Genomic DNA, 54808 nt, shown 5'->3' with positions numbered 1-54808 from the left:
CGGTATCACCCGTTGGCGGCGCACCCGTCCCTTCTGGGGCAGCCTGGCGCTCCTGGCAGGAGCCTATTTCGTGGCCAATCCGCTCTTCGGCGCGGAATGGGCCTTCTATGTGCACATGGGAGTGCGCGGAATGACCCCACTGCTGCTCGCCGGAGGCATGGCGGCCGCGGCGCTCGTCGCGCTGTGCGCCCCGGCGCAGCGGCACTTCCCGGCCATCGTCGCCTCGATGTTCTCGGTGGCCTCGCTGCCGCTCGCCAACCTGGGCGGATGGATCATCGGCATGATGTTCGGCATCATCGGCTCGGGACTGATCTTCGCCTGGACCCCGTACAGCGAGAAGCAGCTCGCGAAGTTCGCCGCACGTGAAGAGCGTCGCGGCCGTCGCCGAGCACTCCGCACGAGCGCCGCCTGAATCACACGAAAGCACGGCATGCTCACGGGGCTTGAGGGAGCCCGAGCGTACCGGGAGGGAGTACTCGATGTCTCGTCGTGCACGACGCGGCCAGCGGATCACCGGCTGGTCCGAAGGACTGGTCCGGCGGCTGTCCGATCGGCGCAACCTGATGATGGCCGAGGCGGAGGCCGTCCAGCGCGGCACCCGGCTGCGGGCGCTGCCGATGGCGACCGCGGCCACGGCCGCGCTCGCGGTCATGTTCGCGATGGTCGCGCAGAATGTGCTGGCGGTGAACTTCACCTCGGCCAATACCCCGCACCAGGTCTATACCGATCGGATCAACGGCACCGATGCCGCCGCCTATCTGAAGGCCCAGCCGTTGAACGACGGCCAGGAGGCGCTGGCGCAGTTCGGGTTCAACCAGGCCACCCTCAACGGTCTGTGCCTCGTCGCGCAGCAGGAGATCGGGGGCATCGGCCGTGTGTCGATGATGGTCATCGCGGGTGAGAAGGTCGACGGGACGGTGGAGGGCAGTGACGAGATCTCCGCCGACCAGTTGTTCTTCGCGTCCAAGGACCTCACCGGACAGGGCGATCAGATCGCCAAGCTGACGCTGGGACAGTCCGCGGACACCCTCGGGATGGGCTCCTATCAGGGGGACTGGCTGGACGGGGGCACACCGGGGGCTTTCGGACTGCAGGCGCAGACGATGAACATCTCCCACCTCGACGGTGAGTCCTATGGCGTCGATCTGCAGGGGCAGATCAATCTGCCGAAGCTGAGGATCAAGGTCCTGCCCGGCGCCAAGGACCAGTCCGATTGCGCGGCGCAGTACTGATGGCGTTCTCCCTGGTCGCCGAGGACCGTGGCCGGGTGCGCCGCGCCTGGCGCTGGTTCGGGGCCTTCCGGCGGACGCGTCCTTTCTGGGGTGGGCTCTGGCTGCTGCTCGGCGGATACGTGGTGATCGACCTCGCCTCCTCCTCGATCGGCTTTGCCGTGCAGGGAGGGTGGAGCGCGTCATCGGGGTACATCCTCGGCGGCGCGATGGTGCTGTTCGGCCTCGTCGCCTGGTTCACCCCGCACTATTCAGGCCTCGTGGGGCTGCTCGGCGTGCTGACCGCGCTGGCGGCCTTCGTCGGAAGCAATCTCGGGGGATTCCTCATCGGCACGCTGCTGGGCATCATCGGCGGCTCGATGGTGTGGGCCTGGGGTGAGAAGAAGCCCCCCGGTCGCGGTCGCCGCGCCCGGTCGCCCGAGGAGGAGCACCGCGCGCCGATCACGCCGACGACGGCCGGGGAGGTGACCGATGACGACCGCCTCGACGCCTAGCCGCGGCCTGCAACGGTTCATCGTCCTCGGCGCCCTGCTCGCCCTCGTCACCGGACTGGTGACCTGGGTCGCGGGTGATGCTGACCCCGCGGAGGCGAACAGCCAGAGCAATGCTCACCAGCCCTTCGACTGCAGCCAGCCGGGCACTGGCAATCCGCAACAGCGACGGCAGACGATCCCGTTGAAGTCCACGAGTGGCAACGGTTTCGAGAACCGCAACAGTGGAACCCGGATGTTCCCGTGTCTGTCGGGCGTGCAGTGGCGGATGACCGCCGGCGATCCGAGCACCAGCGACACGGGAGCGATCGTCGCGGACGTCAGAGGCATCAACACCCAGAACGCGCACACCTACTACCTGGCGGCTGACGGCAGCAGGAGTCTGTACCAGCTCGCCTTTCGCGATCTCACCTTCCGGCCGAATGTCGCCCAGCACGGGGCACCGGTGCTGACGGCCGATTCGCGGACCGCGCCCGACCCCAGGCCGGCGGCGGGTCACACGCTGACGATCAAGCCCGACGGCCCGATGACGGTCGGGGGACCGGGCGTGCGCACCGAGCTCATCGCGACCGGGGACAGCTGGTTCGCCTTGCCGTGGTCGCAGATCACGGCCATGAGCTTCCTGGCCAATGTGGTGGGCAAGGGTGCCATCTGCACGGCGGGCTCGAGCGGTGATGTCTGCCGGATCCGGCTGCAGACCCTCGCCGGCGGCGGGTCTGGGCTGTTGGGCCAGCTGATCGCCGCCATCGTCTCGGGCCTCGCGCAGGGAGGCGATTTCAGCATCATCGCATTCGACCTGACATTCGACTATCTGTGGACCCACGACATGGACGCCTCGCGCGATCCCTATGTGCATCCGCCCGGTGGCGCGAATCCGCTCAACTCCATCCGAATGCCCAACACGACGATCATGGTGCGATGACCGACGCGACCTACGGAACCCGGTGGGGCCGGGCCACGATAGCCGTGGTGGTCGGCATCGGCCTGTTGGCGACACTGTCGACGGCGATGCGCACGGAGCTGATCAGCGCTTTCGACTCCACGATCACGATCAACAACGGCAACGCGACCTTCGCCTCCTCACGCATCTATGCCGCGGACGCCGGCTTCGGCACGGCGGTGGTGGGACGTCACGACGGGACGACGCAACCGGTGCTGCGCGCCGGATTCGCGAGCGCGACCATGAACGGCTTCTGCCTGACGAAGACCGAGTCGGTGCCCCTGCTCGGCGATGTGACCTTCCATCTGCAGTCCGGGGACGGGGAGGCAGAGACTTCGGAGATCAGTGCCCGGTCGGCAGCCTTCGACATCACCTACCTGCGGGCGGCGTCGAGTCCAGGGATCGATCTGAAGGGCTCCACGCAGATCGGCCTCGCGACGACGGATCTGACCACGATCCCCGGTACGGCCCCCTTCGATGCCAATCCCTTCGAGGTGCCCAAGACCTTCGATCCGCGCTGGTACAACAGCTCGCGCAACGGCGGGCACAACAACGGCCAGGGGTACACGGCGATCGATGCCACGACCGCTGACCTCAACATGGTGTACGGCGATATCTGGCAGGCGCAGATCGAGGGCGATATCGTCCTGCCTGATCTGCGGATCCGCGTCGTCCCCGGCAAGGTCTCCTGCCGCGAGCTCGCCGAACGCGGTGAGTTCCCGCGTTAAGAGCGGACGAGCTCGTACCCGACGAGATCGTCGAAGCTGCCGTCGCCGAGGGGCTCGGCGAGATGCTGGGTGCCGAAGACGGTGAATCCCGCGGCTCTCGCGATGGCATTGCTGGCACCGTTGCTCGCGGCCGCGTAGAGGGTGAGGCGCCGGCGATCCAGACCGGCGGCGGAGAACGCGTGCTCGACCGCCGCGCGCACGGCGGCGGTCGTGAGACCGCGCCCGCGGGCCGAGGGATGAGTCCAGTAACCGACCTCTCCCGAGCCGTCATCGACACCGCGTAAGCCCATGACGGCCACGGTGCCGAGCAGCTCATCGGTCGCCACATCGCAGAAGGCCCAGATCTCCTTGCTGCCGGTTGCCGCCTGCCAGATCGAGTCGGCACGGTACTCCTCTGCCTGCGCGATGCCGTAGGGACGCGGCAGCCAGGACAGGTAGCGACGGGTCAGCGGATCATTGCAGGCCTCGACGATGCGGTCGAGATCGCGTTCCTCGAGGGGACGCAGTCGCAAATCCGCCGTCTCGATCAGCGAGGACCTCCACCGGGTCTTCGGCATCGGCGCGTCGCCGAAGCGGATCGATGCCGTCCAGGCATCGTGCACCCGCCCGCGCTCGTAGAGGAGTCCCGGTTGGAGTCCGTGCATGCTGAATCCGCACGCGTGGGCCACGCGCAGTGAGGCCTCGTTGCCGACTTGGGACCGCCAATGCACGACCTCCTTGCCGCCTTCGGAGAAGGCATACTGCACGGCGAGATCCACGGCCGCTCTCATGGCACCGCGACCGCGTGCCCAGGGGTGCAGGGCGAAGCCGATATCGGTGACCGGACCCGGACCGCGAATGTCGACATTGCCGGCGAAGCGTCCGTCGAGCTCGATCGCCCATGAGAGTCCCTGCGCGGTGTCCCAGCCCCGCGGGATGATCCGCGTGACGAACTCCTCGGCGTCGCTGCGGCGGTAGGGCACGGAGATCGCGGTCCACCGCTGCATCGCGGGATCGGTCGCCATCTCGTAGACCGGGTCGATATCGGCGGGTGTGTGCGCCCGGAGCGTCACGGAGCCGTCGGTCAGGACGGGGACACCGAGTGGGAACGGCAGCCCGGTCATCGGCACCCGCGAATCTCGGCTCTGGGTGTGCTCACGAGGTGGCGAGCCGGTAGGGGTCGGCGGGGTAGACGCCCATGATCTTGACCTCGGTGGTGAAGAAGCGCAGTTCTTCCAGGGCGCGGGCGAGGGCAGGGTCCTCGGGATGTCCTTCCACCTCGGCGAGGAACTGCGTGGCGGTGAATTCCCCGCCCACCATGTAGCTCTCGAGCTTGGTCATGTTGACGCCATTGGTGGCGAATCCGCCCAGTGCCTTGTACAGCGCGGAAGGCAGGTTGCGGACGTTGAACATGAAGGTCGTGACGACGGGTCCGTTGCCGGCGGCGGTGCGTACCGGATCGGGGGAGAGCACGATGAAGCGTGTGGTGTTGTGTGCTTCGTCCTCGACGTCCTCCGCGAGGATCTGCAGTCCGTAGATGTCGGCGGCCAGAGGGGGCGCGAGCGCGGCCTGCGTGACGTCTCCCGCCTCGTGGATCTCGCGTGCGGCTCCGGCGGTGTCACCGGCGATCACGGAGGTCCAGCCGTGCATGCGGATGATCTTGCGGCACTGGCCCAAGGCGTGCACGTGGCTGTGCACGGTCTTGATCGAGTCGAGGGAGGCTCCGGGGGGAGCCATCAGCGCGAACTGGATGCGCAGGAAGTGCTCGGCGATGATGTGCAGGTTGGTCGTGGGCAGGAAGTGGTGGATGTCGGCGACGCGGCCGGCGAGGGAGTTGTCGATCGGGATCATCGCGAGGTCGGCGCCGTCGGACTCCACCAGCGCGAACGTGTCCTCGAAGGAGGCACAGGCGATGGCCTCGGCGTCGGGATAGTTCTGCTTGATCACCAGATGCGAATTGGCTCCCGGCTCACCCTGATAGGCGATGCGTACACTGCTCACCGTCCTAGGCTCTCACGCCCCGCGCAGGGTGGACCGTCAACCTCATTGCGGGTGGATGAGTTGATGAGCTACCGCGGGGCGGGCATCCGGTTGATGGGCTACCGCCACCGGGCGCGATGACGGCGGGGCCGGGATCAGGTGCGGCGGGCGGCGCCGGCGACCGGGGCGACGGTGAAGACCTGTGGCGGCTTCCAGCCGAGGCGCGTGTAACGGGCCTCGACCCGCGTCCGCAATGCCTCGACATCGCCGGAACCGATGAGCGCGATGGCGCTGCCGCCGAAACCGCCCCCGGTCATCCGGGCACCCACTGCACCCGCCTCGATCGCCTCCTCCACTGCTACGTCGAGCTCGGGACAACTCACCTCGAAGTCATCGCGTAGGGACTCGTGCGAGGACGAGAGCATCGCGCCGAACTGCTTCCATTCCCCGGCTCCGAGTGCTTTGACGGTGCCCCGGACGCGTGCGCTCTCGGTCACGACGTGTCGGGTGCGTCGCTTGAGGATGTCGTCCTCGAGCCTCAGCACGGCATCGACCTGGGCGCGTGCGAGGGCGGTGAGGCCGAGCCGACCGGCAGCCTCATCGCACTCGCGACGACGTGCGGCGTACTCGCCCGAGGCGAGAGCATGAGTAACGCCGGTATCGATCACCGCGAGCACCAGACCGTGGTCAGACCAGGTGGCAGGGACCGAGGCGAGGGCGGGCGAATCGGGATCCGCGAAGTCGATGTGCACAGCGTTTCCGGACTCACCGCAGAGCACCGCCAGCTGGTCCATCAGACCAACCGGGGCGCCGACGAAGTCGCTCTCGGCGCGCTGACCGATCCGGGCGAGCTGGAGCCGGGAGAGGGCCGTGTCGGCGAAGTCGTCGAGGGCTGCCGCCAGACCGCAGGTGAGGGCCGCCGAGGACGACAGCCCAGCGCCCGGCGGGAGGGTCGACTCGATGACGATGTCTGCCCCGGGCACCGGGATCTCTGCCTGGCGGGAGGCCCAGACGGCTGCGGCGGCGTAGCGCGCCCAGTCACCGATCTCCCCGGGGGCGATATCGACCCCGAAGGAGGCCTTGCGTCCGCCGCTCCAGATGTTCACCACACCGTCATCGCGCATCCGGACCTTGATCAGCAGGCCCCGATCGATCGCGATCGGCAGTACCGCGCCACCGTTGTAGTCCAGGTGCTCCCCGATGAGGTTCACCCGGCCCGGGACCGTCCACTCGCGTACCTCGTTCACGGTCCCGAGCCTACGGCTCCGTGCTCAGGCGAGGCTGGCACAATGCCTTCATGCCCGCAGATCGCCAGCCACGCGTGCTGTCCGGTGCTCAGCCGACAGCCGACTCGTACCATCTCGGCAACTACATCGGGGCGTTCAAGCAGTGGGTGGCGCTGCAGGACGAGTTCGAGGCGTTCTACTTCATCCCCGACATGCACGCGATCACGGTCGAGTACGACCCGGCCGCGCTCCGCGAGCGGACCTATATCGCCGCGGCACAGCTCATCGCCGCCGGCGTGGATCCCGAGCGCAGCGCGATCTTCGTGCAGAGCCAGGTGCCCGAGCATGCGCAGCTCGCCTGGGTGCTGCAGTGCATCACGGGATTCGGCGAGGCCAGCCGGATGACGCAGTTCAAGGACAAGAGCAGCAAGACCGGGGCCGATTCGGCGAGTGTCGGGCTGTTCACCTATCCGACGCTGATGGCCGCCGACATCCTCATCTACCAGGCCGACCGCGTGCCGGTGGGCGAGGATCAGCGCCAGCACATCGAGCTGACCCGCAATCTCGCTCAGCGCTTCAATCACCGCTTCGGTGAGACCTTCACGGTGCCGGAGCCGCACATCGTCAAGGACATCGCCAAGATCTACGACCTCCAGGATCCGAGCGGCAAGATGAGCAAGTCCTTCTCCGGGCCCAGCGGTGTGGTCAACATGCTCGACGATCCGAAGGCGGCCGCCAAGAAGATCCGTTCGGCGGTCACCGACTCGGGCAGCGAGATCCGCTTCGATCCGGAGAACAAGCCCGGGGTCTCCAACCTGCTCACCATCTTCTCGGCGCTCACCGGACGGCCGGTCGACGAGATCGTCACCGAGTTCGAGGGGCAGCAGTACGGTCACCTCAAGGTGGCGCTCGCTGAGATCGTCGGTGACCTCGTCCGTGACTTCGGTGAGCGGACCCGGGCGCTGTTGGACGATCGGGCCGAGCTGGACGCGCTCCTCGCCCGTGGTGCGGAACGCGCTCGTGCCGTCGCCTCTCCCACCCTCGAGCTCGTCTACGAGCGGTCGGGATTCGTCAAGGCCCGCTGATGCCGACGATCGGTGTGGCGATCCCCGTTCCCGAGCCCTTCGGAGAGCACCTGCGAGCCAAGCGGCTCTCCTACGGCGATTCGATGGCTGAGACCGTGCCCACGCACGTGACCCTCGTGCCGCCGACCGAGATCGGCCATGACGACCTGGCAGCGGTCGAGCAGGCGCTCGCGGAGGTCGCGGCCATCGTCCCGGCCTTCCGCATGACGCTCCAGGGTACGGGCACCTTCCGGCCGATCTCCCCGGTCGTCTTCGTGGCGGTCTCCGAGGGCATCTCCGTCACCGAGCTGCTCGAGAGGGCGATACGCGAGGCGGTGCAGCTCCCGACGGCGTCCTTCCCCTTCCACCCGCATGTGACCGTGGCGCACCACCTGGATGAGGAGAGCCTGGACCGTGCCTTCGAGGATCTCGCGGAGTTCCGCTGCTCCTTCGACGTGGAGCACGTGACGCTGTACTGTCACGAGGCAGTCGACGGGTGGGTGCCGCAACGTCACTTCGCCCTGGCGTGAGGGTGGCGCTGCTCAGCCGAGCTTGCGCAGCAGCAGGTCGCGGAAGGTGCGGGCCGCCAGCGGAAGTGAGCTGACATCGCGGTGGGCCACCGCCACCTCACGTGTCAGCGGTGGTTCGACGATCCAGGATCGGGCGAGATCGGTCCGGCTGGAGAGCACGATCTCGGGCACGACCGCGTGTCCGAGGCCCGCCTCGACGAAACGCAGGACCGCTCCCATCTCGCCGCCCTCGACCGCGAAGCGAGGCTCGAATCCGGCCCGATTGCACGCTCGGACGGTCACATCGCGCAGATCGTAGCCCTCGCGGAACATCACCAGGGGCAGGTCGTTCAGATCGGTCACCGCGACCTCCTCGCCCAGCCAGGCATCGTGCGGGCTCGCGAGCACGAGCCGTTCACGGAAGACGAGGTGTGTCTCGATATCCGGTGAGCTCACGGCGAGCGGCACGATCAGCACGGCGATGTCGAGGCGTCCGGCGAGCAGATGATCGGTCAGCACCCGCGAGCCGGCCTCCTGGACCTCCAGCTCGATATCGGGATAGGTGAGTCGGAACTCGCGCAGGACATCGGGCAACAGTCCGTCGATCATCGAGGGGGTCGCGCCGAGGCGCACGCGCCCGCGGCGCAGCTGGGCGATCTCGTGGACGGCGCGCTCGGCATTCGCGACATCGATGACGATACGGCGGGCGTGGGGGAGGAGCGTCTCACCCGCGGTGGTCAGCTCGGCGCCGTGGCGGGTGCGCGTGAACAGCGCTGTGCCGAGGGAGTTCTCCAGCGCTCGGACCTGCTTGGAGAGCGTGGGCTGTGAGACGCCCATGACATCGGCGGCCCGCGTGAAGTGGCGTGCCTCGGCGACGGCGAGGAAGTAGGCCAGCTGCTGCACTTGCATGGTCCCAGTGTGTCATGCCCATCGTCTATGAAAGTCGGCCTCAGTTGGACTTAGCGTGAATCGCCACCTTGGACTTAGTGTGTCCTCGTGGCCAGTACCCAATTGACGAAGAAGCGCGTCCCGGCCTCACGGTCGACGGTCGCGATGAAGTACGCCATGGCGGTATCGGGGCTCATCATGGTGGGCTACCTGATTCTGCACATGTACGGCAATCTCAAGGTGTTCGGAGGTCAGGAGGCGTTCGACGCCTACGCCCACCACCTGCGCACCTTCGGTGAGCCGATGCTCCCGTACGAGGGGTTGCTGTGGATCGTGCGCGTCGCGCTCCTCGCCTCGGTGCTCGTCCATGCGTGGGCCGCGATCACCCTGTGGCGCCGTAACAAGGCCGCTGCGGGCTACAGCGGTGGCAAGCGCTACCACTCCTCGAAGGGTGCCACGGGCGTCCAGCGCTCGTATGCGTCGTTCACCCTGCGCTGGGGCGGCGTCATCATCCTGGTCTTCATCGTCTACCACCTGCTGCACCTGACGGCCAATGTCATCAGCCCCGGCGGCGCCTCGGACAGCCCCTACCAGCGGACGGTCAACGGTTTCGAGATCTGGTGGGTCGTGCTGTCCTACACGATCGCGGTGCTCGCGGTCGGCCTCCACCTCTGGCACGGCATCTGGAGTGCGCTGACCACGCTCGGCCAGAACCGCAGCAAGACGCGTCTGGCCTCGCGGCTGACCCCGCTCGCGTGGTTCGTCTCGGCCGTCATCACCATCGGATTCCTGCTTCCCCCGTGGGCGATCCTGCTCGGGATCACCGGCTGAAGGGCTACTGCACATGACTACTGATCAGATCCTCAGCGACTACATCACCTTCGGTGACGACATCCACGACGATGCCGCCCCGTCGGGGCCGATCGAGAAGCGGTGGGACGAGCGCAAGTTCTCCGCCAAGCTCGTCAACCCGGCCAACCGCCGCAAGCTGAGCGTCATCATCGTCGGCAGCGGCCTGGCCGGTGCCTCGGCGGCGGCCACGCTGGGCGAGGCCGGCTACCACGTCAAGAACTTCTGCTACCAGGACAGCCCGCGGCGCGCGCACTCGATCGCGGCACAGGGCGGTATCAACGCGGCCAAGAACTACCGCAACGACGGCGACAGCATCTACCGGCTGTTCTACGACACGGTCAAGGGCGGCGACTTCCGCTCGCGCGAGTCCAATGTCTACCGTCTCGCGCAGGTCTCGGTGAACATCATCGACCAGTGCGTCGCGCAGGGCGTCCCCTTCGCCCGCGAGTACGGCGGCCTGCTCGACAACCGGTCCTTCGGCGGCGTGCAGGTGTCCCGCACGTTCTACGCGCGCGGCCAGACGGGCCAGCAGCTGCTCATCGGCGCCTACCAGGCCCTCGAGCGGCAGATCGGCCTCGGCACCGTCGAGATGAACACGCGTCACGAGATGCTCGAGATCATCATGGTCGACGGCCGCGCCCGCGGTGTCGTCGTCCGCGACATGATCACCGGCGAGATCGAGACGCACACCGCCGACGCGGTCGTGCTGGCCACCGGTGGCTACGGCAATGTGTTCTTCCTGTCGACTAATGCGATGGGCTGCAATGTGACCGCCACCTGGCGGGCGCACCGCAAGGGCGCCTACTTCGCCAACCCCTGCTACACGCAGATCCACCCCACCTGCATTCCCGTATCGGGCGACTACCAGTCCAAGCTGACGCTGATGAGTGAGTCGCTGCGCAACGACGGTCGGATCTGGGTGCCCAAGAAGGCCGGCGACGACCGCCACGCCAGCGACATCCCCGAGGACGAGCGCGACTACTACCTGGAGCGCATCTACCCCTCCTTCGGCAACCTGGTGCCGCGCGATATCGCCTCGCGTGCCGCCAAGTACCAGTGCGATGCAGGCAAGGGCGTCGGTCCCGGCGGGCTCGGCGTCTACCTCGACTTCGCCGATGCCATCGAGCGCATGGGGCGCGACACCGTCGAGGCCAAGTACGGCAACCTCTTCGACATGTACGCGCAGATCACCGGCGAGGACCCCTACACCGAGCCGATGCGCATCTACCCGGCGGTGCACTACACCATGGGCGGGCTGTGGGTCGACTATGACCTTCAGAGCAACCTCACGGGCCTGTTCGTGGCCGGAGAAGCGAACTTCTCCGACCACGGCGCCAACCGCCTAGGCGCCTCGGCGCTCATGCAGGGTCTCGCCGACGGGTACTTCGTGCTGCCGTACACGATCGCGAACTACCTCGCCGATGGTCCCTTCGAGAAGATCGACGACTCGCATCCGGCGGTCGTCGAGGCCCGCCAGGCCGTCGAGGAGCGCGTCCAGACGCTGCTGTCGATCGACGGCAAGCGCACGGTCGACTCCTTCCACAAGGAGCTCGGCCACATCATGTGGGACTACTGCGGCATGGAGCGTACGGAGGAGGGGCTGGTCAAGGCGATCCAGCTCATCCGCGACCTCAAGGCCGAGTTCTGGAGCAATGTCAAGGTGACCGGCGTCAACGAGGAACTGAACCAGACCCTCGAGCGCGCCGGCCGCGTGGCGGACTTCTTCGAGCTGGGCGAGCTCATGTGTATCGATGCGCTGAACCGCCGCGAGTCCTGTGGTGGTCACTTCCGTGCGGAGAGCCAGACCGAGGACGGTGAGGCGCTGCGTCACGATGACGAGTTCGCCTATGTCGCGGCCTGGGAGTTCGGCGGGGACAAGCCGGTCCTGCACAAGGAGCCGCTGGAATACGAGTACGTCGAGATGAAGGCCAGGAGCTACAAGTGAAGATCACCGTTCGAATCTGGCGCCAGAAGGGCCCGGAGGCCAAGGGCACCATGGTGCCCTATGAGCTCGACGATGTCAGCGAGCACATGTCCTTCCTGGAGATGCTCGACGTGCTCAACGAGCGACTCACGCTCGAGGGCGAGGAGCCGGTCGCGTTCGACTCCGACTGTCGCGAGGGCATCTGCGGCATGTGCGGTGTCGTCATCAACGGCATCGCGCACGGCCCGGAGGTCACCACGACCTGCCAGCTGCACATGCGCACGTTCAACGATGGCGACACCATCGACATCGAGCCCTGGCGTGCAGGCGCCTTCCCGGTCGTGAAGGACCTGGTGGTCGATCGCGGCGCCTTCGATCGCATCATCGCGGCGGGCGGCTATATCACCGCGCCGACGGGATCGGCCCCGGAAGCCAATAACCTTCCCGTGCCGAAGATCGACGCGGATCACGCCTTCGAGGCCGCCACCTGTATCGGTTGCGGCGCCTGCGTGGCGGCGTGCCCCAATGGCTCGGCGATGCTGTTCACGGCCGCCAAGATCACCCACCTCGGACTGCTGCCGCAGGGCCAGCCCGAGCGGGAGTCGCGGGTGTTGAACATGGTCGAGCAGATGGACGCCGAGGGCTTCGGCAGCTGCACCAATATCGGCGAGTGCACGGCGGCATGCCCCAAGGGCATCCCGCTGGATGTCATCTCCCAGCTGAACCGCGATCTGATGGGCGCCCTGGCCAAGCCCGGCTCCGCCTGATCCCGACCGCACACGAGGAAGCCCCGCCGGACGTTCGGCGGGGCTTCCTCCTTTCCAATGTCGCCCGGTTGGTTCCGCAAGCGGGGCAAATTCGCGCCGATCCGGTCCTTTCGAGGGCGAAGCTGCGCCACTCGCGGGCACGATTGCATCACTCGGGCGAGACGATCGGCGCTGGGGCGACATAGCGGGGTATGCGAGTGATGCGTCCGGAGACCTGGCTGGTGGTGGCGATCGTGGTGGTCGCGGGTTGTGGCGTGCGCGGAGAGGTGGCACAGCCCGCACCGGTGACGCCATCGCCGACGCCCGGTCCGGCTCTGCCACACGGTTTCCGTTGGGAGTCCTATGGCTCGGCCCAGGTCGCGGTCCCGGACGAGTGGGGCTGGGAGTCCGGGAGCCAGCGTCTGGGCCAGTGGTGTCTGGGCATCGATGCCGGACCACGGGACCCTGCCGTCGGGCGACCGGGCTCGTCGACCGAGGTTGGATGCCCCGCCGGCGATCCCCGCGAGACGCTCGTGGATGCCACCGGCGAGTTCGTCGCCTTCCTTCCCGTGGGTGACCATACGGCGGCGGATGCTCACACGGCGGAGACGGAGGGCGACCGTGCCGTCGTGGAACTCGGTGAGACGCGGCTGATCGTGCAGGCCGAGGCCGGGCTGCGGGAACGGATCCTCGAATCGGCCCACCGGATCGACACGGACTATCTGGGCTGTCCCGTGTCGCCGCCGTTGGTCGACGACGCGGACTGGACGCCCACCACGGAGTTCCCCACCGAGGCCTCCGAGGACATTCGGCTGGTGGCGTGCGGGTACACGGCTGGTGGCGGCGAACCCGGTCTGACGGGCTCGATCGAGCTGGCCCCCGAGGTGGTCGGCGCGATCGCGCGAGCCCCCGAGGGTAGCGGGCCGAATGACCCGAGCAGCTGTCTGTCGACCGGCGGGGCCCGTGAGGTGGTCGTACTGCGAGCCTCATCGGGCGGCGGACGGTCCGATGAGCTGCTGGTGCGCTACGGCGACTGCCGCGACGCGGGCTTCTATGACGGTGGCGGAGTCCGCCAGCTCACTCCGGAGTCTGTCGCCGGCGTGTTCGCGGGGCCACTGCTGCCAGACTATTTCGCGGGACATCACCGGGAGCTGTTCCGCCCGCTGCTCGAATCACGGTTCTCGTGATCGGATGGGCACTCCGGCTCCACCTGATCGAGCGGGCACGATTGCACCACACTCGCGAGCGGGAGGAGCGCTACGGGCGGTGAGGGCTGATCAGTTCGCGGGCTGCTCGCTGGTGGAGAGCTGGAGCGTGCGGTCGGTCCAGTCGCGCAGATCGGCGAGCAGGCTCGGATTCTCGGCGAGGGAGACGCCATAGGACGGCACGATCTCCTTGAGCTTGGGCTTCCACGCCTCGAACTGCGAGCCGAAGCACTTCTCCAGCACCTCGAGCATGGCCGCTACGGAGGTGGAGGCGCCGGGAGAGGCACCCAGGAGGCCCGCGATCGAGCCGTCAGCGGCGCTGATGATCGAGGTGCCGAATTCCAGGCTGCCGCCCTTGCCCTTCTTGCGGACCACCTGAACCCGCTGACCGGCGGTGATGAGTTCCCAGTCGTCGGCATCGGCCGATGGGGCGAAGACGTTCAACTCGTCGATCCGGCTCTTGGAGCTCTTCAGCACCTCCAGGACGAGGTACTTGACCAGAGGCATCGAGGTGACGCCCACGCCGAGCATCGGCATCAGATTGTTGAGGCGGATCGACCGCGGCAGATCGGTGAAGGAGCCGTTCTTCAGGAACTTGGGGGTCCATCCCGCGTAGGGGCCGAAGAGCAGGCTGCGCTGGCCATCGATCACCCGGGTGTCGAGGTGTGGTACCGACATCGGGGGAGCGCCCACCGCCGCGAGACCGTAGACCTTGGCCCAGTGTCGGTCGGCGATATCGGTGTTGAGGCACCGCAGGAACTGCCCGCTCACCGGGAAGCCGGCGAAGCCCTTGATCTCCTCGATGCCGGACTTCTGCAGCAGGTGCAGCGCCCCGCCTCCGGCTCCGACGAAGACGAAACGCGCGTTGAGCTGGTAGGTGGACCCCTGCTGCCTGTCCTTGACCTTCGCGACCCAGGTGCCATCGGTCTGCTTGGAGAGGTTCTTGACCTGCTGGCCGTAGCGGATGTCGGCGCCGCGGCGTTCGAGGCTGTCGATGAACTGACGGGTCAGCGATCCGTAGTCGACATCGGTGCCGTTCTGCGACCAGTTGAGGGCGATCGGCTCGTCGTCGTCACGTCCGTCAGCCATCAGCGGGAGACGCCGTGCGAACTCCTCACGATCCTCGATGAGCTCGATGCCCTCGAAGAGGGGGCTCTCGGCAAGGGCGTCGTACCGCCGGCGCAGGTACTCGGCGTTCTCCGCTCCACGTACGAAGCTGACATGCGGCACGGGATTGACGAAGGAGGAGGGATCGGCGAGCTGCCCGTTCTCGACCGCGTAGGACCACATCTGGCGCGAGAGCTGGAACTGCTCGTTGATCTTGAGCGCCTTGCTGACATCGACCGACCCGTCGGCCAGCTGGGGGGTGTAGTTGAGCTCGCACAGCGCCGCGTGCCCGGTACCGGCGTTGTTCCACGGATCGCTGCTCTCGAGGGCTGGGCCGTCGAGGCGCTCCAGGACGGTGATGCTCCAGTCCGGCTCCAGCGACTGGAGGAGCGCGCCGAGGGTCGCGCTCATCACTCCCGCCCCGACCAGCAGGACATCGGTCGTCTGACGAGAAGGCTGACGGGTGGTGCGGATCTCAGGGAGGTTGGCCTGGCTGGACAAGCGAGAATCACTCCTGCATCGCGTGAAGGGACCCGACACGTATGGGGCCACCGGCCATTCTCGCTCGATGACACGCCGGGGGCCTACCCGCAGCCAGGTGATCTTCGCCTCATTACCCGCAGGTCATCAATGCGGCGTACGGCCGCCCGTCGCGAGGGGCATGTCCTAGGACGTCCTAGGATGTGCGGGTGAGCGATATCTACGCACTGAGTGACGAGCACCAGGCCATCCGGGAGACTGTCCGAGCGTTGGCGGAGGCCAAGATCGCGCCTTTCGCCGCCGCGGTCGACGAGGAGGCACGCTACCCGCAGGAGGCCCACGACGCGCTGGTCGCCGGTGGCTTCCATGCGCCCCATGTGCCCGAAGAGTACGGCGGCGCGGGTGCCGATGCCCTCGCCACCGTCCTCGTGATCGAGGAGGTCGCGCGGGCCTGCGTGTCGAGCTCGCTCATCCCCGCGGTCAACAAGCTCGGATCCCTGCCGGTGCAGATCGGGGGCAGTGAGGAGCTCAAGCAGAAGTATCTCGGCAAGCTGGCGGCTGGAGAGGGCGGCTTCTCCTATTGCCTCTCCGAACCCGAGGCCGGCTCGGATGCAGCCAATCAGAAGACCCGCGCGGTCCGCGACGGCGACCACTGGGTGCTGAACGGTACCAAGCGGTGGATCACCAATGCCGGTGAGTCCGAGTACTACACCGTGCTCGCCATGACGGACCCCGAGAAGCGCAGCAAGGGCATCAGCGCCTTCGTCGTGGAGAAGTCCGACGCGGGCGTGTCCTTCGGCGCCCCGGAGAAGAAGCTCGGTATCAAGGGCTCGCCGACGCGCGAGGTCTACCTCGACGATGTCCGGATCCCCGAGGACCGCATCATCGGCGACGAGGGCAAGGGTTTCGCGATCGCGATGCAGACCCTCGACCACACCCGGGTCACCATCGCGGCGCAGGCCGTGGGCGTGGCGCAGGGCGCCTTGGACTACGCGCTCGTTTATGTGCAGGAGCGCCAGCAGTTCGGCAAGCCGATCAGCGACTTCCAGGGCCTCCAGTTCATGATCGCCGACATGGGCATGAAGGTGGAGGCCGCGCGGCAGATCACCTATGCCGCGGCGGGCCGCTCCGAGCGAGGGGACGAGGACCTGACCTTCTTCGGAGCTGCCGCGAAGGCCTTCGCCTCCGACACGGCGATGCAGGTGACGACCGATGCCGTGCAGCTGCTCGGTGGGTATGGATTCACGCGCGACTACCCGGTCGAGCGGATGATGCGCGATGCCAAGATCACCCAGATCTACGAGGGCACCAACCAGGTGCAGCGCATCGTCATGGCCCGCCAGCTGCTTGCGGGAGTGCAGTCCACGCTCTGAACCGCCGGGCCGCCGCTCAGTCGGGCAGGCCGGTGGGCGTGCAGAGCTCGCCGAGGTCTGCGCTGGTGTCGTTGATCAGGTGGTCGAAGAAGGCGGGGGCGCGGGTGCTGTCCCAGTTCACCTGCATGTCCGCGATCGGGACCGTGCAGTTGAGGCCGCTGCCACCCATCGCCCCGGACAGTGCCCATGCGAAGCGTACGAAGGAGAAGAGCGAGACATCATCGCCGACAGCGAGCGAGCTGCCGGTGTCGACCGCCGCGCCGTAGTAGCGCAGCGGGTTGAGGACGGTCCACGGCGAGCGAGCCTTGGCGCCGATCGCGCCGATCACCTCGCGCTGAGCCTCCCCGCGCGCGATGTCGCCGGCGGCGTAGGCCTTGCGATTGCGTGAGTAGGCGAGGGCGGTCTCGCCGTCGACCGTCTGGCAGCCTGCCTCGATGTCGAGCCCGGAGTCCTCGTCCTGCAGAGCGTTCTCCGGGCAGAGCTCGATCCCGCCCAGGGAATCCACCACGTCGACCAGGCCTTCGAAGCCGATCTCGACGAAGCCGTCGATCTGCAGGCCGGTGTTCTGCTCGATCGTCTGCACCAGCAGGGGAGCGCCGCCGAAGGCATAGGCAGCGTTGATCTTGGTGCTCCCGTGCCCGGGGATGTCGACGATCGAGTCGCGCGGGAACGACGTCAGCACCGTGGGTCCACGACCCGTGTGGAGCACCATGATCGAGTCGGTGCGTCCGCGGCCCTCCTCGCCCGGTCGGGCATCCGATCCGACGATCACATAGTTCGACCCGCGCTGACCGTCCGGGCGGTCCCCATCGGGGGTTGCCGGGACCTTGGTGACCTGGGCCCAGGCGATGAAGGGCACAGCGACCAGGAAGGCGAGCCAGAGCACCAACAACAGCCACAGATAGCGGAGCTTTCCCCGCTTCTTGCGCGGACCTCCTGCCGAGCCGCTTCCCGACCCCGGCGGCGGCAGCTGCGGGGGTGGGAGATCATCGCCTCCGCGAGGAGCAGGCTCGGGCGAGGACGACCGTCGGCGATCGTCCTCATAGAGCCAGTCGTAATCGCCGGAACGGCCGTCGGAGGACATGGGTCGAAAATAGCCGAGCCGGCATCGAGGGAGAAAAACACTGCTGTGCTCGGCGCGTCTCGTGGCCTCGCCCGGTTCCGGCCTCGATACTGGGCGGGACCTACGGACCCTTCCCCACCGTAAGGACGACGATGTCGAACGTGCCCTCCAGCGTCATGGGCGGGAGCTACCGCGACCCCGAGGCCGCCACCTCCCGTATCCGTTTCCGACGCTCCCTGACCCTCGCGGCCATGTCGGTCGTGATGCCCGGATCGGCCCAGCTGGTGCACGGCAATCGCGCCGTCGGCCGGATCGCCGTGCGGATCTGGCTCGGAGTCCTCGTCCTCGTGGCCCTCCTCGCTCTCATCGCCCTCAGCTCGCGTTCGATGCTCTTCGAGTTCGCCACCAACGGCCTGATCCTGGGCTTGGGACGCTGGCTGCTCATCGTGGGTGCTGTCGCGTGGGCCGCTCTCATCGTCGATGCCTGGCGACTGGGACGCCCGCGGGAGCTGCGTCGCGGCCACCGGGCCATTTCCGCGGGCGTCAACGGCGCGCTCTGCTTCCTGGTCGCGGGGGTCATGTTCTTCGCCGCGCACACCGTCTCGGTCGTGGACGGATTCGCCGGCGCGGTCTTCGCCTCCACCAGTTCCGTCGATCCCCACGAGGGCCGGTACAACATCCTCCTGCTGGGATCGGATGCCGATGACGACCGGACGGGCATGCGGCCGGACTCGATCAATGTCGTGAGTGTGGATGCCGACACCGGAAGGGCCGTCATCATCGGCCTGCCGCGCAATCTGGAGAACGTGCCCTTCCCGAAGGACTCGGTGATGGGGAAGGAGTTCCCGAACGGCTTCGACTGTGACGACTGCTATCTCAACGGGGTCAACACCTGGGCCGAGGATCATGCCGACATGTTCGACTCGTCCTCACCGGGCATCGGCGCGACGATGGGGGCCGTCGAGGAGATCACCGGCCTGAAGCTCAACTACTACGCCCTCATCAACATGCACGGCTTCGAGGGGCTCGTCGATGCGGTGGGCGGTGTGACGATGAACGTGCGCGAGCGCACCGCGATCGACGGCATCGGCAGTCCGATCAGCGGCTACATCGAGGCGGGGGAGCAGAAGCTCAACGGCTACGAGGCCCTCTGGTACGCCCGGAGCCGGGTGCTCAACGACGATTGGTCGCGTATGGGCCGACAGAAATGCGTCATGAACGCGATGGCACAGCAGCTCAGTCCGCAGACGGTCGTCATGAACATGCAGAAGATTGCCGACTCCGGCGAGGCCATGCTGGAGACCGACATCCCGCGCCAGGACCTCAACATCTTCATGGATCTGGTGCTCAAGACCCGGAGTGAGCCGATCTCCTCGGTCTCCCTCGTGCCGCCTGAGATCAACACCGGAGATCCGGACTATCCGAAGGTGCGCCGGATGGTCGAGGATGCCATCGCGGTCGCCGAGGGGCGGCCGGAGGCCACCTCGCTCATGGTGTCGTCGTCCCTGTCGATGGCTGACCCGGATCCCGAGACCTTGGATCCGCGCAAGGCCAATCAGACCGAGGACCTCGACCAGACGTGCTGATGGGGTTCGAGGGCACCGCCACCGGGGCGGTTGATCGGTGACTGGCACACTGGGCGACGACCCGGAACCGTCCGAGAGGAGCGCTGCCCTGGAATCGCAGGACGTGCGCCCCGGCCGACGCCGGATGTCACCGGATCGTGCCCTGCGCCGTGCCCTCTCGCTGATGGCAGCCACGATCATCTGGCCCGGCAGCGCGCAGTTCCTCGCCGGTGCGAGGCGTCTCGGGCAGGTCGTGATGGGGTTGTGGGCGCTGGCCGTCATCGGCTTCCTGGTGGCCGTGCTCGTGGTCCGTCCCGAGCGCGAGACCCTGATCGGATGGGTGACCGACCCGGCGACCCTCGACATCGCCCGCTTCGGTCTCGCGATCGTCACGATCGGCTGGTTGGCGCTCTTCATCGACGCATGGCGTCTGGCGGTGCTGCCCGGCCTCGATCTCCGGCGGATGGCGGTCGTCAGCGTTGTCAACATGGTGGTGATCGCCCTCGCGAGCGGCATCGTGACGGTCGGTTGGAACACGGTCTCGGCCTCTCGACAGGTCGTGACGCAGGTCTTCGACGCCACCGCGACGACACCACCGCTGGAGGGCAGGTACAATATCCTGCTCCTGGGCGCGGACTCCGGGGACGGCAGGGAGGGGCTGCGCCCGGACTCCCTGAACGTGGTCAGCATCGACGCCTCGACGGGCGACACCGTGATGATCTCGCTGCCGCGCAATCTGCAGAACGTTCCCTTCCCCGAGGACTCGCCGATGCGGGAGGTCTACCCCTACGGCTTCAACTGCGGCGAGGAGTGTCTCCTCAACGCGGTGCACACGGCGGGGGAGGATCGCTCGGATCTGTACCCGGACAGCGCGGACCCCGGGTTGGACGCCACGATCGACGCGGTCGAGGGCGCCACCGGTCTGACGATCAACTACTACGTGCTCATCAACATGGAGGGGTTCGCGTCCCTCGTCGACGCCGTGGGCGGGGTCACGGTGGACGTCCCCACACCGATCGCGATGTTCGGCGAGACCGACCGTAGACGCGACGAGTACCTCCCCGCGGGACGACGGAAGCTCGACGGCAATGAGGCGCTCTGGTTCGCTCGCAGCCGGATCCAGAGCGATGACTTCGACCGGATGGCGCGGCAGAAGTGCCTGATGGTCTCGATGCTCGACCAGCTCAGTCCGCAGACGGTACTGCTGAATGCCGGCAAGATCGCCGATTCGAGCGCTCAGATGCTGGCCACGGATCTGCCGGGATCAGAGCTCGCCGCCTTCGCCGATCTGGCGCTCAAGGCGCGCGGGACCCAGATCGCCACCTTGTCGGTGGTACCGCCGGAGTACAACACGGCCAATCCCGATTTCGCCCAGATCCACGCTGATATCCAGGCGCTCATCGAGGGTGTCGCGCCCGCGGGCCCCGATCCCGCCGAGGAGACCTCCGAGCCGGCTCAGCCGGAGCCGACCGAGCCCGGCGAGACCGAGCCGACCCCGGACGCCAATATCACCGACGATCTCGCCGCCGCCTGCTGATCTCGGGTCCCCGGCCGGACGGTGAGCCATCCCGCACTCGTCCATCGGGCGGTGAGTTGTCCCCGACCTCAGCCCGGGAACCGCGCACGGGTGCTCAGCGACGGTGGTTGGTGGCTCACCGCGATGGTGCGGGGCGGGCGGGTCTTCCGCGCACCGCCACGCGGAGACGCGATCAGGGACGCTCGGCGTGCTCCTGCGCGGCGATCCGGGCGCGGTCGTCATCGGTCCCGCCGACGGTGATCACGAGGGAGCCGGTTCCACGGCAGGCGGCGACGAGGGCATCGATCTCCTCGGCCAGCTCGGGGTCGCCCAACAGCAGACGACGATCATCAGCCGCGACTGCGAGGACCTCCGCGTGCGACCGCTCGGCCCCGCCGAGATCGATGGCGACATCATCGGGACCGGGGGAGTCGATGGTCAGCAACACGTCGGGCTGCGGGGGCACGACTGCGGCGATATCGGTGAATCCCTCGGGAGGCTCGGCGAAACGGGCACCCAACGGGCGTAGCGAGGCGGCGAGACGGATGGGCTCGTCGGCATCCAGGTCGGGGCCGACGACCGCGACCTCGGCCTCGCTGTCGGCCACGACGGCCCCGGCGGTCCAGGTCGCCAGCACCCAGACCGGCCGCAGCCAATGCGGCGGCAACCCGATCCGCACCCGGGCACCGGACTCGATCTCGAGGTCCTCGGTGAGGTAGTTGGTCGCCTTGGCAACCCAGTTGCCGAGCGTGATGCCGCTCAGCTCGACCCGTTCGCCGGTGGCGAGGTCGTAGAAAGTGACGAGCGGTTGCGGGCTGACGGGGGCGAGCGAGGACAGGGTCGAGGGCACCCCTCGACCGTACAACCTGTGGACGACACGCCGAAGATATCCCCAGGATTGCTTTTCAGCTTGACGTTTGGCATGCGCACCGTTGTAATTTCAGGTATGTCATTAGAGGTTTGGCCACCGCCCAGCGATCCAGAGCTGGCCTGGCAGGAGCGTGCCCTGTGTGCCCAGACCGACCCAGAGTCGTTCTTCCCTGAGAAGGGCGGCTCCACTCGCGAGGCGAAGCGCGTCTGCACGACGTGCGAGGTCCGGGACGAGTGCTTGGAGTATGCGCTCGCTCATGACGAGCGCTTCGGCATCTGGGGCGGTCTCTCGGAGCGCGAACGCCGCAAGCTCAAGAAGCGCGCCTGACCCACGGCGCGCCTCTTCTCCTCGTCCACTAGCCTCGGCTGAGTGGACGAGGAGGAACAGCTGCCCGCGTGGCGCAGTTCGCCACCGCGCGTCGTCGCCGTTCTGGTGAGTCGCGGCGGTGAGCGTTGGCTGCCGCAGACCCTGGCATCGCTTGCGCAGCTGAAGCATCTGCCCGCCGAATGGGTCGCCGTCGATGTCGCTCCGCACGAGGACGCCTCCGGCACCCTGCTGCGCGATGCCCTCGGCGAAGCGCACGTGGTCGATGCCCCCGCGGGCACCGGCTTCGGTGACGCGGTCCGTCGGGGCCTCGATCACGCGAGCGGGCCGGCGGAGTGGATCTGGCTGCTGCACGATGACGCGATCGTCGACCCCGGGGCCCTCACCGCCTTGCTCGACGAGGCGACGAGTGCCGAGGACATCGCGGTCGTGGGCCCGAAGATCCGCGAGTGGCCTTCTCTCCAGCGCCTGCTCGAGGTGGGCCGCACGATCACCGGCACCGGTCGCCTCGAGACCGGGCTCGAACCCGGCGAGCCCGATGCCGGCCAGCACGACTGGCCACGTGACGTCCTCGCCGTGAACACCGCCGGCATGCTGGTGCGCGCCGACGTGTGGGAACGCCTCGGTGGTCTCGACCCCGCCCTCCCGCTGTTCTTCGACGATGTCGACTTCGGCTGGCGGGTCGCGCGTGCCGGTCTTCGCACCCGCACCGCACCGGCCGCCGTGATCTTCCACGCCGAGGCGTCGGCCCGGCGTACCCGGCGTCGACGGGCGGTGCCCGGTGAGCAGCGTCGCGCCGCGGTGTACACGGTGCTGGCCAATGAGACCGGTTTCCGGTTCTGGTGGCAGTCCGTGCGCTTCGTCATCGGCTCCCTGCTGCGGATGATCGCGGATCTGGTCTTCAAGGACACCCGTGGAGCACGGGGAGAGGCCGCCGCCCTGCGTTCCGTCTTCGCCGCCCCGCGGCGCATGCGCGGTGCGCGCCGCGACCGAGCCGCGACCGCCACGGTCGCTCGGCGCGACATCCGGCACCTGTTCCCGTCCGCCTGGCTGCCCTATCAGCACGGCTGGGATGTCATGGTCGAGAGCGTCCAGGCGATGGTGCGGCCCGAGGCGGTGCAGACACTCGGCCGCCGCTCGTCGTCCCTCGACCTCCTGGACGAGGAGATCGTCGTCGAGGACACCGATCGCTGGTATCGGCGCTACCCCTGGGCCACGACCCTGCTCGTGCTGGTCCTGCTCGCGCTCGTCGCGGCCCGTGGCCTCTGGACGGGAAGCGTGGCGTCACCTGTGCTGCCCGCGTCGCCGGACACGGTCGGGGACTGGTGGCGCGACCTGATGGCTCGCACGATCGACGGCGCGGGTCTGCCCGGGAGCTCGTGGCCGGCGGCCTATCTCCCCGTCATGGCCGTGGTGGGGCTCCCCTTCGCCTTCGCACCGGGGTTGCTGCCGTGGGTGATCCTGGTGCTCGCGGTCCCCCTCGCCGCGATGACGGCCCACCGCTTCGGTCGGCTCATCACCGATCACCGGGTCGCTCGCATGATCTGGGCCGTCTCGTACGGCCTGCTGGTGGCAGGGACCGGTGCTGTCGCGCAGGGACGTCTCGGCACCGTCGTGGCGCTCGTGCTCGCCCCGCTGCTCGCGAATGTCGTCACGCACACCCTCGTGACTCCGTCGTGGACCCGGGCCGCCCAGGTCGGGCTCTGGCTCGCCGTGATCTCGGTCTTCGCCCCGGCCGGTTTCCTGGTCGCGATCGTCGCCATCGCGGGACTGTTGATCATCGCTCGCCTGCGCCCCCCGCGCGAGCTCGTCGCCGGTGTCGTGGCCGCAGCGCTCGTGGCCGGCCCCTCGTGGTGGGCGAGATTCCTGCATCCATCGCTCTGGTGGTGGGAGGCGGGGGTCCCGCGCGGTGTCGACACCACGGCGCTGGACATCCTCGGGGGCCTCGGCGGCGGCCCGGGCACCACGCTGCCCTGGCTGTCCTTCGGTGTGCTCGTGCTCGGTGTGCTCGCCCTGGTGCCCCGGGCGTCGCGGTACGAGGTGACCGTGAGCTGGGTCGTGGCCCTCAGCGGACTGGTGATCGCCGCGATCGGCATGTTCGTCCCCGCGGTCGCCGGACCGCCGGGCTCGTCGGCCTGGTCGGGACTCGGCTCCGCGATCTGGATCGCCGGCCTCGGGACCGCGGCACTCCTCGCGGCCGGTGAAGCGGCCCGCGCGGGCCGCCGGATCGCGGTCGGGCTCACGGTCCTGGCGCTCGTCTTCCCGATCGGCGTCGGCGCCTGGTGGGTCGTTCGCGGTATCGAGGGGCCACTCGTGTCGACAGCCGAGCCGACCGTTCCGGCCTACCTGGCCGATCAAGACCTCAGGACGCTCGTGGTCTCGGGCGATATCGAGGACGGCGTCGCGATCGACGTGGTCCACGGTCCGGGGCCCCACCTCGGGCAGGAGACCGCCCGGCCTACGCCGGAGGACCGCGACGATTTCGCCGCCGTGGTCGCCCGCCTCGTCGCTGAGCCATCGGCCAGCCCCGTCCAGGAGCTGGCCGACGCCGGTGTCGAGGCGATCTACCTGCCGGACGCGAGCACCGATGCCGCCGTGCGGATCAGTGCCGCGCCCGGACTCGCCCCCGCTGGCAGCGACCGGCCGGGCTCGCGTGTGTGGACCGTCGAGGTCGAACCCTCCGATGATGCTCATGTCCCCGAGGCCTCTGCGGCCCGTCCGGTCCTCGTCGGGATCTGGCTCGTCGGCTGGGGAGCACTGGTCATCGGGGCGATCCCGGGTCGAGGACGCGTCGAGCAGGAGGAGGAGCTGTGAAGGTTCAGATCGCGCCCCGTTTCCTCGCACCCGTCGTGGCGGCGGCTGTGATCGTCGTCGCGGCGGTGGGGCCCTCGATGTCTCGCGATGCCGACGAACGATCCCCCGAGGCACTCGATGTCGCGGCCACCACCTACACCTGTCCGTCCGGTGATGGACTCTCCGTACTGGCGGGTCAGGTCTCGCCCGGCGACGCCGTCTCCGCACGTGCTCTGCCCGATGACACGGAGATCACCGATCTGGAGGATCCGTCGGTCTGGAGATCCGTCGGCAGCGCGGGCGAGGCGGTGGCCGTCACGCAGACCGGCGCGGCGTCGGGGGCGGTCGGCTTCACCTCCGGCATCGCCGACGGCAGTGGCGACGGCCTGGTGGTCGCGCCGTGCGCCACACGCGCCGATGACGCCTGGTTCACCGGTCTCGGAGCCGTCGACGGACACGAATCGCAGCTCGTGCTCGTCAATCCCGCCGGCGGCCCGGCGGTCGTGCGGCTCTCGGCATGGGGGGAGTCCGGAGCCTTGTCGATCGCCGGTGACGACACCATCACACTCGATGCCGGCGAGGTCCGGCGCATCGTGGCCTCGGACCTCGCGGCGGCGGAGACGACCATGGCCGTCCGGGTGCAGCGTCTGAGGGGCGAGGCCACGGCCCAAGTCCTCGATGCCGGCAGTGCGGACGTCCGGGGCAGTGAGCTGATGACGGCATCGGCGGCGCCGGCTCGCGAGCTGGTCCTCGCCGCGGCGGACGGCGAAGGTGATCGAGCGCTCCTGCTGACCAATCCGGGCGAGGAGACCGCCAACGTGCGGGTGTCGGCCCTCGGCGCCGACAACGGCACGTACGTGCTGGAGGGTCTCGACGATGTCGCGGTCGACCCTGGCACGGTTGCCCGGGTCGAGCTCCCGGCCGTCGATGTTCCGCTCTTGGTGAACGCGGATAGGCCGGTCACAGCGGCGAGCCGGCGGCAGGGGGAGAACGACCTCGCCCTGGGCACGAGTCTCACCCCCCTCGAGGATCGCGCCGCGGTCATCCCGGTCGTCGGAGACACGCGACTGACGCTGGCGAGTCCCGGACGCGCCGGAGACGCGACCGTCGAGGCCTTCGACGCCGATATGAGTCCGTTGGGTGAGCAGGCGTTGGACATCCCCGAGGGCGGGAGCGTCGCGCTCGGGGCGGGCGAGATCGCCGATGGAGCGTCCTATCTGCTCGTGACGGGGCCGGGGATGTATGCCCAGGCGCGATACGCCGAGGGAGACGGGGTCGCCCTGATGCCCGTTCTCGCCGCACCGACGGCCGTACTCGCCCCGCACGTCTCCTGGGGCGGGCGCTGGCACTGACCCGGTGCGCAGCCTCGGCGCTGTCGGTCCTCACGCAAGATGCGTTTCGGTGGTTGCTATGGCGGCTAAGAAAACACATCCCGCGTGGGAGGGGTCGTGTGAGGCGGGCCACTGTCCGGGGTTCGGGCCGGTGGTCGCGATTTTCGCAACATCGGTCTAGCCTTATTCGCATGGGCCACGGACACCAGCACACAACCGGAGTCCAGCACCGTGGCCGGCTCGCGGCGGTGCTCGCGATCGCCGTCAGCGTCTTCCTGGTGCAGATCGTCGTCGCTACGATCACCGGCAGCCTTGCCCTCTTCGCGGACGCCGGCCATGTGCTCACCGATGCGATCGGCGTGCTCATGGCGCTCATCGCGATCACCATCGGACAGCGCGGGGGAGGGCGCGACGCCCGATCGTCTTATGGCTTCCACCGTGCGGAGGTGCTCGCGGCCGGGGCCAACGGCCTCATCCTGATCGGTCTCTGCACCGTCATCGTGGTGGGTGCCGTCCGCCGGCTGAGTGCTCCGGTGGAGATCGACGGCGGTCTGGTGCTGGCCGCCGGCACCGTCGGCCTCATCGCCAATATCGTCGCCTTGCTGCTCCTGCGCAGCGGAGCACGAGAGAACCTCAACGTCCGAGGCGCGTACCTCGAGGTCCTCGGGGACGCGCTGGGCTCGATCGCCGTACTGGTCTCCGCTGTGATCATCGTGGCGACCGGTTGGTCGGCCGCGGATCCGATCGCCTCGCTGGTGATCGCCGCGCTTATCGTCCCGCGGGCGATCTCGCTGCTGCGAGAGGTGGGTGAGGTCCTGCTCGAGACAGCCCCCCGCGGCGTCGACCTCGCGGCCCTGCGCGACCACATCATCGGCATCCCCGGTGTGGTGGACGTGCACGATCTCCACGTCTGGACCATCACATCAGGCATGCCCGTGATGAGCGCGCACGTCGTGGTCGCCGAATCGGTGGACCAGATGAGCGAGGCGCACGAGGTGCTCGATCGGCTCCGCTCGTGCCTGTCGGAGCACTTCGATGTCGAGCATTCGACCTTCCAGATTGAGCCGCTGGGGCATGAGGACTCCGAGTCTCACGTCCACGTCTGAGCCATCGTCCGCCCCACGCTCCCCGGGGCGGTGACCTACGCACCTCTCAGCGTCGGGGCGGTGACTTACGCACCCCTCACGGCTGCCGAGGGGTGCGTCGTCCACCGCTGCTCATCGTGAGAGGTGCGTCGTCCACCGCCCGGGACACCGAGGGGTGCGTAACTCACCGCTCGCGGAGGGAGACGTGAGGGAGCGCACGATGACCCCGATTTGTGTCTGTCAGGGCGCCTATGTCAAGATAGACAAGTTGCCTCGGCATGGTCGTGGTGACGTATGCGCTCAGGCATCTCACACCTGGCGACGGCGCGTACGTCGGATCCGCGCTCGTGCTCGTCCGGCCAGTCGAACCCTCCGGGGGGCGGAGCCGGTCCAACCACCTAACTCGAGAAGTGTGTGAATCTGCGCGCGGTAGCGCTGCGACACGCCCGACCTCGGGGGACGGAGAAGGAGCGCAACGGTTACTCCTCCCAGCCGGGGGCGAGTGAAGCGAAGACGAACGTAAAGGACGAGCAGAGCATGGCGGGACAGAAAATCCGTATCCGGCTCAAGGCCTACGACCACGAGGTCATCGACTCCTCGGCGAAGAAGATCGTCGACACCGTGACCCGCACCGGCGCGAAGGTGGCCGGCCCCGTGCCGCTGCCGACGGAGAAGAACGTGTTCTGCGTGATCCGTTCGCCCCACAAGTACAAGGACAGCCGCGAGCACTTCGAGATGCGCACCCACAAGCGGCTCATCGACATCATCGACCCGACGCCGAAGACCGTCGACTCGCTCATGCGTCTCGACCTCCCGGCCGGTGTCGACATCGAGATCAAGCTCTGAGGAAGGACACGCACGCCATGAGCAGCACCATCAACGCGCGCGGTCTCCTCGGCCGCAAGCTCGGCATGACCCAGGTCTGGGACGCCGACGGCCGCGTCGTGCCCGTCACCGTCCTGGCGGCCGGCACCAATGTCGTCACCCAGATCCGCACCCGCGAGGCCGACGGTTACAGCGCCGTCCAGCTGGGATTCGGCGAGATCGACGGTCGCAAGGTCAACAAGCCGCAGTCCGGCCACTTCGCCAAGGCCGGTGTGACCCCCCGCCGTCACGTGGTCGAGATCCGCACCGAGGCCGTCGCCGACTACACCCTCGGTCAGGAGATCTCCCCGGAGATCTTCGCCGCGGGAGACAAGGTCGACGTCACCGCCACCAGCAAGGGCAAGGGCTTCGCCGGCGTCATGAAGCGTCACGGCTTCGCCGGCGTCTCCGCCTCGCACGGCGCTCACCGCAACCACCGCAAGCCCGGCTCGATCGGCGGCTGTGCCACCCCCGGCCGCGTCTTCAAGGGTCTGCGGATGGCCGGCCACATGGGCACCGACACCGTGACCACCCAGAACCTCACCGTCCACTCGGTCGACGTCGAGAAGGGAGTCGTCCTGGTCAAGGGCGCCGTCCCCGGCCCCAAGGGCGCCCTCGTCGTCATCCGCAACGCCGCGAAGGGAGCCTGACCATGGCACAGACGATCGACGTCGACGCTCCCGTCGACATCTTCGACGTGCAGGTGAACATCCCGCTCATCCATCAGGTGGTCACCGCCCAGCTCGCCGCGGCGCGCCAGGGCACACATGACACCAAGACGCGTGGTGAGGTCGCCGGTGGCGGCAAGAAGCCGTACCGCCAGAAGGGCACCGGTCGCGCTCGTCAGGGCTCGATCCGCGCGCCCCAGTTCGCCGGCGGTGGCGTCGTCCACGGCCCGACGCCACGCAGCTACGAGCAGCGCACCAACAAGAAGATGAAGGCCGCCGCACTGCGGGGCGCCCTCTCCGATCGTGCCCGCGCCGGTCGCGTGCACGTGGTGGAGTCGCTCGTCAGCGGTGACAAGCCCTCGACCAAGACAGCCCTGGCCGCTCTGCGCGAGCTCACCGCTCGCCCGCGCGTCCTCGTCGTCGTCGAGCGTCAGGACGAGCTGACCCTCAAGAGCCTGCGCAATGCCGAGGCGATCGCCCTGCTGTCCTTCGACCAGCTCAACACGTACGACGTGCTGCTGTCCGATGACGTGGTGTTCACCCAGGCCGCGTACGAGGCTTTCGTCGCCGCCCGCTCCGCCGAGGGTGTCGCCACCCTCAAGCTGAGTGAGCTGGCCCAGGCAGCCCCGGCGGCCCCGGCGCCGAAGAAGGCCGCGAAGCCTGCTGCCGACGCGTCGCCGACGGGTGCCACCAAGACCCAGCCCTACGGTCCCGGCTCCAAGGCCCCCCTCGCGAGCGGCAACGCTCCGAAGGGCCACGAGATCAAGGGCGATGCCGCCAAGGCGTACTTCGTGCCGGGTGGCGCGGGCTACGACGCTGCCGAGCCCGAGGTCTGGTTCGACACCGCCGAGTCCGCCGAGGCCGCCGGGTTCGCCCCGGCTCAGGAGGAGAACTGATGAGCAGCCTGCACTCGCACGCGCGCGACATCATCATCGCGCCGATCGTCAGCGAGAAGACCTACATGCTGATCGACGACAACAAGTACACGTTCGACGTCCACCCCGACGCCAACAAGACGCAGATCAAGATCGCCATCGAGGAGATCTTCGACGTCAAGGTCGTCTCGGTGAACACGATCAACCGCAAGGGCAAGGCCCGCCGCACGCGTAACGGCATCGGCAAGCGCAAGGACACCAAGCGCGCGATCGTCAGCGTGGCACCCGGCCAGAGCATCGACATCTTCTCGAGCCCGAGCTGAGACGAGGACCATCATGGCTATTCGCAAGTACAAGCCGACCACGCCGGGCCGTCGCGGCTCCAGCGTCGCGGACTTCGCTGAGATCACCCGCACGACGCCGGAGAAGTCGCTGCTCGAGCCGCTGCCCAAGAAGGGCGGCCGCAACAACCAGGGACGCATCACCACGCGTCACCAGGGTGGCGGTCACAAGCGCGCTTACCGCATCATCGACTTCCGTCGCTACGACAAGGACGGCGTGCCGGCCAAGGTCGCGCACATCGAGTACGACCCCAACCGCACGGCGCGCATCGCGCTCCTGCACTACGCCGACGGCGAGAAGCGCTACATCATCGCTCCTGACGGTCTGCGTCAGGGCATGACCGTCGAGGCCGGCGTCGGGGCCGACATCAAGCCCGGCAACAACCTGCCGCTGCGCAACATCCCCGTCGGCACCGTGGTGCACGCCGTGGAGCTGCGCCCCGGTGGCGGCGCCAAGATGGGCCGCTCTGCCGGGGCCCGCGTCCAGCTGGTCGCGCGTGAGGGCAATCGGGCGCAGCTGCGCCTGCCCTCGGGCGAGATGCGCTATGTGGACGTCCGATGCCGCGCCAGCATCGGCGAGGTCGGCAACTCCGAGCAGTCCAACATCAACTGGGGCAAGGCCGGCCGCAAGCGCTGGAAGGGCGTTCGCCCGACCGTCCGCGGTGTCGTCATGAACCCGGTGGACCACCCGCACGGTGGTGGTGAGGGCAAGACCTCCGGTGGCCGTCACCCGGTCAGCCCGTGGGGCAAGCCCGAGGGCCGTACGCGCAAGCGCAAGGCCAGTGACCAGATGATCGTCCGTCGCCGCAAGACCGGCAAGCGCTGAGCCCGGCGTAGGAACTGAGGAAGAGACATGCCCCGTAGTTTGAAGAAGGGTCCCTTCGTCGACGGCCACCTCGAGAAGAAGGTGGACGCTCAGAACGAGGCCGGTACCCACAACGTGATCAAGACCTGGTCGCGGCGCTCGATGATCCTGCCGTCCTTCATCGGACACACGATCGCCGTACACGATGGCCGCAAGCACGTGCCGGTGTTCATCACCGACTCGATGGTGGGTCACAAGCTGGGCGAGTTCGCCCCGACCCGCACGTTCCGTGGCCATGAGAAGGACGACCGAAAGGCGAAGAGGCGATGAGCGCAGCGACCCGCGAGAACATCAGCGCCCGACGTGAGCGTCTGCTGGGCGATGAGCCCGGCGCGTTCGCCGTGGCCCGTTTCGTGCGCGTGACGCCCCTCAAGGCTCGCCGTGTCGCGGATCTGATCCGCGGCGCCCGTGTCGAGGACGCGCTCGCCACGCTCCAGTTCGCGCCGCAGGCCGCGGCCCAGAACTTCTACAAGCTGGTCGAGTCGGCCGTCGCGAATGCCGAGACCACCGAGGGCCTCGAGACCGATGATCTGATCGTCAGCATCGTGACCGTCGACGAGGGGCCGACCATGAAGCGCTGGCGTCCGCGCGCCAAGGGTGCGGCCAACCGCATCCTCAAGCGTACGAGCCACCTGACCGTGGTCGTGCAGCCCGAAGACTCCATTTCGAAGAAGGGTGGGAACTGAGCTATGGGCCAGAAGATCAACCCGCACGGTTTCCGCCTCGGCGTCTCGACCGACCACAAGAGCCGCTGGTACGCCGACAAGCTGTACAGCAGCTACGTCGGTGAGGATGTCAAGATCCGCAAGATGCTCACCAAGGGCATGGACCGGGCCGGCATCAGCAAGGTCGAGATCGAGCGCACCCGCGACCGTGTCCGCGTGGACATCCACACGGCGCGCCCGGGCATCGTCATCGGCCGCCGTGGAGCCGAGGCCGACCGCATCCGCGGCGACCTCGAGAAGCTCACCGGAAAGCAGGTGCAGCTGAACATCCTCGAGGTCAAGCAGCCCGAGATGGACGCCCAGCTCGTCGCGCAGGGCGTGGCCGAGCAGTTGAGTGGTCGCGTGCAGTTCCGTCGCGCGATGCGTAAGGCGATGCAGACCACGATGCGCTCGGGTGCCAAGGGCATCCGGATCCAGTGCTCGGGTCGCCTCGGTGGCGCGGAGATGAGCCGTTCGGAGTTCTACCGTGAGGGCCGCGTCCCGCTGCACACGCTGCGTGCCGATGTCGATTACGGCTTCTACGAGGCCAAGACGACCTTCGGCCGGATCGGCGTGAAGGTCTGGATCTACAAGGGCGAGGTCGCCGGCACGCGCGCTGAGCGCGAGGCCGAGGCCGCCAAGCGTGCTGCCGCCCCCGGCAGCCGCCGTCCCGGCCGCGGCAACCGCCGCCCCGCCCGCCAGGACGCCGCTGCCGGTCAGCAGGCGCCCGCTGAGAACGCCGCCTCGGCCGAGGCGGCTCCCCAGGGAGGGACGAACTGATGTTGATGCCCCGCAGGGTCAAGCACCGCAAGCAGCACACGCCCAAGCGGCGTGGCATGGCCAAGGGCGGTACGGAGCTCGCTTTCGGCGACTACGGCATCCAGGCGATCGAGGGACACTTCGTCACCAACCGGCAGATCGAGTCGGCCCGTATCGCGATGACCCGTCACATCAAGCGCGGTGGCAAGGTCTGGATCAACATCTTCCCGGACCGCCCGATCACCAAGAAGCCCGCCGAGACCCGCATGGGCTCGGGTAAGGGCTCGCCGGAGTGGTGGGTCGCCAATGTCAAGCCCGGACGCGTCATGTTCGAGCTGTCGGGCGTGAGCGAGGACGTCGCCCGCGAGGCGATGCGCCGCGCCATCCACAAGCTGCCGATGAAGGCCCGCTTCATCACCCGTGAGACAGGAGACCTGTGATGTCGACAACGACAGCCGCAGAGCTGCGCGGTCTCAGCGCCGACGATCTGGCGAGCAAGCTGAAGGAGGCCAAGGAAGAGCTGTTCAACCTGCGCTTCCAGAACGCCACCGGCCAGCTCGACAACACCGCGCGACTGAAGTCCGTTCGTCGCGAGATCGCCCGCATCTACACGGTCATCCGTGAGCGCGAGCTCGGCATCATCGAAGAGGTTGAAGCATGAGCGACACCAGCGACGAGAACAAGAAGGAAACGACCGTGAGCGAGCGTTCGACCCGTAAGGTCCGCGAGGGCCTCGTGGTGAGCGACAAGATGGACAAGACCGTCGTCGTCAGCATCGAGGACCGCATCAAGCACCCGCTATACGGCAAGGTCATGCGTCGCAATACCAAGCTCAAGGCCCACGACGAGGCCAATGCGGCCGGCGTCGGCGATCGCGTGCTCCTGGCGGAGACGCGACCGCTGTCGGCGACCAAGCGCTGGCGCGTCGTGGAGATCCTCGAGAAGGCGAAGTAGGAGACAAGCGATGATTCAGCAGGAGTCGCGACTCAAGGTCGCCGACAACACCGGTGCCAAGGAGATCTTGTGCATCCGCGTGCTCGGCGGCTCGGGCCGGCGGTACGCCGGCATCGGCGACACGATCGTCGCCACGGTCAAGGACGCCATCCCCGGCGGCAACGTCAAGAAGGGCGATGTCGTCAAGGCGGTCGTCGTGCGCACCGTCAAGGAGCGCCGTCGTCCCGATGGTTCCTACATCAAGTTCGACGAGAACGCCGCCGTCATCCTCAAGACTGACGGCGACCCGCGTGGCACGCGCATCTTCGGCCCGGTGGGCCGCGAGCTGCGTGACAAGAAGTTCATGCGTATCATCTCGCTCGCTCCGGAGGTGCTCTGAGATGGCAAGCATTCGTAAGGGCGATCAGGTTCGCGTCATCGCCGGCAAGGACAAGGGTGTCGAGGGCAAGGTCCTCGAGGTGCTCACCGACAGCGATCGGGTGATCGTCGAGGGCGTCAACCGCGTCAAGAAGCACCGCCGCGCGACGCAGGCCGGGGGCGAGGCGGGCATCATCACCGCCGAGGCCCCGGTCCACGTCTCGAACGTGGCCCTGGTCGTCGAGGTCGACGGCGAGAAGACCACCACCCGCGTGGGCTTCCGCCGCGACACCGTGACCAAGACCCGTCCCGACGGGTCGGAGTATGAGGCGCAGCGCAGCGTGCGCATCGCCACCAAGACCGGAAAGGAGATCTGAGTTCTGTGAGTACTGACACCATCACGGGGCCGCGCCTCAAGGCGAAGTACCGCGAGGAGATCATTCCGGCGCTCCAGGAGCAGTTCGGCTACGCCAACCGCATGCAGATCCCTGGCCTGACCAAGATCGTCGTCAACATGGGCGTCGGTGAGGCGGCCCGCGACGGCAAGCTGATCGAGGGTGCGATCCGCGACCTGACCGCCATCACGGGTCAGAAGCCGCAGGTCACGCAGGCCCGTAAGTCCATCGCGCAGTTCAAGCTGCGCGAGGGCATGCCGATCGGCGCGCACGTCACGCTGCGCGGCGACCGGATGTGGGAGTTTCTCGACCGTCTGCTGACCCTCGCTCTGCCCCGCATCCGCGACTTCCGCGGTCTGTCGGCCAAGCAGTTCGACGGTCGCGGCAACTACACGTTCGGTCTGACCGAGCAGGTCATGTTCCACGAGATCGATCAGGACAAGATCGACCGTTCGCGGGGCATGGACATCACGGTCGTCACCACGGCGACCACCGACGACGAGGGACGCTCCCTCCTCAAGCTGCTCGGCTTCCCGTACAAGGAGAACTGACATGGCGAAGACTGGCCTGAAGGTCAAGCAGGCGCGCAAGCCCAAGTTCGCGGTCCGCGGATACACCCGCTGCCAGCGCTGCGGTCGTCCGCAGTCGGTCTACCGCAAGTTCGGCCTGTGCCGTATCTGCTTGCGGGAGATGGCCCACCGCGGCGAGCTGCCCGGCGTGACCAAGAGCTCCTGGTAACACCACCACCCACGACGCGACAGGTCCTCTCCCACCCAGTTCGGGGACGAGATGTGAAACCGGCGCGAGAACGGAAACACCACTTATGACGATGACCGATCCGATCGCGGACATGCTGACGCGTGTGCGCAACGGAAACCAGGCGTTCCACGACTCGGTGACGATGCCGCACTCCAAGTTGAAGGCTGGCGTCGCCCAGATCCTCAAGCAGGAGGGCTACATCACCGACTTCGAGGTCGCCGAGCCCGGTGAGGGCGAGGTCAGCAAGCAGCTGACGATCACCCTCAAGTACGGCCCGCACCGCGAGCGCTCGATCGCCGGCATCCGGCGCATCAGCAAGCCCGGTCTGCGGGTGTACGCCAAGTCCACCAACCTGCCCAAGGTCCTCGGCGGACTCGGCGTGGCGATCATCTCGACCAGCCACGGTCTGCTGACGGACCGTCAGGCCACGATCAAGGGCGTTGGCGGGGAAGTCCTCGCCTACGTCTGGTAACGGGAGGAGAACGAATATGTCACGTATCGGCAAGCTTCCCGTTCCGGTGCCCTCGGGCGTCGACGTCACCATCGATGGCCAGACCGTCACGGTGAAGGGTCCCAAGGGCCAGCTCTCGCACACGGTCGCCGAGCCGATCACCGTCTCGCGGGCCGAGGACGGCTCGCTTGCGGTGGATCGTCCCGACGAGGAGCGCAAGAGCCGGGCGCTGCACGGCCTCTCGCGCACGCTCGTCAACAACATGGTCATCGGTGTGACCCAGGGCTATGAGAAGAAACTCGAGATCGTCGGTGTCGGTTACCGTGTGCTCTCCAAGGGTCCGTCGGAGATCGAGCTGAACCTCGGCTTCAGCCACTCGGTGCCGTTCAAGGCTCCCGAGGGCATCACCTTCACGGTCGAGTCGCCGACCAAGCTCACGGTGACCGGCATCGACAAGCAGGTCGTCGGCGAGGTCGCGGCGAACATTCGCAAGATCCGCAAGCCCGAGCCATACAAGGGCAAGGGTGTTCGTTATGCCGGCGAGCATGTCCGCCGCAAGGTCGGAAAGGCTGGTAAGTAAGCCATGGCAATCTCGATCAAGCACAACAAGCGTCTCCGGGGTCGTCAGGCTTCGCGGGCTCGCCGCCAGCTGCGTGGCCGCAAGAAGCTGCACGGATCGGCCGAACGTCCTCGCCTGGTCGTGACCCGCTCGAGCAAGCACCTGGTCGTCCAGGTCGTCAACGATCTCGAGGGGCACACCCTCGCATCGGCGTCGACCATGGAAGCGGACCTGCGCGCGCTCGAGGGCGACAAGACCGCCAAGGCGCGTCGGGTCGGCGAGATCGTCGCGGACCGCGCCAAGGCCGCGGGGATCGACGCGGTCGTCTTCGACCGTGCCGGCAACAAGTACGCCGGCCGTATCGCGGCGCTCGCCGACGGTGCCCGCGAGGGCGGTCTGGAGTTCTGATGATCATCACCACCAACATGAGGAGTTCGGCATGAGCACGCGCCGTCAGGGCAGCGGACGCGGTCGCGGCGACCGCGGAGCCGACAAGTCCAACTACATCGAGAAGGTCGTCACGATCAACCGTGTCGCCAAGGTCGTCAAGGGTGGTCGGCGCTTCAGCTTCACCGCCCTGGTGATCGTCGGTGACGGCGACGGCATGGTCGGCATCGGTTACGGCAAGGCCAAGGAAGTCCCCACGGCGATCGCCAAGGGTGTCGAGGAGGCGAAGAAGAACTTCTTCCGCGTCCCGCGCATCCAGGGCACGATCCCGCACCCGGTCACGGGTGAGAAGGCTGCCGGTGTGGTCTTCCTGCGCCCGGCTTCGCCCGGTACCGGTGTCATCGCCGGTGGTCCGGTGCGCGCCGTGCTGGAGGCCGCCGGCGTCGCGGATATCCTGTCCAAGTCGCTCGGTTCCTCCAATGCGATCAACATCGTCCACGCGACGGTCGAGGCCCTCAAGACGCTCGAGTCCCCCGAGGCGGTCGCCGCCCGCCGTGGACTCGATGTCGAGCAGGTCGCTCCGGCCGCGCTGCTGCGGGCCGAGAAGGGCGAGGACACCACCGCGCCCGCCGAGGCTCCGGCCGAGGTGGGTGCGTGATGGCCAAGCTCGAAGTCACCCAGGTCCGTTCGGCCATCGGCCGTCAGCAGAATCAGCGCGCCACCCTGCGCTCGCTGGGACTGCGCAAGATCGGCGATACCTCGACGGTCGAGGATCGCCCCGAGATCCGCGGCATGGTCGCGACCATCCCGCATCTGATCACCGTCAAGGAGGTGGACTGAATGGCGCCGCTGAAATTGCACCATCTGCGTCCCGCCCCCGGCGCCAAGACCGCCAAGACCCGTGTGGGTCGCGGTGAGGCGTCCAAGGGCAAGACCGCCGGCCGCGGTACCAAGGGCACCAAGGCGCGTTACCAGGTCTCGGCGGCCTTCGAGGGCGGTCAGACACCGCTCCACATGCGTCTGCCCAAGCTGAAGGGCTTCAAGAACCCCTTCCGCGAGGAGTACCAGGTCGTCAACGCCGGCCGCATCGGCGAGCTGTTCCCCGAGGGCGGTGCCGTCGATGTCGACGCGCTCGTCGCCAAGGGCGCGGTCCGCAAGGGCCAGCGCGTCAAGGTGCTCGGTGGCGGAGATCTCTCGGTCGCCGTGCAGGTCACGGCAGACAAGTTCTCGGCCTCGGCCAAGAGCAAGATCGAGGGCGCGGGCGGTTCGATCACCGAGCGGTGATCGAATGATCGTCTGAAGAACGGCGGGATATGCCATCGGCATGTCCCGCCGTTCTCGTCCCCTGTTAGAGTCAGCGTCTGTGCCCTGATCGACACATCAGAGCACAGCCATCACACGAGTCAGCACTGAGGAGGCTGCTGAAGAATCCTGGCCTACTGCGCGCCGCCCCGTGGGCGCCTCGCTACGTTGCAGTCGCTCGAAAGGCCTCCCAGCCTGCCAGCGCTCCTGCGCATCGCGAGCCATCCCAGGGATACGCCGCTCGCGACGACCACGATTCGTCAGCAGTCTCCTAGCGCACGAGGAGGAACCCGGTGCTCAGCGCCTTCGTCAACGCGTTCAAGACACCCGATCTGCGGCGCAAGCTCCTCTTCGTGCTGTTCATCATCGTGCTGTTCCGCTTCGGATCGATGCTGCCGGCGCCGGGGATCAACGTCCCCAATGTGCAACAGTGTGTCGACCTGGCGGCCCAGAGCGAGCAGAGCAGCCTGTTCGCCCTCATCAACGTCTTCTCCGGCGGTGCGCTGCTCCAGCTGACGGTCTTCGCCCTCGGCATCATGCCGTACATCACCGCGAGCATCATCCTGCAGCTGCTCGTGGTGGTGATCCCGCGACTGGAGGCCTTGAAGAAGGAAGGCCAGGCCGGGCAGACCAAGATCACCCAGTACACCCGCTATCTCACCGTGGGGCTCGCGATCCTGCAGGCGACCGGCATCGTGGCGCTCGCGCGCAGCGGCCAGCTCTTCGGCGGCATCCAGTGCGGTGACCTGCTGTATCGCCCCGACAATGTCCTGTCCTTCCTGCTGATCGTGACCGTGATGGTGGCCGGCACGACGGTCATCATGTGGTTCGGTGAGCTCATCACCGACCGCGGCGTCGGCAACGGCATGTCGATCCTGATCTTCTGCCAGGTCATCGCGACCTTCCCGGGTGCCATGTGGCAGATCCGCCTGCAGAACGGCTGGACGACCTTCACCCTCGTCACGCTCGTCGGTCTGGTGATCGTCGCGGCGGTCATCTTCGTCGAGCAGGCGCAGCGCCGCATCCCGGTCCAGTACGCCAAGCGGATGGTGGGCCGTCGGATGTTCGGTGGCTCCTCGACCTATATCCCGATCAAGGTCAACCAGGCCGGCATCATCCCGGTGATCTTCGCCTCCAGCCTGCTGTACATCCCGGCGCTCGTGGCGAACTTCAACCCCGCTGAGTCGTGGTCGACCTGGATCCAGGACCATTTCGTGCGCGGCGACCACCCGTACTACATGATCACGTTCTTCCTGTTGATCGTGTTCTTCACGTACTTCTACGTCTCGATCACGTTCAACCCGAACGAGGTCGCGGACAATATGCGCAAGTACGGCGGCTTCATCCCGGGTATCCGCGCGGGTCGGCCGACCGAGGACTACCTCGCCTATGTGCTCAGCCGGATCACCGCGCCGGGTGCGACCTATCTCGGGGTCGTCGCGCTCATCCCGATGGTCGCGATCGCGCTGCTCGGCGCGAGCCAGAACTTCCCGTTCGGTGGTACCTCGATCCTCATCATCGTCGGCGTCGGTCTCTCGACGGTCCAACAGATCGAGAGCCAGCTCCAGCAGCGCAACTACGAAGGGTTCTTGAAGTAATGCGTCTTGTCATCATGGGTCCGCCGGGGGCGGGCAAGGGCACGCAGGCTGAGGCGCTGGCGCGCCGTATCGAGGGTGCTCACATCTCCACCGGTGACATCTTCCGCGACAATGTCTCGCGGCAGACCGAGCTGGGGAAGACGGCGCAGCGCTACATGGACGCGGGGGAGTACGTCCCCGATTCGGTCACCAATGCGATGGTGCGCGATCGTCTGGCGCAGCCCGATGCCCGTGACGCCTTCCTGCTCGACGGGTACCCGCGTACGCCGGATCAGGTGACCGAGTTGGACTCGATCCTGGCGGACCTCGGGACCCAGCTCGATGCCGCATTGGCGTTGACGGTGGACCCCGAGGAGCTCATCGCGCGACTGCTCAAGCGCGCCGAGACGAGCGGACGCAGCGATGACACAGAGGAGGTCATCCGCCACCGCCAGGAGGTGTACGCGGCCGAGACGGCTCCGCTGTTGGATGTCTATCGTCAGCGCGGTCTGCTGGTCGAGGTCGACGGCATGGGCAGTGTCGACGAGGTCGCGTCGCGCATCGACGCCGCCCTCCCCAAACCTTGACCGTGCGGCCTCAGCGGTACGAGTCCACGTTGAGTGTGACGTTTGGACGGGAAGAACGGCGTTTCAGCCGTCCAAACGTCACACTCAACGAGGGCGGGAGCTGAGATGTTCGGGCGGGGACGGATCGAGACCAAGAGCGAGGCCGAGCTGATGCTGATGCGTCGGGCCGGCCTCGTGGTCGCCCGGACGCTGCAGTCGCTGCGCGATGCTGCGGCGCCAGGCGTCACCACGGGCGAGCTCAACGACTTCGCGCACGAGCGGATCCGTGAGCAGGGTGCGACCTCGAACTTCCTCGGGTATCACGGCTTCACCGGTGTCATCTGCACCTCGGTCAACGAGGAGATCGTCCACGGCATCCCCGGTGACCGGGTTCTGCGCGACGGTGACCTGCTGTCCATCGACTGCGGGGCTATCGTCGACGGCTGGCACGGTGACGCGGCGATCAGCGTGGAGATCGGCACCGTCTCCGAAGCGGCCACCGCGCTGTCCCGGGTAACGGAGGCGGCGCTGTGGGCCGGTATCGCGGCGATGGCGACCGGCGAACGCGTCGGCGACATCTCCCACGCCATCGCTGCGAGCGTCGACGCGGCCGGCGATTACGGTATCACCGAGTCGTTCACCGGGCACGGCATCGGCCGGGAGATGCACATGGACCCCGATGTGCCCAATACCGGTCGCGCCGGCAAGGGACCCCGGTTGACCGCGGGGGTGACGCTCGCGATCGAGCCGATGGTGACCCTGGGCTCGGCGCAGGCACGCATCCTCGAGGACGGCTGGACGGCGGTGACCCCGGACAGCTCGCTGGCCGCGCACTGGGAGCACACGGTGGCCCGTACCGAGTCCGGTATCTGGGTGCTGACCGCCGAGGACGGGGGCGCCGCCCGGCTCGCCGACGAGGGTGTGCCGCTCGGCGCCCTCTGAGCGAGCTCCGCTCCCGAGCGTCTGGAAGGCGCGTAACCGGGGTGGGTCTGATGGTTGACTGCTCACCGGACTCGGGCCCGGGTACATCGCGGTGAGCTGTCAACCAGTGACGGCCGCGCTCTCGTCGTTCGCGGGGCGACCGAAACACATCGTTCGTTCCCTGGAGCCGTGGTTCCGTCGAGTCGTCGAGCATGGACTCGACAGGACGACAGATCGACCCGATTTGAGTCGGGCATGACGGCCAGCGTATGATAGGGAGTCGGCCTCGTCAGCCGCGTCCCTTCCTGCCCTCGGGTCGGTGGCGGACGTGTGTGCCGAGGTCTGGTCGACGTAGTCAACCGAAGAAGAGGTCATGGCGAAAAAAGAAGGCGTCATCGAGATGGAGGGCGCGGTCATCGAAGCCCTGCCGAACGCGATGTTCCGCGTGGAGCTGGCCAACGGCCACAAGGTCCTCGCGCACATCTCGGGCAAGATGCGTCAGCACTACATCCGGATCCTCCCCGAGGACCGGGTCGTGGTGGAGCTGTCGCCCTATGACCTCAGCCGCGGGCGCATCGTCTACCGCTACAAGTAAACCCGTCACGTTCGTACCCAAGAGAGAGATTTCTCGATGAAGGTCAACCCGAGCGTGAAGAAGATCTGTGACAGCTGCAAGGTGATCCGTCGCCACGGCCGCGTCATGGTGATCTGCTCTAACCCGCGCCACAAGCAGCGCCAGGGCTGATCGCGGCTTCTTCACCGTGAATCACATCGTCTGACGGCTCGTCCGCCTCGTGCGGACGCCACCCCCGGCGCGAAGGCCGGGGCCCGGTTCCATGACGGCCACCTAGGGCCGCTGTGGGAGGCAACCGGGGCGCCACGGACGCCAACACCTTCGCTGATCGAAAGGAAATGCCACCATGGCACGCCTCATCGGAGTCGATCTCCCGCGCGAGAAGCGCATCGAGATCGCACTCACCTATATCTTCGGCGTCGGCCGCACGCGCGCCGCCGAGACCCTTGCCGCGACCGGCATCGACCCGAGCACTCGTGTCCACGAGCTGAACGACGACCAGCTCGTCGCGCTCCGTGACCACATCGAGACCAACTACCAGGTCGAGGGTGACCTCCGCCGCGAGATCACCGCCGACATCCGTCGCAAGATGGAGATCGGCAGCTACCAGGGTCGCCGCCACCGGGCCCACCTGCCCGTCCGTGGCCAGCGCACCAAGACCAATGCCCGCACGCGCAAGGGCCCCAAGCGCACCGTCGCCGGAAAGAAGAAGTGATCTGACGATGCCTCCCAAGAGCAATGCAGGCGCCAAGAAGGTGCGCCGCAAGGAGAAGAAGAACGTCGCGCAGGGCCAGGCGCATATCAAGAGCACGTTCAACAACACGCACGTGACGATCACCGACCCCAGCGGTCAGGTGATCTCCTGGGCCTCCGGCGGAACCGTCGGTTTCAAGGGCTCGCGCAAGTCGACGCCCTACGCCGCAGGCATGGCCGCCGAGGCCGCGGGCCGCCAGGCGATGGAGCACGGCATGAAGAAGATCGACGTCTTCGTGAAGGGCCCGGGTTCGGGCCGCGAGACGGCGATCCGGTCGCTCAGCGGCGTCGGCCTGGAGGTCGGCACCATCTCCGATGTGACCCCCACGCCGCACAACGGCTGCCGTCCGCCCAAGCACCGTCGTCTCTGACGCGTCGATTTTCTAGGAGTTTTCACCCATGGCCCGTTACACCGGACCTCTCACCAAGAAGTCGCGCCGCCTCGGCGTCGACCTCGTCGGTGGGGACAAGGCCTTCGAGCGCCGTCCGTACGCGCCCGGCCAGCACGGCCGAGCCCGCGTCAAGGAGTCGGAGTACCGCACCCAGCTGCAGGAGAAGCAGAAGGCGCGGTACACCTACGGCGTGCTGGAGAAGCAGTTCCGCAAGTACTACGAGCACGCTCACCGCAAGCCCGGCAAGACCGGTGACAACCTGCTCACGCTGCTCGAGACCCGCCTGGACAATGTCGTCTACCGTGCAGGCCTGGCCCGCACGCGGCGTCACGCCCGCCAGCTGGTGACCCACGGTCACTTCCTGGTCAACGGTGTCAAGACCAATATCCCCTCCTTCCAGGTCTCCCCGCACGACATCATCGACGTGCGTCCCAAGAGCCTGGAGATGACGCCCTTCATCGTGGCGCGCGAGACCCATGACCAGGACACCGTTCCCGGTTGGCTCGACGTCTCGCCGGAGCGCGGACGTATCCTCGTGCACCAGAAGCCGGTGCGTGAGCAGATCGTCGTCCCGATCCAGGAGCAGCTGATCGTCGAGTTCTACTCGAAGATCTGATCCATCCCCTTCCCTCGACCCGAGCCGTCAAATAGTGGGCGGTTCGGAAAGGAACAGTCACCATGCTGATCGCCCAGCGTCCCGTCCTGACCGAAGAGTCCGAAGGCGACTACCGTTCGCGGTTCGTCATCGAGCCCCTCGAGCCCGGATTCGGCTACACCCTCGGTAACTCGCTGCGTCGCACGCTGCTGAGCTCCATCCCGGGTGCGGCCGTCACCTCGATCAAGATCGACGGTGTCCTGCACGAGTTCTCGACGATCCCCGGAGTCACCGAGGATGTCACCGAGATCATCCTCAACCTGAAGAACCTCGTCGTCTCCTCGGAGAACGACGAGCCGGTGGTCATGTACCTGCGCGCCGAGGGTGCCGGCGATGTCACCGCCGCGGCCATCACGCCGCCGGCGGGTGTCGAGGTGCACAATCCTGACCTGCACGTCGCGACCCTCAACGACAAGGGCCGGCTCGAGATCGAGCTGGTCGTCGAGCGGGGCCGTGGCTACGTGTCGGCCGCGCAGAACAAGACCGGCGAGGAAGAGATCGGCCGCATGCCGGTCGACTCCATCTACAGCCCGGTCCTGAAGGTCACCTACAAGGTCGAGGCCACCCGAGTCGAGCAGCGCACCGACTTCGACAAGCTGATCATCGACGTCGAGACCAAGCAGTCCATTCTGCCGCGCGATGCGATCGCCTCGGCCGGATCGACCCTGGTCGAGCTCTTCGGCCTCGCCCGTGAGCTCAACGTCGAGGCGGAGGGCATCGACATCGGCCCGTCGCCGGTCGATGAGGCGATGGCCGCTGACCTGGCCCTGCCGATCGAGGATCTGGACTTCACGGTTCGCTCGTACAACTGCCTGAAGCGCGAGGGCATCCACACCGTGGGTGAGCTCGTCGGACGCAGCGAGCAGGATCTGCTGGACATCCGCAACTTCGGCTCCAAGTCGATCGACGAGGTCAAGGCCAAGCTGGCCGAGATGGGCCTGTCCCTCAAGGACAGCCCCGCCGGCTTCGACCCCAGCGCGGTCATCGACAGCTACGACGACGATGCGAGCTTCGCCGAGGACGAGCAGTACTGATCTGCCCGCCGCGCGCTGATTCTTTGAAACGGAGAACTGACAATGCCCACCCCCACCAAGGGAGCCCGTCTCGGCGGTAGCCCCTCGCACCAGCGTCTGATCCTCGCCAATCTGGCGCAGTCGCTGTTCGAGCACGGCAAGATCACGACGACGGAGGCCAAGGCTCGCCGCCTGCGTCCGTATGCCGAGCAGCTCATCACCAAGGCCAAGACCGATTCGCTGGCCAACCGCCGCCAGGTGCTCAAGGTCATCCGCGACAAGGGTGTCGTGCACACCCTCTTCACGGAGATCGGCCCGGCGATGGAGAACCGTCCCGGCGGTTACACGCGGATCACGAAGATCGGTCCGCGCAAGGGCGACAACGCCCCCATGGCCGTGATCGAGATCGTGGAGGGCGGCTTCGCGCCGACCTCGAAGGCCGAGAAGTCCGCCCCGAAGGCCGAGGCCGCTCCGGCTCCGGCCGAGAAGGCACCGGCCGAGGAGACACCGGCCGAGGAGACCGCCGCTGCCGAGGAGGCGCCGGTGTCCGGCGAGGCCGAGGAGACCTCGGACGTCGAGGCCCCGGTCGAGGACACCGAGGAGTCCACCGACGACAAGGCCTGAGCCGTCTGAAGGAATGGCCCGGAACCCGAGAGGGTTCCGGGCCATTCGTCATGGTGGGCCCCTCTCTTCGGTGTCCCGCTGCGCGAACGATAGTGGACCATCTTAGTCCACTGGACTAAGATGGTCCTATGAGCATCACGGTCAACATCCACGAGGCCAAGACGCAGATGTCGCGGCTCGCGCGTGCCGTCGAGGCCGGGGAGACGGTCATCGTGGCCCGCGCCGGCACGCCGATCATGGAGTGGCGGTCGGTGCGCCCCCGGGCCCCGCTGTTCGGCTCGATCCCCGGCTTCGGCGGGCCGAATTGGGAAGAGGCTTTCACTGAGGAAGCCGATGCCGAGATCCGCGCCATGTTCGACGAGGATCTCGGGCTCGATGATCCTGCTTGATACGCACGCTCTGTTGTGGGCGTTGCGGGGTGAAGAGCGGCTCGGGTCTAGTGCGGCGGAGCTCATCGCCACCCGTCACCCCGCCCACTACTCGTCGATCAGCGTCATGGAGATGACGATCAAGACGATGCGGGGTCGCTTGGAGATCCCTCGCGACGTGTGCTCGATCCTGGACGATGTCGGGCTTCGGCAGCTCCCCTGGGTCGGTGAGCACGCCGAGGCGATGGGAGAGTTCCCCGAACTCATCGGACACGACCCCTTCGACCGTGCCCTGCTGGCGCAGGCGGCCGCCGAACAGCTGGCCTTCCTCACCGCCGACCGGCGGCTGCTCTCGCTCGGGCGGCCGTGGATCCTCGACGCCACCCGCTGAGTCTCACGAGCGGCAGGTCCCGTCGTATCAGCACGCACAGAGGTGGTATCCGCCGCGTAGGTGAAGCCGGCGCTCGAAACAGGGTGCGAGTGCCGACATGGCCCATGATCAGATCGTCTTTCTCTCCGCGGTTGTCGACGGGATGGCCCTCGACCGCCCCGGCCACGAGGCGCCCGTCGCCGAAGAGGAGACGGGCCCCTGTGCTGCTTTGCGGGTGGTGCCCGGCCCTGGGCGGTAGGCCATCAACCTTTCCGTCACGTTGGCGGTAGCTGGTCAACCTATCCGGGGCTGAATGGGGTTGACGGACTGCCGCCCGGCTGCCGGGGTCAGCAGAGCTTGGCCGCTCCCCGGATGAGGGCGACTGCTCAGCGATTGAGGGCGGCGGCCTCCTCGGCGAGCTCGTGCTTCCGCACCTTGCCGGTGGCGGTCATGGGCAGAGCGCCGACGACCTTGACGAGCGGGACCTTGTAGGTCGCCATGTTCTCGCGGCTCCAGGAAACCAGTTCCTCGGCCGTCACCGTCGCCCCCTCAGCGGGCAGGACGAAGGCCACGGGCCGCTGACCGGATTCCGGATCATCGGTTGGGACCACGGCCACCGACTCCACCAGCGGATGCTGAGCGAGCAGCACCTCGATCTCTGCGGGGAACACGCTCATGCCCTTGACCTTGATCATCTCCTTGCGACGACCGAGGTAGTGCAGCAGGCCCTGCTCGTCGATGCGGCCGTTGTCGCCTGTGTGGATCCAACCGTCGACGAGCTGGTCGGCCGTCGCCTCGGGGTTGCGCCAGTAGCCGTCGGTCACCGAGGGACTGCGGACGATGATCTCGCCGACCTCACCCAGCGGCAGAGGCGTCTGGGTGCCGAATTCGACGACCGCGATATCGGTACCCGGCACCGGCAGGCCGCAGAACACGGGCTCGGCCAGAAGATCCTCGTCATCGGTCGCGAAGCCATAGGGCACGCAGTCGATCGTGTGCGTCTCGGTCATGCCATAGGACGACTCGCGCAGCGTCCCGCTCGTCGGCGCCGCGGCGGCCCAGTCGGCGCGCACCTGCGGCGTCATCTTGCGGACGAAGGAGACGGCCTGGGGATCCACCAGCGACGACAGATCGCGCTCACCGATATCGGGACGTGCCATCAGCTCCAGGTAGTTCTCCACCGTGCCGGTCATGACGCTGACGCCGAACTCCTCGATCGCATCGAGCACGGTCGCGGCATCCCAGCGGGCCAACAGCACGCTCGTGCCGCCCAGCACGAAGGGGAGCAGGATCCCGAGGTCCTCGCCGGCGATCCAGAAGATCGGCAGATAGCACAGGCTGGTGAAACCGGGATCGGCGGAGAGCTGGGTCGCCGTGGCCGCGGATGCCGCGGTGTAGAGCATGTGTCGCTGGGTGTGCTGGCAGCCCTTCGGCAGGCCGGTCGTGCCCCCGGTGTAGTTGAGCGCGGCGAGGGCATCGAGGTCGCCGTCGTCTCCCGCGAAGGGCTCGTGGGTGACGGCCTCGGCCCAACCCTCCTCGATGGTCAGCACGGGAACCCGCTGCTGGAGACGTCCCTGCACCTGCTCCACGGTGTCGGCCAGCGCACGACTCGTGACGATCAGGATGGGCTCCGCGTCGCGCAGCTCGTGTGTCAGCTCAGCGGGTGCGAACATGGGGTTGACCGGCACATGCACGGCGCCCAGCCGCAGGATGGCCAGGAAGGCGATGACGAACTGCGGGCTGTTGCCGAGATAGACCGCGACCCGATCGCCTCGCGAGATCCCCTGCTCGGCCATCCAGCCGGCGAGCCGTCGGTGGAGGTCGTCGAGCTCGGGGTAGGTGTAGCCGGTGCCGTCGAAGGTCAGCGCCGTGGTCTCGGGTCGCTCGACTGCCCAGTGGCTCACATGCGCGGGGATGGTGATCTCGCCGGCCGGGTAGATCACGTGGTCGGGTATCCCGGCGGGTCGTCGTCGTGCCTGCAGTGCTCGCAGGTTGTCGATGTAGGCGTCCAAGGTGGTCATGGGGTTCCTCTCTTACCAGGTGTCGACGTAGCGACCGCCGGGGATGGTGCCGGGCACCCAATCGCCGATGACCGCCGTGATCCAGCGACGGGTGTCGAGAGGGTCGATGACCTCGTCGAACTCGTGCTTCATGGCGCCGTTGATGGCCTTGCCGGTCTCATAGTGGGCGTCCAGCAGCTCGTTGTAGCGGCGCTCCTTGGCCTCGGGATCGGCGATGCCGTCCAGTTCTTTGGCGAAGCCGAGCCGGACTGCTCCCTCGAGTCCCATGCCCCCGATCTCGCCGGTGGGCCAGGCGATGGTGGCCGCGGTCCGGGCGAAGCTGCCCGCAGCCATGGCCTGCGCGCCGAGGCCGTACGCCTTGCGAAGGATGACGGTGATCATCGGCACGCGCAGGTGGGCACCGATCACGAACAGGCGGCCGAAGTGGCGGACCGTAGCTGTCTCCTCCGAGTCGGGTCCGACCATGAACCCTGGGGTGTCGCATAGCGAGACCACCGGCAGGCCGTGGGCATCGCAGAGCTGCAGGAAACGGGCCATCTTGTCGGCGGCGTCGGCATCGATCGCGCCACCGAGGTGGACCGGGTTGTTCGCCACGAGGCCCATCGGTCGACCCTCGACGCGGACCAGCGCGGTGATCGCCCCGATGCCGAAGTCACGGCGCAGCTCCAGGACGGAGTCGTCATCGGCCAGGATCGAGATGAGCTCGCGCTGGTCGTACACCTGCTTGCGGTTCTCACCGACGACGTGGCGCAGGCGACGCTGATCGGTGGCGGTCCACTCGGCGGTTTCTCCGCTGAAATAGGAGAGATAGCGTTGTGCGGTCTCGATGGCCTCGGCATCGTCCTCCACGAGGACGTCGACGACGCCGTTCGGGGCCTGGACGCTCATCGGGCCGATGTCCTCGGGGCGGTAGTTCCCGAGCCCGCCCCCTTCGATCATCGCCGGTCCGGCCATGCCCACATTGGCATCGGCGGTGGCGATGATGACATCGCAGCTGCCGAGGAGTGCCGCATTGCCGGCGAAGCATCGTCCGGTGAGGATGCCGACACTCGGCACGACGCCGCTCAGGGAACCCATCATGGCGAAGGTCTGGACGTTGAGCCCGGCCGCGAGGGTCAGCTCGGTGTCGGTGTCCCCGGGACGACCGCCACCGCCCTCGGCGAAGAACACCACGGGGATGCGCTTGTCCTTGGCGATCCCGAGCAACCGGTCGGTCTTCTTGTGGTTGAAGTAGCCCTGTGTTCCAGCGAGAACCGTGTAGTCATAGGCGAGCACGCCGATCTGCTGGCCGTTCACGCGGCCTAGGCCGGTGAGGATGCCGTCGGCGGGGGTGTTCACGACGAGATCATCGAGTGAACGGCGTGACCGCTGCGCTGCTACGGGGAAGGAGCCGTATTCGACGAAGGAGTCCCCGTCGAGCAGCTGATCGATCCATTCGCGCGCCATGAGGTGACCATGGGCGTGACGCTTGGCCACCGCCTCGGGGCGCGCGTCGTCGAGCGTGAGGCGTTTGCGCTCCTGGAGCTCGGCGAGATCGGGGCGCACGTAGTCGAGGTCGACACCAGCGCCGGTGTCGTCATTCTCCACGTGCTCGTGGGCGGGTGAAAGGATCGCGAGAACCTCGCCGGGTGCCACCTGATCGCCGACCTTCACGAGCAGTTCGGTCAGCACCGACGGCGTGGTGGGCCGCACCGGGTGTTCCATCTTCATCGCCTCGAGGGTGATGGCGGCAGTCCGGGTCCCGATGACATCGCCGGGTGCGGCGCCGATCGCCACGACCGTCCCGGGGAGCGGCGAGATGAGATGTGTGTCGCCCCCGGCGGGTGCCTGCGCCTCGGCCTCGCGGGCGAGCCACGCGTCCAGGTGGGCGGTGGTCACGCTGCCGGCGAGGACTTGCGGGTCGGTCAGCAGTCGGCGCAGCAACGGTGTATTGGTCTCGATACCCCGGATCGTCAGGTGGTCCACGGCCGTGAGCGCGTCGGCGCAGGCCTCGCGCCAGGAGCCCTCGGTGCGGGTGATGACCTTCGCGAGGAGGGAGTCGAAGGTGCCGTCGACGACCGTTCCCTCCCGCAGATAGGTGTCCACGCGGATGCCTTCGGGCCATGCGAGCTCGGTCACGGTTCCGGTGGTCGCCACGCTCGCCCCGGCGTGGATGCGCTCGGCGTTGACGCGCGACTGGATGGCGAACACGCCGGCCGCCGGAAGCCGGTCCTCGGCCAGGCCGAGCTCGACGAGCGTCGTGCCGGTGGCCACGCGCAGCTGGGCGGCGACCAGATCCACGCCGACCACTTCCTCCGTCACAGTGTGCTCGACCTGGACGCGGGGATTGACCTCGATGAACGCCAGATCGAGTCCTGAGCCGTCCGCGGAGCCGAGGCTGGCCGTGGACACCAGGAACTCGACCGTTGCCAGGCCGCGGTAGCCGAGCGGTGCGATGAGTCGGCGTGCGTGGTCGCTGAGCAGGGCGCGCTCCGCGTCGTTGAGGCTCGGGCTAGGGGCGAACTCCAGGATCTTCTGGTGACGGCGCTGGACGCTGCATTCGCGTTCGCCGAGGATGCTCACGGCCCCGGTGCCATCGCCCAGCACCTGGATCTCGATGTGCTTCGCATCGGTCATCAGTCGCTCGGCGTACACGGTGTCGCCACCGAAGGCGCGCCGCGCCTCCGAGCGGCAGGACTCGTAGGCCTCGGCGAGGTCCTCGGCGCGGTAGACCTCGCGCATGCCGCGCCCACCGCCGCCGGAGGTCGCCTTGATCATGATGCCGTCGCGGTAGGTGGAGAAGAGCTCGGTGACGTCCTCGAGCGTGGCGGACGCTCCGGTAGCAGCCATGACGGGCAGGCCCAGGGAGACGGCGTGATCTCGTGCGGTGCCTTTGTCGCCGAAGAGGCTGAGGATGGAGGGCGACGGGCCGACGAAGATGAGACCGGCGCTCTCGCAGGCGCGTGCCAACTCGGGGCTCTCACTGAGGAATCCGTAGCCGGGATGCAGCGCATCGCAGCCGGTCGCGATGGCCGTGTCGATGATGCCTTCCACGTCGAGATAGGCGGTGATGCCGTGGCCCGGCAGCTCCGCAGAGCCAGGTGTCTGCGGTGCTTCACCCCGGGCATGGACCGGCTGGGCCGCCCAGCCCAGCTCGTCGAGCGCGCGGCCGATGCGTGCGGCGATCTCGCCTCGGTTAGCGATCAGGACTCTCATCGAGCTGCCTCCATAGACCAGTAGTGGGATCATCATAACAATGACATTGACGTTAATGTCAACGAAATGTGCGGCCATCCCCGGAAGACCAGGGGAGTGCTCTAGTTCTGGCGTTGCTGCGACACGGTGTCCGCCCGCATCGTGGCGAGCTGCGGGCGGTCCGTGACGGCGGCCCACACTTGCATCATGTGATCGATGGCCGTCTCCCGGTCGATCTCCCCGAAGACGACCAGGGCGGCGTACCGCTCGTTCATGCTCGACCCCATCATGGCCAGTGCGTGCGGCTCGACCGAGAGCTCGAGCACGCCCTTGTCCACTTGCCCCTCGAGGTACCGCGTCGTGCGCTGGATGCCCCTGGTGCGTATCGACGTGCACAGAGCCCGGATCTCGGGATCGGAGAGCGCCTGGTGATCCAGGATCGAGATCAGCGCGATGTGATCGATCGCGAGTTGGAAGGTCGACTCCACGGTGACGGTGAGCACCGCGTCGACGTCATCGGGATCGAGGTCGTTGAAGCGCTGAGCATCGCGGAAGGCATCGCGGACCTCCTCGGCGATGACCGAGAAGACATCCTCCTTGGATGCGAAGTAGACGTAGAAGGTCGGGCGGCTGACCCCGGCCTCCTTGGTGATGTCGGAGACCGTCGCCGGACCATAGCCCTTGCGTTCGAAGACCGTGCGGGCAGCGTCCACCAGCTGGCGGCGGCGCCATGTTCCTTCGCGATCCTTCTCGTCACGGATCGACCACGTATTTCCCGACACAGCCTCATCCTATTCGTGTTGGCCGACTGGGTGTGCTCATATGCGGGCGACGTGGCCCTCGCCCAGGTCCGTGAAGGGCGTGTCATCACCGGGGTCGTCCACCTCGCCCTCGCGGACCTCGCCCGCGGTGCCGCGATCGTGGTAGCCGGCGAGGGGGTCGCCGATCGAGTCCACGAGGCGCCGAGTGTACGGATGGCGAGGATCGGCGACGAGTTGCACCGTCGGACCCGACTCGACCACGATGCCGCGCCGCATGACATAGAGGTAGTCGGTGAGGTGGAAGATCGCGCTGAGATCGTGCGAGACCACCACATAGGTCACCCCGGAGTCGGTGGCCTTCCTCTTCAAGAGATTGAGGATGGCCCCGCGCACGGAGATATCGAGGGCCGTGACCGGCTCGTCCAGGAGCACGACCTCGGGCCCACAGCCGAGGGCGCGGGCGATGGCGACGCGCTGCTTCTGGCCGCCGCTCAGCTCATGCGGGTACCGCGAGATGAAGCCAGCGGGAAGGTCGACGGAGCGCAGCAGAGTCTCCCCGTGATCCACCCGTTCGCTCGAGCTGAGGGACTGGCGCGTGGCGAGAGGCTCGGTGATGATCGAGCCGATGCGCTGGCGCGGGTTGAAGGACCCCGAGGGATCTTGGAAGACGGCCTGGACCCGGGAACGGTACTGCTTCATCCCCGCCCCGCCGAGACTGTTGAGGTCCACGCCCTCGAAGCGGACGGACCCGGAGGTCGGACGGTCGAGGGCGAGCAGCAGTTTCAGCAGCGTCGACTTGCCGCTGCCGGACTCGCCGGCGATACCGACCGAGCGCCCGCGCAGCACGCTGACATCGACCCCGGCCAGAGCCGGCACCGGCTTCTTCTTGCCGAAGACGCGTTCGACATCGACCGCCGACAGCAGTTCATCGGTGGGTGCGTTTACGGATTCCAACACCAGAAGGTCCTTCCGTGGTCGTCGGTCTGAGCTGGGGGGAACTCCTGTGAACAGATGTCACTGGCTCGGTGGCACCGTTCACGGAAGGGGCAACCACTGGACACGGGTACGTACTCGCCTGCGATCGTCGGCAGATCGTGACCGCGCGAATCCGGGTCGAGGGTGGGGATCGAGTTCATCAGCGCACGCGTGTACGGGCTGGCCGGCTCCGCGAGGACCACGCTCGCCGGTCCTCGCTCGAGCGCACGGCCGCCGTACATGACGACGATATGATCGGCGACGGCCTCGACGACCGCCATGTCGTGGCTGACCAGCACCAGCGCATTGCCGGTGGCCCGGGTCTCGTCGATGAGCAGGCGCAGCATGCGTCCCTGGAGCGAGACATCGAGGGCCGTCGTCGGCTCGTCGGCCAGCACCACATCGGGCTCGCCGGTGTAGGCGATGGCTGCGCAGACGCGCTGGCGCATGCCGCCGCTGAGCTCATGCGGATAGGCGCGCAGGATGGCATCGGGGTCGGTGAAGCCCAGCGACGAGAGGCGCTTGCGGGCCCAGTCGCTGGCGGCCTCGCGGCCTCCGCTGTTGTGCTTCTGCCAGGCCTCGCGGAGTTGGAAGCCGATCGTACGCACCGGGTTCAATGCTGCGAGCGAGTCCTGGAAGATCATTCCGACGGTGTTGCCGCGCTGCGAGCGCCAGGCCCGCTCGTCGAATCCGGCGACATCGGTGCCCGCCAGATCGATGACCCCTGATTCGATCTCGAGGCCTTCGCCGAGGAGTCCGATGATCGCGAGGCACGCCGTCGACTTGCCGCTGCCGGACTCACCGACGATGGCGAGGATCTCACCCGGCTCGACCTCGAAGCTGAGGTCGTCGACGATGCGCCGCCGCGAGGAGGATGCGGTGACGACGAGATTCTTCACGGAGAGAACAGTCACGGTGGTCACGCTCCCGCGGGGGTGTCGACGGTTCGGTTGGAGGTGGTGTGGCGGGGATCGAGCCGGTCGCGCAGCGCGTCACCCACCAACGTCACACAGAGCACGACCAGGGTGAGCATGGCGCCGGGGAACACGACCAGCCACCAGGATTCGAGGTACTGGGTGCCCCCAGCGAGCATGTTGCCCCAGTCGGCACGGGGTGCCTGCACGCCGAGTCCCAGGAAGGACATGGCCGCCGAGTAGATGACGGCCACGCCGAGATTCAGCGTGCCGACGACCACGACGACGGTCGAGACATTCGGCACGACATGGCGCCGGGCGATGGTGAACTGACTGAGACCGGCGACCCGCGCGAGGGCGACGAAGTCCGAGGACGACACCCGCATGACATCCGCGCGAACCACCCGGGCGATCTGCGGCCACGTCACGAGGGGGATCGCGACCATCGCACTCTTGACGCCGGGACCCATGCTGGCGGCGAGCAGCACCGCGAGGGCGATCGGCGGCACGGAGAGCTGGATATCGGCGATACGCATGATGACCATGTCGGCACCGCGCCCGAGGAAGCCCGCGGCGAGGCCAGCGATGACGCCCACGATGAGCGCGGCCGTGGTGCTGACGAAGGCGATCAGCAGGATCGGCCGACCTCCGTAGATGAGCCGGGAGAGCACATCGCGACCGAGCTCGTCGGTGCCGAGCAGATGGCCGGCGGTGAACGGAGGAAGCAGTCCCGCCGTGAGGTCCTGCTGATTCGGCGGGCTGGGGGTGAGCAGGGGAGCGGCGACCGTCATCACGAGCACGAGGATCAGCACTGCGCCCGCGATCACGCCGCTCTTGTGGTTCTTCATGTCAGGCCTCCGCCTTCCGGAGTCGCGGGTCGACGATGCGGTAGAGCAGATCCACCGTCGTGTTAATGAGTACATAAGCCAGCGCGAACACCACGGTGATGCCCTGGACCAGGGGAAAGTCGCGTTGTCGGACGGCATCGACCATGGTCGAGCCGATACCTGGCCAGGCGAAGATGACCTCGACCACGATGGCGCTGCTGAGCAGATTCGCGAGGGCGAGACCTGCCATGGTCAGCACCGGTAGCAGGGTGTTGGGGAAGACATGGGCCAGCGCGAGCTTGGCGCCGTAGACCCCCTTGGCCCGAGCGAGCCGGATGTGGTCCTGGGAGAGGATGTCCAAGGCCACGCCGCGCGTGATCTTGAACAGGATGGCTCCCTGCAGGCCTGCCAGCGCCACGGCCGGAAGGACATAGGACGAGATATCCGACCGCCCGCTGGGCGGGAAGATCGGGATCGTCACGGAGAACAGCAGGATCAGCACCGGAGCCATCCAGAAGGTCGGGATGGCATTGCCGAGCATGCTGCCGGACACGAGGAGCCGGTCGACCGCCTTGTTGTGGCGGAAGGCCGCGAGCAGTCCGGCGGGCACCGCGATCAGCAGGGCGATCGCCAACGCCATGAGCGTGAGGCTGAGGGTCGCCCAGACGCGTTCGCCGATGATGCTGGTGACATCGATGCGGAGCCAGTAGGAGGTCCCGAAGTCGCCGCGGACGACATCCCCGAGATAGGTCAGGTACTGCTGGAACACCGGCCGGTCAAGGCCGAGCTCGGTGCGGACCTGGTCGACCTGCTC

At 67.5% G+C, this 54808-nt stretch carries 65 protein-coding genes (1 of these 65 cut by a window edge); 51 read left to right on the top strand and 14 right to left on the bottom strand.

Annotated features, from left to right (window positions below; genetic code table 11):
- From BHE97_RS12755 to BHE97_RS12735, 5 genes are all read left to right on the top strand, one after another.
- Nucleotides 1-412, top strand: partial view of a DUF6114 domain-containing protein gene (locus BHE97_RS12755; RefSeq protein ID WP_087624425.1) — the 3' portion only. The gene continues 44 nt to the left of window position 1, outside the view; only the last 412 of its 456 coding nucleotides appear in the window; its start codon lies beyond the left edge, outside the window; its stop codon occupies nucleotides 410-412.
- Between the two features lie 67 nt (nucleotides 413-479).
- Nucleotides 480-1232 carry a DUF6230 family protein gene (locus tag BHE97_RS12750; protein ID WP_087624424.1) on the top strand — a complete coding sequence of 251 codons (753 nt, stop codon included), beginning with the start codon at nucleotides 480-482 and terminating at the stop codon, nucleotides 1230-1232.
- Nucleotides 1232-1723 carry a DUF6114 domain-containing protein gene (locus BHE97_RS12745; protein ID WP_201791434.1) on the top strand — a complete coding sequence of 164 codons (492 nt, stop codon included), beginning with the start codon at nucleotides 1232-1234 and terminating at the stop codon, nucleotides 1721-1723. Before BHE97_RS12750 ends, BHE97_RS12745 begins: the two co-directional genes overlap by 1 nt.
- Complete coding sequence (locus BHE97_RS12740; protein WP_087624423.1) at nucleotides 1701-2642, top strand: hypothetical protein; 942 nt, start codon at nucleotides 1701-1703, stop codon at nucleotides 2640-2642. The genes BHE97_RS12745 and BHE97_RS12740 overlap by 23 nt, the downstream gene beginning before the upstream one ends.
- Nucleotides 2639-3388: a DUF6230 family protein gene (locus BHE97_RS12735; protein WP_087624422.1), complete on the top strand. Its 750-nt coding sequence runs from the start codon at nucleotides 2639-2641 to the stop codon at nucleotides 3386-3388. The genes BHE97_RS12740 and BHE97_RS12735 overlap by 4 nt, the downstream gene beginning before the upstream one ends.
- Here the strand turns inward: BHE97_RS12735 and BHE97_RS12730 are convergent.
- The 3 genes from BHE97_RS12730 to galK form a co-directional block, all read right to left on the bottom strand.
- The gene (locus BHE97_RS12730; RefSeq protein WP_087624421.1) at nucleotides 3385-4491 is read right to left on the bottom strand and encodes a GNAT family N-acetyltransferase; all 1107 of its coding nucleotides are present in this window, start codon (nucleotides 4489-4491) and stop codon (nucleotides 3385-3387) included. The two genes, BHE97_RS12735 and BHE97_RS12730, sit on opposite strands and share 4 nt — an antisense overlap.
- A 31-nt stretch (nucleotides 4492-4522) precedes the next feature.
- Complete coding sequence (locus tag BHE97_RS12725) at nucleotides 4523-5368, bottom strand: prephenate dehydratase (RefSeq protein WP_087624420.1); 846 nt, start codon at nucleotides 5366-5368, stop codon at nucleotides 4523-4525.
- A gap of 134 nt (nucleotides 5369-5502) precedes the next feature.
- Nucleotides 5503-6594 carry a galactokinase gene (galK, locus tag BHE97_RS12720; protein WP_087624419.1) on the bottom strand — a complete coding sequence of 364 codons (1092 nt, stop codon included), beginning with the start codon at nucleotides 6592-6594 and terminating at the stop codon, nucleotides 5503-5505.
- Between the two features lie 50 nt (nucleotides 6595-6644).
- Here galK and trpS point away from each other — a divergent pair, with 50 nt between their 5' ends.
- Together trpS and BHE97_RS12710 are read left to right on the top strand one after the other, a co-directional pair.
- Nucleotides 6645-7658 (top strand): tryptophan--tRNA ligase, encoded by a 1014-nt coding sequence (gene trpS, locus BHE97_RS12715; RefSeq protein WP_087624418.1) that lies wholly within the window; start codon nucleotides 6645-6647, stop codon nucleotides 7656-7658.
- Nucleotides 7658-8167, top strand: a complete 510-nt coding sequence (locus BHE97_RS12710; RefSeq protein ID WP_087624417.1) for a 2'-5' RNA ligase family protein — start codon at nucleotides 7658-7660, stop codon at nucleotides 8165-8167. The genes trpS and BHE97_RS12710 overlap by 1 nt, the downstream gene beginning before the upstream one ends.
- Nucleotides 8168-8179: 12 nt before the next feature.
- Here the strand turns inward: BHE97_RS12710 and BHE97_RS12705 are convergent, their stop codons facing one another.
- The gene (locus BHE97_RS12705) at nucleotides 8180-9055 is read right to left on the bottom strand and encodes a LysR substrate-binding domain-containing protein (RefSeq protein ID WP_087624416.1); all 876 of its coding nucleotides are present in this window, start codon (nucleotides 9053-9055) and stop codon (nucleotides 8180-8182) included.
- A gap of 87 nt (nucleotides 9056-9142) precedes the next feature.
- On the opposite strand from BHE97_RS12705, the gene BHE97_RS12700 reads away from it, so the two are divergent.
- The 4 genes from BHE97_RS12700 to BHE97_RS12685 all read left to right on the top strand — a co-directional run bounded on the left by BHE97_RS12700 (nucleotide 9143) and on the right by BHE97_RS12685 (nucleotide 13743).
- Nucleotides 9143-9865: a succinate dehydrogenase cytochrome b subunit gene (locus BHE97_RS12700; RefSeq protein WP_087624415.1), complete on the top strand. Its 723-nt coding sequence runs from the start codon at nucleotides 9143-9145 to the stop codon at nucleotides 9863-9865.
- 13 nt (nucleotides 9866-9878) lie between these two features.
- Nucleotides 9879-11831 (top strand): fumarate reductase/succinate dehydrogenase flavoprotein subunit, encoded by a 1953-nt coding sequence (locus BHE97_RS12695; protein ID WP_087624414.1) that lies wholly within the window; start codon nucleotides 9879-9881, stop codon nucleotides 11829-11831.
- Nucleotides 11828-12577 carry a succinate dehydrogenase/fumarate reductase iron-sulfur subunit gene (locus BHE97_RS12690; RefSeq protein WP_087624413.1) on the top strand — a complete coding sequence of 250 codons (750 nt, stop codon included), beginning with the start codon at nucleotides 11828-11830 and terminating at the stop codon, nucleotides 12575-12577. The genes BHE97_RS12695 and BHE97_RS12690 overlap by 4 nt, the downstream gene beginning before the upstream one ends.
- A gap of 200 nt (nucleotides 12578-12777) precedes the next feature.
- Nucleotides 12778-13743 carry a hypothetical protein gene (locus tag BHE97_RS12685; protein WP_140400145.1) on the top strand — a complete coding sequence of 322 codons (966 nt, stop codon included), beginning with the start codon at nucleotides 12778-12780 and terminating at the stop codon, nucleotides 13741-13743.
- A gap of 90 nt (nucleotides 13744-13833) precedes the next feature.
- Here BHE97_RS12685 and mqo read toward each other — a convergent pair whose 3' ends face one another.
- Entirely contained in the window at nucleotides 13834-15369 is a 1536-nt protein-coding gene (gene mqo / locus BHE97_RS12680) for a malate dehydrogenase (quinone) (protein ID WP_236757678.1), read from the bottom strand.
- A 188-nt stretch (nucleotides 15370-15557) separates the two neighbouring features.
- On the opposite strand from mqo, the gene BHE97_RS12675 reads away from it, so the two are divergent.
- A complete protein-coding gene (locus BHE97_RS12675) occupies nucleotides 15558-16721 on the top strand; it encodes an acyl-CoA dehydrogenase family protein (protein ID WP_201791433.1) in 1164 nt (387 codons plus the stop codon).
- Nucleotides 16722-16737: 16 nt separating this feature from the next.
- Here the strand turns inward: BHE97_RS12675 and BHE97_RS12670 are convergent, their stop codons facing one another.
- Nucleotides 16738-17805, bottom strand: a complete 1068-nt coding sequence (locus BHE97_RS12670) for an LCP family protein (protein WP_087624410.1) — start codon at nucleotides 17803-17805, stop codon at nucleotides 16738-16740.
- Nucleotides 17806-17936: 131 nt separating this feature from the next.
- Between BHE97_RS12670 and BHE97_RS12665 the strand changes: the two genes are divergently transcribed.
- Together BHE97_RS12665 and BHE97_RS12660 are read left to right on the top strand one after the other, a co-directional pair.
- A complete protein-coding gene (locus BHE97_RS12665) occupies nucleotides 17937-19370 on the top strand; it encodes an LCP family protein (RefSeq protein WP_087624409.1) in 1434 nt (477 codons plus the stop codon).
- A 37-nt stretch (nucleotides 19371-19407) separates the two neighbouring features.
- Entirely contained in the window at nucleotides 19408-20886 is a 1479-nt protein-coding gene (locus BHE97_RS12660) for an LCP family protein (protein WP_140400142.1), read from the top strand.
- Between the two features lie 172 nt (nucleotides 20887-21058).
- On the opposite strand, the gene BHE97_RS12655 is transcribed toward BHE97_RS12660, so the two are convergent.
- Nucleotides 21059-21715, bottom strand: a complete 657-nt coding sequence (locus BHE97_RS12655; protein ID WP_170931405.1) for a TIGR03089 family protein — start codon at nucleotides 21713-21715, stop codon at nucleotides 21059-21061.
- A 96-nt stretch (nucleotides 21716-21811) separates the two neighbouring features.
- Between BHE97_RS12655 and BHE97_RS12650 the strand changes: the two genes are divergently transcribed.
- The 37 genes from BHE97_RS12650 (at nucleotide 21812) to BHE97_RS12470 (ending at nucleotide 45343) form a co-directional block, all read left to right on the top strand.
- On the top strand, nucleotides 21812-22063 hold the full coding sequence (locus tag BHE97_RS12650; protein WP_140400140.1) for a WhiB family transcriptional regulator: 252 nt from the start codon (nucleotides 21812-21814) through the stop codon (nucleotides 22061-22063).
- A 42-nt stretch (nucleotides 22064-22105) separates the two neighbouring features.
- Nucleotides 22106-24874, top strand: a complete 2769-nt coding sequence (locus BHE97_RS12645) for a glycosyltransferase family 2 protein (RefSeq protein WP_087624406.1) — start codon at nucleotides 22106-22108, stop codon at nucleotides 24872-24874.
- Nucleotides 24871-26205: a DUF5719 family protein gene (locus BHE97_RS12640; RefSeq protein WP_087624405.1), complete on the top strand. Its 1335-nt coding sequence runs from the start codon at nucleotides 24871-24873 to the stop codon at nucleotides 26203-26205. Before BHE97_RS12645 ends, BHE97_RS12640 begins: the two co-directional genes overlap by 4 nt.
- 170 nt (nucleotides 26206-26375) lie before the next feature.
- Nucleotides 26376-27290 carry a cation diffusion facilitator family transporter gene (locus BHE97_RS12635; protein ID WP_087624404.1) on the top strand — a complete coding sequence of 305 codons (915 nt, stop codon included), beginning with the start codon at nucleotides 26376-26378 and terminating at the stop codon, nucleotides 27288-27290.
- 516 nt (nucleotides 27291-27806) lie between these two features.
- Entirely contained in the window at nucleotides 27807-28115 is a 309-nt protein-coding gene (gene rpsJ / locus BHE97_RS12630; protein WP_087624403.1) for a 30S ribosomal protein S10, read from the top strand.
- 17 nt (nucleotides 28116-28132) lie between these two features.
- The gene (gene rplC, locus BHE97_RS12625) at nucleotides 28133-28783 is read left to right on the top strand and encodes a 50S ribosomal protein L3 (RefSeq protein WP_087624402.1); all 651 of its coding nucleotides are present in this window, start codon (nucleotides 28133-28135) and stop codon (nucleotides 28781-28783) included.
- A 2-nt stretch (nucleotides 28784-28785) separates the two neighbouring features.
- Entirely contained in the window at nucleotides 28786-29697 is a 912-nt protein-coding gene (gene rplD, locus BHE97_RS12620; protein ID WP_087624401.1) for a 50S ribosomal protein L4, read from the top strand.
- Nucleotides 29697-29999 carry a 50S ribosomal protein L23 gene (rplW, locus tag BHE97_RS12615; protein WP_087624400.1) on the top strand — a complete coding sequence of 101 codons (303 nt, stop codon included), beginning with the start codon at nucleotides 29697-29699 and terminating at the stop codon, nucleotides 29997-29999. The genes rplD and rplW overlap by 1 nt, the downstream gene beginning before the upstream one ends.
- Before the next feature lie 13 nt (nucleotides 30000-30012).
- Nucleotides 30013-30843, top strand: a complete 831-nt coding sequence (rplB, locus tag BHE97_RS12610; protein WP_087624399.1) for a 50S ribosomal protein L2 — start codon at nucleotides 30013-30015, stop codon at nucleotides 30841-30843.
- A 27-nt stretch (nucleotides 30844-30870) separates the two neighbouring features.
- Nucleotides 30871-31152 carry a 30S ribosomal protein S19 gene (gene rpsS, locus BHE97_RS12605; RefSeq protein ID WP_087624398.1) on the top strand — a complete coding sequence of 94 codons (282 nt, stop codon included), beginning with the start codon at nucleotides 30871-30873 and terminating at the stop codon, nucleotides 31150-31152.
- Nucleotides 31149-31568 (top strand): 50S ribosomal protein L22, encoded by a 420-nt coding sequence (gene rplV / locus BHE97_RS12600; protein WP_087624397.1) that lies wholly within the window; start codon nucleotides 31149-31151, stop codon nucleotides 31566-31568. Before rpsS ends, rplV begins: the two co-directional genes overlap by 4 nt.
- A 3-nt stretch (nucleotides 31569-31571) precedes the next feature.
- Nucleotides 31572-32366 carry a 30S ribosomal protein S3 gene (rpsC, locus tag BHE97_RS12595; RefSeq protein ID WP_087624396.1) on the top strand — a complete coding sequence of 265 codons (795 nt, stop codon included), beginning with the start codon at nucleotides 31572-31574 and terminating at the stop codon, nucleotides 32364-32366.
- Nucleotides 32366-32785 (top strand): 50S ribosomal protein L16, encoded by a 420-nt coding sequence (rplP, locus tag BHE97_RS12590; RefSeq protein WP_087624395.1) that lies wholly within the window; start codon nucleotides 32366-32368, stop codon nucleotides 32783-32785. Before rpsC ends, rplP begins: the two co-directional genes overlap by 1 nt.
- A complete protein-coding gene (gene rpmC, locus BHE97_RS12585) occupies nucleotides 32782-33006 on the top strand; it encodes a 50S ribosomal protein L29 (protein WP_201791432.1) in 225 nt (74 codons plus the stop codon). Before rplP ends, rpmC begins: the two co-directional genes overlap by 4 nt.
- Complete coding sequence (gene rpsQ / locus BHE97_RS12580) at nucleotides 33003-33299, top strand: 30S ribosomal protein S17 (RefSeq protein WP_087624393.1); 297 nt, start codon at nucleotides 33003-33005, stop codon at nucleotides 33297-33299. The genes rpmC and rpsQ overlap by 4 nt, the downstream gene beginning before the upstream one ends.
- Before the next feature lie 10 nt (nucleotides 33300-33309).
- A complete protein-coding gene (gene rplN, locus BHE97_RS12575) occupies nucleotides 33310-33678 on the top strand; it encodes a 50S ribosomal protein L14 (RefSeq protein ID WP_087624392.1) in 369 nt (122 codons plus the stop codon).
- 1 nt (nucleotide 33679) lies between these two features.
- Nucleotides 33680-34033, top strand: coding sequence for a 50S ribosomal protein L24 (gene rplX, locus BHE97_RS12570; protein WP_087624391.1), 354 nt, complete (start codon nucleotides 33680-33682; stop codon nucleotides 34031-34033).
- On the top strand, nucleotides 34030-34602 hold the full coding sequence (gene rplE / locus BHE97_RS12565) for a 50S ribosomal protein L5 (protein WP_170931420.1): 573 nt from the start codon (nucleotides 34030-34032) through the stop codon (nucleotides 34600-34602). Before rplX ends, rplE begins: the two co-directional genes overlap by 4 nt.
- Nucleotide 34603: 1 nt before the next feature.
- Nucleotides 34604-34789 carry a type Z 30S ribosomal protein S14 gene (locus tag BHE97_RS12560; protein WP_087624390.1) on the top strand — a complete coding sequence of 62 codons (186 nt, stop codon included), beginning with the start codon at nucleotides 34604-34606 and terminating at the stop codon, nucleotides 34787-34789.
- A gap of 85 nt (nucleotides 34790-34874) precedes the next feature.
- Complete coding sequence (gene rpsH, locus BHE97_RS12555) at nucleotides 34875-35282, top strand: 30S ribosomal protein S8 (RefSeq protein WP_087624389.1); 408 nt, start codon at nucleotides 34875-34877, stop codon at nucleotides 35280-35282.
- A gap of 16 nt (nucleotides 35283-35298) precedes the next feature.
- A complete protein-coding gene (gene rplF / locus BHE97_RS12550; RefSeq protein WP_087624388.1) occupies nucleotides 35299-35841 on the top strand; it encodes a 50S ribosomal protein L6 in 543 nt (180 codons plus the stop codon).
- A gap of 3 nt (nucleotides 35842-35844) precedes the next feature.
- A complete protein-coding gene (gene rplR / locus BHE97_RS12545; RefSeq protein ID WP_087624387.1) occupies nucleotides 35845-36228 on the top strand; it encodes a 50S ribosomal protein L18 in 384 nt (127 codons plus the stop codon).
- 31 nt (nucleotides 36229-36259) lie between these two features.
- Complete coding sequence (gene rpsE, locus BHE97_RS12540; protein WP_087624386.1) at nucleotides 36260-36865, top strand: 30S ribosomal protein S5; 606 nt, start codon at nucleotides 36260-36262, stop codon at nucleotides 36863-36865.
- The gene (rpmD, locus tag BHE97_RS12535; protein WP_087624385.1) at nucleotides 36865-37047 is read left to right on the top strand and encodes a 50S ribosomal protein L30; all 183 of its coding nucleotides are present in this window, start codon (nucleotides 36865-36867) and stop codon (nucleotides 37045-37047) included. The genes rpsE and rpmD overlap by 1 nt, the downstream gene beginning before the upstream one ends.
- Entirely contained in the window at nucleotides 37048-37491 is a 444-nt protein-coding gene (gene rplO / locus BHE97_RS12530) for a 50S ribosomal protein L15 (RefSeq protein ID WP_087624384.1), read from the top strand. It begins immediately after the preceding gene.
- A 311-nt stretch (nucleotides 37492-37802) separates the two neighbouring features.
- Nucleotides 37803-39107 carry a preprotein translocase subunit SecY gene (secY, locus tag BHE97_RS12525; RefSeq protein WP_087624383.1) on the top strand — a complete coding sequence of 435 codons (1305 nt, stop codon included), beginning with the start codon at nucleotides 37803-37805 and terminating at the stop codon, nucleotides 39105-39107.
- Nucleotides 39107-39673 carry an adenylate kinase gene (locus tag BHE97_RS12520; protein WP_087624382.1) on the top strand — a complete coding sequence of 189 codons (567 nt, stop codon included), beginning with the start codon at nucleotides 39107-39109 and terminating at the stop codon, nucleotides 39671-39673. The genes secY and BHE97_RS12520 overlap by 1 nt, the downstream gene beginning before the upstream one ends.
- A gap of 105 nt (nucleotides 39674-39778) precedes the next feature.
- Complete coding sequence (gene map, locus BHE97_RS12515) at nucleotides 39779-40594, top strand: type I methionyl aminopeptidase (RefSeq protein WP_087624381.1); 816 nt, start codon at nucleotides 39779-39781, stop codon at nucleotides 40592-40594.
- 352 nt (nucleotides 40595-40946) lie between these two features.
- On the top strand, nucleotides 40947-41168 hold the full coding sequence (infA, locus tag BHE97_RS12510) for a translation initiation factor IF-1 (protein WP_087624380.1): 222 nt from the start codon (nucleotides 40947-40949) through the stop codon (nucleotides 41166-41168).
- 36 nt (nucleotides 41169-41204) lie between these two features.
- Complete coding sequence (rpmJ, locus tag BHE97_RS12505; protein WP_087624379.1) at nucleotides 41205-41318, top strand: 50S ribosomal protein L36; 114 nt, start codon at nucleotides 41205-41207, stop codon at nucleotides 41316-41318.
- Nucleotides 41319-41493: 175 nt separating this feature from the next.
- Nucleotides 41494-41862: a 30S ribosomal protein S13 gene (gene rpsM, locus BHE97_RS12500; RefSeq protein WP_087624378.1), complete on the top strand. Its 369-nt coding sequence runs from the start codon at nucleotides 41494-41496 to the stop codon at nucleotides 41860-41862.
- A 7-nt stretch (nucleotides 41863-41869) separates the two neighbouring features.
- Nucleotides 41870-42271, top strand: a complete 402-nt coding sequence (rpsK, locus tag BHE97_RS12495; RefSeq protein ID WP_087624377.1) for a 30S ribosomal protein S11 — start codon at nucleotides 41870-41872, stop codon at nucleotides 42269-42271.
- A gap of 28 nt (nucleotides 42272-42299) precedes the next feature.
- The gene (gene rpsD / locus BHE97_RS12490; protein WP_087624376.1) at nucleotides 42300-42908 is read left to right on the top strand and encodes a 30S ribosomal protein S4; all 609 of its coding nucleotides are present in this window, start codon (nucleotides 42300-42302) and stop codon (nucleotides 42906-42908) included.
- Between the two features lie 62 nt (nucleotides 42909-42970).
- Nucleotides 42971-43981 carry a DNA-directed RNA polymerase subunit alpha gene (locus tag BHE97_RS12485; RefSeq protein ID WP_087624375.1) on the top strand — a complete coding sequence of 337 codons (1011 nt, stop codon included), beginning with the start codon at nucleotides 42971-42973 and terminating at the stop codon, nucleotides 43979-43981.
- Between the two features lie 42 nt (nucleotides 43982-44023).
- Nucleotides 44024-44584, top strand: coding sequence for a 50S ribosomal protein L17 (gene rplQ / locus BHE97_RS12480; protein ID WP_087624374.1), 561 nt, complete (start codon nucleotides 44024-44026; stop codon nucleotides 44582-44584).
- A 128-nt stretch (nucleotides 44585-44712) separates the two neighbouring features.
- The gene (locus BHE97_RS12475) at nucleotides 44713-44973 is read left to right on the top strand and encodes a hypothetical protein (protein WP_087624373.1); all 261 of its coding nucleotides are present in this window, start codon (nucleotides 44713-44715) and stop codon (nucleotides 44971-44973) included.
- Nucleotides 44960-45343 (top strand): type II toxin-antitoxin system VapC family toxin, encoded by a 384-nt coding sequence (locus BHE97_RS12470; protein WP_170931404.1) that lies wholly within the window; start codon nucleotides 44960-44962, stop codon nucleotides 45341-45343. Before BHE97_RS12475 ends, BHE97_RS12470 begins: the two co-directional genes overlap by 14 nt.
- 365 nt (nucleotides 45344-45708) lie before the next feature.
- Here the strand turns inward: BHE97_RS12470 and BHE97_RS12465 are convergent, their stop codons facing one another.
- The 7 genes from BHE97_RS12465 to BHE97_RS12435 all read right to left on the bottom strand — a co-directional run.
- On the bottom strand, nucleotides 45709-47343 hold the full coding sequence (locus BHE97_RS12465; RefSeq protein WP_087624371.1) for an AMP-binding protein: 1635 nt from the start codon (nucleotides 47341-47343) through the stop codon (nucleotides 45709-45711).
- A 12-nt stretch (nucleotides 47344-47355) separates the two neighbouring features.
- Nucleotides 47356-50538: a carboxyl transferase domain-containing protein gene (locus BHE97_RS12460; RefSeq protein ID WP_087624524.1), complete on the bottom strand. Its 3183-nt coding sequence runs from the start codon at nucleotides 50536-50538 to the stop codon at nucleotides 47356-47358.
- 101 nt (nucleotides 50539-50639) lie between these two features.
- A complete protein-coding gene (locus tag BHE97_RS12455; RefSeq protein WP_087624370.1) occupies nucleotides 50640-51299 on the bottom strand; it encodes a TetR/AcrR family transcriptional regulator in 660 nt (219 codons plus the stop codon).
- Nucleotides 51300-51335: 36 nt separating this feature from the next.
- On the bottom strand, nucleotides 51336-52235 hold the full coding sequence (locus BHE97_RS12450) for an ATP-binding cassette domain-containing protein (protein ID WP_170931403.1): 900 nt from the start codon (nucleotides 52233-52235) through the stop codon (nucleotides 51336-51338).
- Entirely contained in the window at nucleotides 52220-53167 is a 948-nt protein-coding gene (locus BHE97_RS12445) for an ABC transporter ATP-binding protein (protein WP_170931402.1), read from the bottom strand. Before BHE97_RS12445 ends, BHE97_RS12450 begins: the two co-directional genes overlap by 16 nt.
- 5 nt (nucleotides 53168-53172) lie before the next feature.
- A complete protein-coding gene (locus BHE97_RS12440; RefSeq protein ID WP_170931401.1) occupies nucleotides 53173-54015 on the bottom strand; it encodes an ABC transporter permease in 843 nt (280 codons plus the stop codon).
- Nucleotide 54016: 1 nt separating this feature from the next.
- Nucleotides 54017-54808: ABC transporter permease (locus tag BHE97_RS12435; RefSeq protein WP_087624366.1), on the bottom strand; the 792-nt coding region annotated here is incomplete at its 5' end.

Origin of the sequence: Aeromicrobium sp. PE09-221 (genome assembly GCF_002174305.1) — a bacterium.
In the GTDB taxonomy this organism is placed as follows: Bacteria; Actinomycetota; Actinomycetes; order Propionibacteriales; family Nocardioidaceae; genus Aeromicrobium.
This window is presented reverse-complemented; position numbering and strand designations above follow the sequence as displayed.

Bases quoted from the DNA above. Each gene is read 5' to 3' on its own strand.
- BHE97_RS12670 (WP_087624410.1), bottom strand. From the start codon at position 17,805: ATGTCCTCCGACGGCCGTTCCGGCGATTACGACTGGCTCTATGAGGAC.
- BHE97_RS12560 (WP_087624390.1), top strand. From the start codon at position 34,604: ATGGCGAAGACTGGCCTGAAGGTCAAGCAGGCGCGCAAGCCCAAGTTC.
- rplB (WP_087624399.1), top strand. From the start codon at position 30,013: ATGGCTATTCGCAAGTACAAGCCGACCACGCCGGGCCGTCGCGGCTCC.
- BHE97_RS12705 (WP_087624416.1), bottom strand. From the start codon at position 9,055: ATGCAAGTGCAGCAGCTGGCCTACTTCCTCGCCGTCGCCGAGGCACGC.
- rpsJ (WP_087624403.1), top strand. From the start codon at position 27,807: ATGGCGGGACAGAAAATCCGTATCCGGCTCAAGGCCTACGACCACGAG.
- rplC (WP_087624402.1), top strand. From the start codon at position 28,133: ATGAGCAGCACCATCAACGCGCGCGGTCTCCTCGGCCGCAAGCTCGGC.
- BHE97_RS12685 (WP_140400145.1), top strand. From the start codon at position 12,778: ATGCGTCCGGAGACCTGGCTGGTGGTGGCGATCGTGGTGGTCGCGGGT.
- rplQ (WP_087624374.1), top strand. From the start codon at position 44,024: ATGCCCACCCCCACCAAGGGAGCCCGTCTCGGCGGTAGCCCCTCGCAC.
- BHE97_RS12440 (WP_170931401.1), bottom strand. From the start codon at position 54,015: ATGAAGAACCACAAGAGCGGCGTGATCGCGGGCGCAGTGCTGATCCTC.
- BHE97_RS12750 (WP_087624424.1), top strand. From the start codon at position 480: ATGTCTCGTCGTGCACGACGCGGCCAGCGGATCACCGGCTGGTCCGAA.
- map (WP_087624381.1), top strand. From the start codon at position 39,779: ATGTTCGGGCGGGGACGGATCGAGACCAAGAGCGAGGCCGAGCTGATG.
- rpsC (WP_087624396.1), top strand. From the start codon at position 31,572: ATGGGCCAGAAGATCAACCCGCACGGTTTCCGCCTCGGCGTCTCGACC.
- BHE97_RS12520 (WP_087624382.1), top strand. From the start codon at position 39,107: ATGCGTCTTGTCATCATGGGTCCGCCGGGGGCGGGCAAGGGCACGCAG.
- rplO (WP_087624384.1), top strand. From the start codon at position 37,048: ATGGCGCCGCTGAAATTGCACCATCTGCGTCCCGCCCCCGGCGCCAAG.
- BHE97_RS12485 (WP_087624375.1), top strand. From the start codon at position 42,971: ATGCTGATCGCCCAGCGTCCCGTCCTGACCGAAGAGTCCGAAGGCGAC.
- rplR (WP_087624387.1), top strand. From the start codon at position 35,845: ATGGCAATCTCGATCAAGCACAACAAGCGTCTCCGGGGTCGTCAGGCT.
- rpsK (WP_087624377.1), top strand. From the start codon at position 41,870: ATGCCTCCCAAGAGCAATGCAGGCGCCAAGAAGGTGCGCCGCAAGGAG.
- BHE97_RS12635 (WP_087624404.1), top strand. From the start codon at position 26,376: ATGGGCCACGGACACCAGCACACAACCGGAGTCCAGCACCGTGGCCGG.
- BHE97_RS12740 (WP_087624423.1), top strand. From the start codon at position 1,701: ATGACGACCGCCTCGACGCCTAGCCGCGGCCTGCAACGGTTCATCGTC.
- trpS (WP_087624418.1), top strand. From the start codon at position 6,645: ATGCCCGCAGATCGCCAGCCACGCGTGCTGTCCGGTGCTCAGCCGACA.
- rplD (WP_087624401.1), top strand. From the start codon at position 28,786: ATGGCACAGACGATCGACGTCGACGCTCCCGTCGACATCTTCGACGTG.
- rplX (WP_087624391.1), top strand. From the start codon at position 33,680: ATGGCAAGCATTCGTAAGGGCGATCAGGTTCGCGTCATCGCCGGCAAG.
- rplP (WP_087624395.1), top strand. From the start codon at position 32,366: ATGTTGATGCCCCGCAGGGTCAAGCACCGCAAGCAGCACACGCCCAAG.
- rplV (WP_087624397.1), top strand. From the start codon at position 31,149: ATGAGCGCAGCGACCCGCGAGAACATCAGCGCCCGACGTGAGCGTCTG.
- rpsQ (WP_087624393.1), top strand. From the start codon at position 33,003: ATGAGCGACACCAGCGACGAGAACAAGAAGGAAACGACCGTGAGCGAG.
- rpsM (WP_087624378.1), top strand. From the start codon at position 41,494: ATGGCACGCCTCATCGGAGTCGATCTCCCGCGCGAGAAGCGCATCGAG.
- BHE97_RS12460 (WP_087624524.1), bottom strand. From the start codon at position 50,538: ATGAGAGTCCTGATCGCTAACCGAGGCGAGATCGCCGCACGCATCGGC.
- rpsS (WP_087624398.1), top strand. From the start codon at position 30,871: ATGCCCCGTAGTTTGAAGAAGGGTCCCTTCGTCGACGGCCACCTCGAG.
- rpmD (WP_087624385.1), top strand. From the start codon at position 36,865: ATGGCCAAGCTCGAAGTCACCCAGGTCCGTTCGGCCATCGGCCGTCAG.
- BHE97_RS12730 (WP_087624421.1), bottom strand. From the start codon at position 4,491: ATGACCGGGCTGCCGTTCCCACTCGGTGTCCCCGTCCTGACCGACGGC.
- rplW (WP_087624400.1), top strand. From the start codon at position 29,697: ATGAGCAGCCTGCACTCGCACGCGCGCGACATCATCATCGCGCCGATC.
- rpsH (WP_087624389.1), top strand. From the start codon at position 34,875: ATGACGATGACCGATCCGATCGCGGACATGCTGACGCGTGTGCGCAAC.
- BHE97_RS12650 (WP_140400140.1), top strand. From the start codon at position 21,812: ATGTCATTAGAGGTTTGGCCACCGCCCAGCGATCCAGAGCTGGCCTGG.
- BHE97_RS12475 (WP_087624373.1), top strand. From the start codon at position 44,713: ATGAGCATCACGGTCAACATCCACGAGGCCAAGACGCAGATGTCGCGG.
- BHE97_RS12710 (WP_087624417.1), top strand. From the start codon at position 7,658: ATGCCGACGATCGGTGTGGCGATCCCCGTTCCCGAGCCCTTCGGAGAG.
- BHE97_RS12470 (WP_170931404.1), top strand. From the start codon at position 44,960: ATGATCCTGCTTGATACGCACGCTCTGTTGTGGGCGTTGCGGGGTGAA.
- rpmJ (WP_087624379.1), top strand. From the start codon at position 41,205: ATGAAGGTCAACCCGAGCGTGAAGAAGATCTGTGACAGCTGCAAGGTG.
- rpsD (WP_087624376.1), top strand. From the start codon at position 42,300: ATGGCCCGTTACACCGGACCTCTCACCAAGAAGTCGCGCCGCCTCGGC.
- BHE97_RS12465 (WP_087624371.1), bottom strand. From the start codon at position 47,343: ATGACCACCTTGGACGCCTACATCGACAACCTGCGAGCACTGCAGGCA.
- infA (WP_087624380.1), top strand. From the start codon at position 40,947: ATGGCGAAAAAAGAAGGCGTCATCGAGATGGAGGGCGCGGTCATCGAA.
- BHE97_RS12735 (WP_087624422.1), top strand. From the start codon at position 2,639: ATGACCGACGCGACCTACGGAACCCGGTGGGGCCGGGCCACGATAGCC.
- BHE97_RS12665 (WP_087624409.1), top strand. From the start codon at position 17,937: ATGTCGAACGTGCCCTCCAGCGTCATGGGCGGGAGCTACCGCGACCCC.
- rpsE (WP_087624386.1), top strand. From the start codon at position 36,260: ATGAGCACGCGCCGTCAGGGCAGCGGACGCGGTCGCGGCGACCGCGGA.
- BHE97_RS12745 (WP_201791434.1), top strand. From the start codon at position 1,232: ATGGCGTTCTCCCTGGTCGCCGAGGACCGTGGCCGGGTGCGCCGCGCC.
- rplN (WP_087624392.1), top strand. From the start codon at position 33,310: ATGATTCAGCAGGAGTCGCGACTCAAGGTCGCCGACAACACCGGTGCC.
- rplF (WP_087624388.1), top strand. From the start codon at position 35,299: ATGTCACGTATCGGCAAGCTTCCCGTTCCGGTGCCCTCGGGCGTCGAC.
- BHE97_RS12695 (WP_087624414.1), top strand. From the start codon at position 9,879: ATGACTACTGATCAGATCCTCAGCGACTACATCACCTTCGGTGACGAC.